The 57,671-nt window shown below is 44.0% G+C and carries 55 protein-coding genes, 1 tRNA gene, 2 pseudogenes and 1 riboswitch (2 of these 59 running past the window's edge); of the genes and pseudogenes, 23 read left to right on the top strand and 35 right to left on the bottom strand.

Annotated elements, in window-relative coordinates; genetic code table 11:
- The 4 genes from cudC to SC79_RS14740 all read left to right on the top strand — a co-directional run.
- Nucleotides 1-486, top strand: partial view of a choline uptake/conversion transcriptional regulator CudC gene (gene cudC, locus SC79_RS14755; RefSeq protein WP_039075677.1) — the 3' portion only. Its footprint begins 57 nt before the window's first position; only the last 486 of its 543 coding nucleotides appear in the window; its start codon lies off the left edge, out of view; its stop codon occupies nt 484-486.
- Nucleotides 487-692: 206 nt separating this feature from the next.
- A complete protein-coding gene (gene bslA, locus SC79_RS14750) occupies nt 693-1,238 on the top strand; it encodes a biofilm surface layer hydrophobin BslA (RefSeq protein ID WP_010329773.1) in 546 nt (181 codons plus the stop codon).
- Nucleotides 1,239-1,644: 406 nt separating this feature from the next.
- A riboswitch (cyclic di-AMP (ydaO/yuaA leader) is annotated at nt 1,645-1,793 on the top strand.
- Between the two features lie 73 nt (nt 1,794-1,866).
- Entirely contained in the window at nt 1,867-2,535 is a 669-nt protein-coding gene (locus SC79_RS14745) for a potassium channel family protein (protein WP_039075676.1), read from the top strand.
- 6 nt (nt 2,536-2,541) lie between these two features.
- Nucleotides 2,542-3,879, top strand: a complete 1,338-nt coding sequence (locus SC79_RS14740; RefSeq protein WP_039075675.1) for a TrkH family potassium uptake protein — start codon at nt 2,542-2,544, stop codon at nt 3,877-3,879.
- 34 nt (nt 3,880-3,913) lie between these two features.
- Here the strand turns inward: SC79_RS14740 and SC79_RS14735 are convergent, their stop codons facing one another.
- From SC79_RS14735 to SC79_RS14710, 6 genes are all read right to left on the bottom strand, one after another.
- A complete protein-coding gene (locus SC79_RS14735) occupies nt 3,914-4,177 on the bottom strand; it encodes a YiaA/YiaB family inner membrane protein (RefSeq protein WP_010329776.1) in 264 nt (87 codons plus the stop codon).
- Between the two features lie 109 nt (nt 4,178-4,286).
- Nucleotides 4,287-5,135 carry a glucosaminidase domain-containing protein gene (locus SC79_RS14730; protein WP_039075674.1) on the bottom strand — a complete coding sequence of 283 codons (849 nt, stop codon included), beginning with the start codon at nt 5,133-5,135 and terminating at the stop codon, nt 4,287-4,289.
- Nucleotides 5,136-5,280: 145 nt separating this feature from the next.
- Complete coding sequence (locus SC79_RS14725; protein WP_039075673.1) at nt 5,281-6,816, bottom strand: MFS transporter; 1,536 nt, start codon at nt 6,814-6,816, stop codon at nt 5,281-5,283.
- A 413-nt stretch (nt 6,817-7,229) separates the two neighbouring features.
- Nucleotides 7,230-7,302 (bottom strand) — tRNA-Ala (locus tag SC79_RS14720).
- 104 nt (nt 7,303-7,406) lie between these two features.
- The gene (locus tag SC79_RS14715; RefSeq protein ID WP_019715507.1) at nt 7,407-8,237 is read right to left on the bottom strand and encodes an undecaprenyl-diphosphate phosphatase; all 831 of its coding nucleotides are present in this window, start codon (nt 8,235-8,237) and stop codon (nt 7,407-7,409) included.
- Between the two features lie 91 nt (nt 8,238-8,328).
- Nucleotides 8,329-9,495, bottom strand: coding sequence for an AI-2E family transporter (locus tag SC79_RS14710; protein ID WP_039075672.1), 1,167 nt, complete (start codon nt 9,493-9,495; stop codon nt 8,329-8,331).
- A gap of 181 nt (nt 9,496-9,676) precedes the next feature.
- Between SC79_RS14710 and SC79_RS14705 the strand changes: the two genes are divergently transcribed.
- The gene (locus tag SC79_RS14705) at nt 9,677-10,663 is read left to right on the top strand and encodes a Gfo/Idh/MocA family protein (protein WP_039075671.1); all 987 of its coding nucleotides are present in this window, start codon (nt 9,677-9,679) and stop codon (nt 10,661-10,663) included.
- A 41-nt stretch (nt 10,664-10,704) separates the two neighbouring features.
- On the opposite strand, the gene rhaA is transcribed toward SC79_RS14705, so the two are convergent.
- The 9 genes from rhaA to tlpB (SC79_RS14660) all read right to left on the bottom strand — a co-directional run bounded on the left by rhaA (nt 10,705) and on the right by tlpB (SC79_RS14660) (nt 25,403).
- Nucleotides 10,705-11,979: an L-rhamnose isomerase gene (gene rhaA / locus SC79_RS14700; protein ID WP_010329857.1), complete on the bottom strand. Its 1,275-nt coding sequence runs from the start codon at nt 11,977-11,979 to the stop codon at nt 10,705-10,707.
- 26 nt (nt 11,980-12,005) lie between these two features.
- Entirely contained in the window at nt 12,006-12,320 is a 315-nt protein-coding gene (gene rhaM, locus SC79_RS14695) for an L-rhamnose mutarotase (protein WP_039075670.1), read from the bottom strand.
- A 14-nt stretch (nt 12,321-12,334) separates the two neighbouring features.
- Complete coding sequence (gene rhaB / locus SC79_RS14690) at nt 12,335-13,795, bottom strand: rhamnulokinase (protein ID WP_039075669.1); 1,461 nt, start codon at nt 13,793-13,795, stop codon at nt 12,335-12,337.
- A gap of 4 nt (nt 13,796-13,799) precedes the next feature.
- Nucleotides 13,800-14,576, bottom strand: a complete 777-nt coding sequence (rhaR, locus tag SC79_RS14685; RefSeq protein ID WP_010329860.1) for a rhamnose catabolism operon transcriptional regulator RhaR — start codon at nt 14,574-14,576, stop codon at nt 13,800-13,802.
- Nucleotides 14,577-14,635: 59 nt separating this feature from the next.
- Nucleotides 14,636-16,705: a bifunctional rhamnulose-1-phosphate aldolase/short-chain dehydrogenase gene (locus tag SC79_RS14680; RefSeq protein WP_039075668.1), complete on the bottom strand. Its 2,070-nt coding sequence runs from the start codon at nt 16,703-16,705 to the stop codon at nt 14,636-14,638.
- A gap of 134 nt (nt 16,706-16,839) precedes the next feature.
- Entirely contained in the window at nt 16,840-18,828 is a 1,989-nt protein-coding gene (gene tlpB, locus SC79_RS14675; protein WP_039075667.1) for a methyl-accepting chemotaxis protein TlpB, read from the bottom strand.
- Nucleotides 18,829-18,936: 108 nt separating this feature from the next.
- Entirely contained in the window at nt 18,937-20,922 is a 1,986-nt protein-coding gene (gene mcpA / locus SC79_RS14670; RefSeq protein ID WP_039075666.1) for a methyl-accepting chemotaxis protein, read from the bottom strand.
- Between the two features lie 111 nt (nt 20,923-21,033).
- Nucleotides 21,034-23,034, bottom strand: coding sequence for a methyl-accepting chemotaxis protein TlpB (gene tlpB, locus SC79_RS14665; protein WP_039075665.1), 2,001 nt, complete (start codon nt 23,032-23,034; stop codon nt 21,034-21,036).
- Between the two features lie 380 nt (nt 23,035-23,414).
- Nucleotides 23,415-25,403, bottom strand: coding sequence for a methyl-accepting chemotaxis protein TlpB (gene tlpB, locus SC79_RS14660; protein WP_039075664.1), 1,989 nt, complete (start codon nt 25,401-25,403; stop codon nt 23,415-23,417).
- A gap of 156 nt (nt 25,404-25,559) precedes the next feature.
- Between tlpB (SC79_RS14660) and SC79_RS14655 the strand changes: the two genes are divergently transcribed.
- The gene (locus SC79_RS14655; RefSeq protein WP_039075663.1) at nt 25,560-26,297 is read left to right on the top strand and encodes a protein-glutamine gamma-glutamyltransferase; all 738 of its coding nucleotides are present in this window, start codon (nt 25,560-25,562) and stop codon (nt 26,295-26,297) included.
- A gap of 14 nt (nt 26,298-26,311) precedes the next feature.
- On the opposite strand, the gene SC79_RS14650 is transcribed toward SC79_RS14655, so the two are convergent.
- The 8 genes and pseudogenes from SC79_RS14650 to SC79_RS14620 all read right to left on the bottom strand — a co-directional run bounded on the left by SC79_RS14650 (nt 26,312) and on the right by SC79_RS14620 (nt 32,263).
- On the bottom strand, nt 26,312-26,566 hold the full coding sequence (locus tag SC79_RS14650; protein ID WP_039075662.1) for a hypothetical protein: 255 nt from the start codon (nt 26,564-26,566) through the stop codon (nt 26,312-26,314).
- Nucleotides 26,567-26,590: 24 nt separating this feature from the next.
- Complete coding sequence (locus SC79_RS14645) at nt 26,591-27,622, bottom strand: nitronate monooxygenase (protein ID WP_039075661.1); 1,032 nt, start codon at nt 27,620-27,622, stop codon at nt 26,591-26,593.
- 10 nt (nt 27,623-27,632) lie between these two features.
- Nucleotides 27,633-28,034: a secondary thiamine-phosphate synthase enzyme YjbQ gene (locus SC79_RS14640; RefSeq protein ID WP_010329869.1), complete on the bottom strand. Its 402-nt coding sequence runs from the start codon at nt 28,032-28,034 to the stop codon at nt 27,633-27,635.
- Nucleotides 28,003-28,088, bottom strand: a pseudogene (locus SC79_RS21675) (hypothetical protein); the annotation flags it as partial. The pseudogene SC79_RS21675 and the gene SC79_RS14640, both read right to left, overlap by 32 nt.
- A gap of 60 nt (nt 28,089-28,148) precedes the next feature.
- Nucleotides 28,149-29,813 carry a glycoside hydrolase family 13 protein gene (locus tag SC79_RS14635; protein ID WP_039075660.1) on the bottom strand — a complete coding sequence of 555 codons (1,665 nt, stop codon included), beginning with the start codon at nt 29,811-29,813 and terminating at the stop codon, nt 28,149-28,151.
- A 128-nt stretch (nt 29,814-29,941) separates the two neighbouring features.
- Nucleotides 29,942-31,234 carry a hemolysin family protein gene (locus tag SC79_RS14630; protein ID WP_039075659.1) on the bottom strand — a complete coding sequence of 431 codons (1,293 nt, stop codon included), beginning with the start codon at nt 31,232-31,234 and terminating at the stop codon, nt 29,942-29,944.
- A 43-nt stretch (nt 31,235-31,277) separates the two neighbouring features.
- The gene (locus tag SC79_RS14625) at nt 31,278-31,955 is read right to left on the bottom strand and encodes a zinc metallopeptidase (RefSeq protein WP_039075658.1); all 678 of its coding nucleotides are present in this window, start codon (nt 31,953-31,955) and stop codon (nt 31,278-31,280) included.
- 44 nt (nt 31,956-31,999) lie between these two features.
- Nucleotides 32,000-32,263: a hypothetical protein gene (locus tag SC79_RS14620; RefSeq protein ID WP_039075657.1), complete on the bottom strand. Its 264-nt coding sequence runs from the start codon at nt 32,261-32,263 to the stop codon at nt 32,000-32,002.
- A 46-nt stretch (nt 32,264-32,309) separates the two neighbouring features.
- Here SC79_RS14620 and SC79_RS14615 point away from each other — a divergent pair, with 46 nt between their 5' ends.
- Nucleotides 32,310-32,642, top strand: coding sequence for a protein mistic (locus SC79_RS14615; RefSeq protein WP_039075711.1), 333 nt, complete (start codon nt 32,310-32,312; stop codon nt 32,640-32,642).
- Entirely contained in the window at nt 32,639-33,619 is a 981-nt protein-coding gene (locus SC79_RS14610; protein WP_039075656.1) for a potassium channel family protein, read from the top strand. The genes SC79_RS14615 and SC79_RS14610 overlap by 4 nt, the downstream gene beginning before the upstream one ends.
- Here the strand turns inward: SC79_RS14610 and SC79_RS14605 are convergent.
- The 4 genes from SC79_RS14605 to SC79_RS14590 form a co-directional block, all read right to left on the bottom strand.
- Nucleotides 33,616-34,020: a YugN-like family protein gene (locus SC79_RS14605; RefSeq protein ID WP_039075655.1), complete on the bottom strand. Its 405-nt coding sequence runs from the start codon at nt 34,018-34,020 to the stop codon at nt 33,616-33,618. The genes SC79_RS14610 and SC79_RS14605 overlap by 4 nt on opposite strands.
- A 60-nt stretch (nt 34,021-34,080) precedes the next feature.
- Entirely contained in the window at nt 34,081-34,452 is a 372-nt protein-coding gene (locus tag SC79_RS14600; protein WP_082022738.1) for a hypothetical protein, read from the bottom strand.
- Between the two features lie 58 nt (nt 34,453-34,510).
- A complete protein-coding gene (locus SC79_RS14595) occupies nt 34,511-35,863 on the bottom strand; it encodes a glucose-6-phosphate isomerase (RefSeq protein WP_039075653.1) in 1,353 nt (450 codons plus the stop codon).
- 162 nt (nt 35,864-36,025) lie between these two features.
- Nucleotides 36,026-37,189: an iron-containing alcohol dehydrogenase gene (locus SC79_RS14590; RefSeq protein ID WP_039075652.1), complete on the bottom strand. Its 1,164-nt coding sequence runs from the start codon at nt 37,187-37,189 to the stop codon at nt 36,026-36,028.
- Between the two features lie 229 nt (nt 37,190-37,418).
- Between SC79_RS14590 and SC79_RS14585 the strand changes: the two genes are divergently transcribed.
- The gene (locus tag SC79_RS14585) at nt 37,419-37,655 is read left to right on the top strand and encodes a DUF378 domain-containing protein (protein ID WP_010329881.1); all 237 of its coding nucleotides are present in this window, start codon (nt 37,419-37,421) and stop codon (nt 37,653-37,655) included.
- A gap of 176 nt (nt 37,656-37,831) precedes the next feature.
- On the opposite strand, the gene yugI is transcribed toward SC79_RS14585, so the two are convergent.
- From yugI to SC79_RS14570, 3 genes are all read right to left on the bottom strand, one after another.
- Nucleotides 37,832-38,224, bottom strand: a complete 393-nt coding sequence (yugI, locus tag SC79_RS14580; protein WP_003228864.1) for a S1 domain-containing post-transcriptional regulator GSP13 — start codon at nt 38,222-38,224, stop codon at nt 37,832-37,834.
- 200 nt (nt 38,225-38,424) lie between these two features.
- Complete coding sequence (locus tag SC79_RS14575) at nt 38,425-39,585, bottom strand: aminotransferase (RefSeq protein WP_039075651.1); 1,161 nt, start codon at nt 39,583-39,585, stop codon at nt 38,425-38,427.
- Nucleotides 39,586-40,086: an Lrp/AsnC family transcriptional regulator gene (locus tag SC79_RS14570; RefSeq protein WP_039075650.1), complete on the bottom strand. Its 501-nt coding sequence runs from the start codon at nt 40,084-40,086 to the stop codon at nt 39,586-39,588.
- Between the two features lie 150 nt (nt 40,087-40,236).
- Between SC79_RS14570 and SC79_RS14565 the strand changes: the two genes are divergently transcribed.
- Nucleotides 40,237-41,058, top strand: coding sequence for an alpha/beta fold hydrolase (locus SC79_RS14565; RefSeq protein WP_039075649.1), 822 nt, complete (start codon nt 40,237-40,239; stop codon nt 41,056-41,058).
- A gap of 25 nt (nt 41,059-41,083) precedes the next feature.
- Here SC79_RS14565 and SC79_RS14560 read toward each other — a convergent pair whose 3' ends face one another.
- Nucleotides 41,084-41,344: a DUF1871 family protein gene (locus SC79_RS14560; RefSeq protein WP_039075648.1), complete on the bottom strand. Its 261-nt coding sequence runs from the start codon at nt 41,342-41,344 to the stop codon at nt 41,084-41,086.
- Nucleotides 41,345-41,429: 85 nt separating this feature from the next.
- Between SC79_RS14560 and SC79_RS14555 the strand changes: the two genes are divergently transcribed.
- From SC79_RS14555 to kapB, 3 genes are all read left to right on the top strand, one after another.
- Entirely contained in the window at nt 41,430-42,593 is a 1,164-nt protein-coding gene (locus SC79_RS14555; RefSeq protein WP_039075647.1) for a MalY/PatB family protein, read from the top strand.
- Between the two features lie 126 nt (nt 42,594-42,719).
- Nucleotides 42,720-44,006 carry a sensor histidine kinase gene (locus SC79_RS14550; protein ID WP_039075646.1) on the top strand — a complete coding sequence of 429 codons (1,287 nt, stop codon included), beginning with the start codon at nt 42,720-42,722 and terminating at the stop codon, nt 44,004-44,006.
- A 45-nt stretch (nt 44,007-44,051) separates the two neighbouring features.
- Nucleotides 44,052-44,438 carry a kinase-associated lipoprotein KapB gene (kapB, locus tag SC79_RS14545; protein ID WP_039075645.1) on the top strand — a complete coding sequence of 129 codons (387 nt, stop codon included), beginning with the start codon at nt 44,052-44,054 and terminating at the stop codon, nt 44,436-44,438.
- 26 nt (nt 44,439-44,464) lie between these two features.
- Here kapB and kapD read toward each other — a convergent pair whose 3' ends face one another.
- Nucleotides 44,465-45,082 carry a 3'-5' exonuclease KapD gene (gene kapD, locus SC79_RS14540; protein ID WP_039075644.1) on the bottom strand — a complete coding sequence of 206 codons (618 nt, stop codon included), beginning with the start codon at nt 45,080-45,082 and terminating at the stop codon, nt 44,465-44,467.
- A gap of 76 nt (nt 45,083-45,158) precedes the next feature.
- Nucleotides 45,159-45,361, bottom strand: a pseudogene (locus tag SC79_RS21340) (hypothetical protein).
- On the opposite strand from SC79_RS21340, the gene SC79_RS14535 reads away from it, so the two are divergent.
- The 3 genes from SC79_RS14535 (at nt 45,264) to SC79_RS14525 (ending at nt 48,873) form a co-directional block, all read left to right on the top strand.
- Nucleotides 45,264-46,472 carry a multidrug efflux MFS transporter gene (locus tag SC79_RS14535; RefSeq protein WP_371807354.1) on the top strand — a complete coding sequence of 403 codons (1,209 nt, stop codon included), beginning with the start codon at nt 45,264-45,266 and terminating at the stop codon, nt 46,470-46,472. The pseudogene SC79_RS21340 and the gene SC79_RS14535 overlap by 98 nt on opposite strands.
- A gap of 92 nt (nt 46,473-46,564) precedes the next feature.
- Nucleotides 46,565-48,439: a transglycosylase domain-containing protein gene (locus SC79_RS14530; RefSeq protein WP_082022725.1), complete on the top strand. Its 1,875-nt coding sequence runs from the start codon at nt 46,565-46,567 to the stop codon at nt 48,437-48,439.
- Nucleotides 48,440-48,459: 20 nt separating this feature from the next.
- On the top strand, nt 48,460-48,873 hold the full coding sequence (locus SC79_RS14525; RefSeq protein WP_039075643.1) for a thiol-disulfide oxidoreductase DCC family protein: 414 nt from the start codon (nt 48,460-48,462) through the stop codon (nt 48,871-48,873).
- Between the two features lie 17 nt (nt 48,874-48,890).
- Here the strand turns inward: SC79_RS14525 and SC79_RS14520 are convergent, their stop codons facing one another.
- Nucleotides 48,891-49,448 carry a YufK family protein gene (locus SC79_RS14520; RefSeq protein WP_039075642.1) on the bottom strand — a complete coding sequence of 186 codons (558 nt, stop codon included), beginning with the start codon at nt 49,446-49,448 and terminating at the stop codon, nt 48,891-48,893.
- Between the two features lie 178 nt (nt 49,449-49,626).
- On the opposite strand from SC79_RS14520, the gene maeL reads away from it, so the two are divergent.
- From maeL to maeN, 3 genes are all read left to right on the top strand, one after another.
- Nucleotides 49,627-51,228 carry a two-component system sensor histidine kinase MaeL gene (gene maeL / locus SC79_RS14515; protein ID WP_039075641.1) on the top strand — a complete coding sequence of 534 codons (1,602 nt, stop codon included), beginning with the start codon at nt 49,627-49,629 and terminating at the stop codon, nt 51,226-51,228.
- Entirely contained in the window at nt 51,221-51,928 is a 708-nt protein-coding gene (maeM, locus tag SC79_RS14510; protein WP_010329895.1) for a two-component system response regulator MaeM, read from the top strand. Before maeL ends, maeM begins: the two co-directional genes overlap by 8 nt.
- Nucleotides 51,929-52,218: 290 nt before the next feature.
- Nucleotides 52,219-53,565 carry a sodium/malate symporter MaeN gene (gene maeN, locus SC79_RS14505; protein WP_039075640.1) on the top strand — a complete coding sequence of 449 codons (1,347 nt, stop codon included), beginning with the start codon at nt 52,219-52,221 and terminating at the stop codon, nt 53,563-53,565.
- 238 nt (nt 53,566-53,803) lie between these two features.
- Here maeN and SC79_RS14500 read toward each other — a convergent pair whose 3' ends face one another.
- Nucleotides 53,804-54,019, bottom strand: coding sequence for a hypothetical protein (locus SC79_RS14500; protein WP_010329897.1), 216 nt, complete (start codon nt 54,017-54,019; stop codon nt 53,804-53,806).
- Between the two features lie 231 nt (nt 54,020-54,250).
- Here SC79_RS14500 and SC79_RS14495 point away from each other — a divergent pair, with 231 nt between their 5' ends.
- The 4 genes in view from SC79_RS14495 to SC79_RS14480 are tightly spaced (each overlapping or abutting the next) and all read left to right on the top strand, a layout consistent with a single transcriptional unit that may run on beyond the window.
- Nucleotides 54,251-56,656, top strand: a complete 2,406-nt coding sequence (locus tag SC79_RS14495) for a Na+/H+ antiporter subunit A (protein WP_039075639.1) — start codon at nt 54,251-54,253, stop codon at nt 56,654-56,656.
- Nucleotides 56,649-57,080, top strand: coding sequence for a Na(+)/H(+) antiporter subunit B (locus SC79_RS14490; protein WP_010329899.1), 432 nt, complete (start codon nt 56,649-56,651; stop codon nt 57,078-57,080). Before SC79_RS14495 ends, SC79_RS14490 begins: the two co-directional genes overlap by 8 nt.
- Nucleotides 57,080-57,421, top strand: a complete 342-nt coding sequence (locus tag SC79_RS14485; protein ID WP_010329900.1) for a Na(+)/H(+) antiporter subunit C — start codon at nt 57,080-57,082, stop codon at nt 57,419-57,421. The genes SC79_RS14490 and SC79_RS14485 overlap by 1 nt, the downstream gene beginning before the upstream one ends.
- Nucleotides 57,414-57,671: the beginning of a Na+/H+ antiporter subunit D gene (locus SC79_RS14480; protein WP_010329901.1), read on the top strand. Its footprint extends 1,227 nt past the window's final position; 258 of the gene's 1,485 nt are visible here — the first part of the coding sequence; its start codon is at nt 57,414-57,416; its stop codon lies off the right edge, out of view. Before SC79_RS14485 ends, SC79_RS14480 begins: the two co-directional genes overlap by 8 nt.

The raw sequence follows: 57,671 nt of genomic DNA, 5'->3' as shown, positions 1-57,671 counted from the left end.
TCCATTGCTGAAACGATGGATCTTTACGGAATTACCCGCAGTGTCGGCATTTTATATGGGACGATGTATATGCGTGATGAGATGACGCTTGACGAAATGCGTGAAGAGTTGCAAATGAGTAAACCAAGCATGAGCACAGGTGTCAAAAAGCTTCAGGATTTAAATGTGGTGAAAAAAACATTCCACCGAGGCATCCGCAAACATACATTTGTGGCTGAAAAAGATTTCTTCAAGTTTTTTACAAACTTCTTTCCACCTAAATGGGAACGGGAAGTTGAGGTAAATGTAGCAGCAATTGAAGAAGCTCAGGCTGATTTACAAGAGGTTTTAAACAAGGAAGGCCTCAATGAGGACATCAAAAATGAAGCCCTGCAGTTACACGAGCAGCTGGAAAGCTCCAGAGTCTACTATGATTGGCTGAAGCGGCTTGCTGAATCGGTGCAGAGCGGAGAAATTTTTAAGTTTATACCAATCGAAGAAAAGTAAAGAAGAAAACGCCCGGGCAACCTGGCGTTTTTCTGTTCATTTACATGTAATTACTACAAATTTGAAAAATACGGGAAAAACACCCCATTTACTTCCAAAATATTTGATGGTAATTTTATGTAGGTAAAATTTGTATTTGGCCGTTCAGAGGAGGTGAACAGCGAGCAGGCCTGTATATTTCATAACTTTTTAGGGGGAATTTTATTATGAAACGCAAATTATTATCTTCTTTGGCCATTAGCGCATTAAGTCTCGGTTTACTCGTTTCTGCACCTACAGCTTCTTTCGCGGCTGAATCTAAATCAACTTCCGCTCATACTGAGTCTACTATGAAAACACAGTCAACAGCTTCATTGTTTGCAACAATCACAGGGACCAGCAAAACGGAATGGTCTTTCTCCGATATCGAATTGACATACCGTCCAAATACGCTTCTCAGCCTTGGCGTTATGGAATTTACATTGCCAAGCGGATTTACTGCAAATACAAAAGACACAATGAACGGGCGTGCGTTGCGTGAAACACAGATCCTTAATAACGGGAAAACAGTAAGAATCCCTCTGGCGCTTGATTTGTTAGGAGCTGGCGAATTCAAATTAAAACTGAATAACAAAACTCTTCCTGCCGCTGGTACATATACTTTCCGTGCGGAGAATAAATCATTGAGCATCGGAAATAAATTTTATGCAGAAGCCAGCATTGACGTTGCTAAACGCAGCACTCCTCCGACTCAGCCATGCGGCTGCAACTAAACATTGAAGACCGGTTAACGCCGGTCTTTCAGATTGTTGACAAAGTCATAAAACGGTTCTTTTCGTTTTATGACTTTGTCATCTTTTCAGCGTGATTGAAAACCCTTGAAGTCTAGGAAGGACGAGCATTGGAGCAGACTTCCGCAGGATGCGGTGACAGGGGCGGTTGAGCAGGGCGCTCTAGCTTTTAGCCGCTGATCTTTTTTCACGTGAGCACCAACGCGCAGGACTGACAACGAATGCGAGGGTTTGTTGACACGCTGGAAGACCGGTTAACGCCGGTCTTTTTTTGCGTTTTGACCTCCCTTTTCCCCTCTATTTCCAATTATCTTTTTTCTTAATAAAAATTTAAATTGACAAACTCTAGAAACAGGAGTAAATTCTTGAGTGTTCAATTTCATATTAATCTCTTTTACCGCTTAATCAAACACGAACGGGGGAACCAACGATTGGCTGTTTTATTCACAGCCTAGGGGTGAATCTTACTTAGTAAGAGGGGGTACTCTGAATCCCTAATCCGACAGCTAACCTCGTAGGCGTATCCAGAGAGGAGGTCTATTAACGGCCATTCTTCGAGATGGTCTTTTTTGCTTCAAAAACGTTACTTTTACTAAGGGAGTTATGAACATTGGGAAAAATAAAAAATAAGCAATTTGCCGTGATCGGGCTCGGCCGATTTGGCGGAAGCATTTGCAAAGAGCTGCACAGAATGGGACATGAGGTCCTTGCAATTGATATCAACGAAGAAAAGGTAAATGCTTACGCTTCTTACGCAACTCATGCGGTGATTGCCAACGCTACCGAAGAAAACGAATTGCTATCATTAGGAATACGCAATTTTGAATATGTGATTGTTGCGATCGGAGCGAATCTTCAAGCAAGTACCCTGACGACTTTATTATTAAAGGAATTTGACATCCCGAATATTTGGGTAAAGGCTCAAAACCATTATCACCATAAGGTGCTTGAAAAAATCGGCGCTGACCGCATTATTCACCCTGAAAAGGACATGGGCGTCAAGATCGCACAAAGCCTTTCTGATGAGAATGTATTGAATTACCTTGATTTATCTGATGAGTACAGTATTGTCGAGCTCCAGGCAACAAACAAGCTTGACTCAAAATCAATTTTCGATCTGAATGTAAGAGCGAAGTACGGCTGTACCATTCTGGCCATAAAACATCATGGAGATATCCGTCTATCTCCCGCATCTGAAGACATCATTCACGCACAGGATTGCCTGGTGATCATGGGGCACAAAAAAGATATTAGACGTTTTGAAAACGAAGGGATGTAGACATAGGTGACACTTCAAAAGGATAAAGTGATCAAATGGGTTCGTTTTACACCGCCTCAAGTGCTTGCAATTGGGTTTCTTCTGACCATTATCATCGGGGCTGGGCTGTTAATACTTCCGATTTCTGCAGTGAAGCCATTGTCATGCATAGATGCCCTTTTTACCGCAGCTTCCGCTACAACTGTAACAGGGCTTGCAGTTGTCGATACCGGTACAGAATTTACGGTTTTCGGGCAAACGGTCATCATGGCCCTGATTCAGATCGGCGGGCTTGGATTTATGACTTTTGCTGTTTTGATTGTCATGATATTAGGGAAGAAAATCGGATTAAAAGAACGAATGCTCGTTCGTGAAGCCTTAAACCAGCCGACAATCGGCGGCGTCGTAGGTCTCGTCAAAGTCCTGTTTCTGTTTTCCATCAGTATTGAGTTAATAGCAGCACTCATCTTATCCATTCGGCTTGTGCCTCAGTACGGCTGGGCATCCGGCTTGTTTGCCAGCCTGTTTCACGCAATTTCGGCTTTTAACAATGCCGGGTTTTCATTATGGCCGGATAATTTGATGGGCTTCGTTGGTGATCCTACAATTAATATCGTGATTACGTTTTTATTTATCACAGGAGGGATCGGATTTACAGTTCTGTTTGACATCATGAAGAATCGGCGATTTAAAGCCTTTTCTCTTCATACGAAAATCATGCTTACAGGCACCTTGATTCTGAATGCGGCTGCTATGTTTGTGATCTTTATTTTGGAGTATAGCAACCCCGGCACGCTCGGTCACCTGCATATAGGAGATAAACTGTGGGCTTCCTATTTTCAAGCTGTGACGCCGAGAACCGCCGGCTTCAATTCTCTTGATATCGGAAGCATGAGAGAAGGAACGATTGTATTTACGTTATTATTGATGTTTATCGGAGCAGGCAGCGCTTCAACGGCGAGCGGCATTAAGCTGACTACGTTCATCGTGATTTTGATGTCTGTGATCGCTTATTTGCGAGGAAAAAAAGAAACGGTTATTTTCCGCCGCTCCATTAAATACCCCATTATCATTAAAGCTTTAGCTGTGAGTGTCACCAGCTTGTTCATTGTGTTTTTAGGGATTTTCGCCCTGACGATTACAGAGCAAGCACCGTTTATCCAAATTGTGTTCGAAACCTTTTCTGCTTTCGGAACTGTCGGTCTATCAATGGGATTGACTCCCGAACTTACAGAAGCGGGAAAATGTATTATTATTCTCATCATGTTTATCGGAAGAATCGGCCCTCTGACGTTCGTATTTTCATTCGCGAAAACAGAGAAATCAAATATTCGCTACCCTGACGGCGAGGTGTTTACAGGGTGATAGCAAAAAATCCGGCGTCCAGGCGCCGGATTTTTTATGATTCAATATGAGATTGAGTTTGTCTTTTTTCCTGCTCCGCGATGATTTCATTATCTTCTGCGTTATCACGGGTCACTTTTTGTGTAAGAATCGCACCGACCGCTACAAGTATCATAACGGCAATATAATAGCCTTTTTCATTGAGTTCCAGATTATCAGCATTATAGAGTCCCACACTAAACAAAAATACTCCCGCAAAAAAAGTGAAATAAGCTAATACTGTAAAAGCAACCGTGTTTCTCCGTCTATATTTCTGCATCTTTGTTCCCTCCTGAAAACATAGTCAATAAGTGATAACTTCCGTGGAATATTATACCTCAAATTTCCCTGAATGGAACATAGAAATAAAAATACCAGTATAAACAGCTTTAGGTTGCTTCCTTTATTTCAACAGCTGAATCGTCAATCCAGCCGATGAGTTTATCATCGATTTGAAATTGGTACCATACGGACTGGCCTTTCTGCTTTTTAGATACAACCTTTATGTCCTTACCGATGTAAGATTGGGCAGAGGTAAGTCTTATGGACCGCTCTTCAGTAGAAGGCTTGGACCATACGTCTTGAACGGCGCTGTCTTTTATGGAGCCGGCTAAATCCACAGATTTCAAGGATGGATTGACCTCATCGTAGGCATCTAAATCATATTTTTCCACAATAGTGCTGAGTTTGTCAGCGTAATCAGGATCAGTCGCATATCCTGCTGTTTGCAAGGCGGTTGCCGCTTCCTTATAATCCCCAGCATCAAGCACCGGCTTATATTTCTTTTTATTCCATGATGTGCCGCGGACAAATAATTGGGCATGGTCATCCATAGATTCAAAAAACGTGCTGTATTTGCGAAACTTTGCGCGAATGGTTTTCCTTTCCCCTTTTTCAAATTCATCTGTTTCCATCGTGACGTGATGGCCTTTATAATTTCCTTTTACGCCAAAAAGGTTGTTGGCCTGAGCAGCAAGCTCGCTGTTCCCCCAGTCAGATTCGAGAATGGCCTGAGCGATCGTGATGCTGGGGAGAACATGATATTTCTCATACAGAATTTGTGCATGCCCGGACAGGCTGTCAATAAATACTTGCTGTTCATCAATCTCTTCGGGTTCTTTGGCTGTTTCAATCGGCTTTGATAAAGTTGTCGCTAAAACAAAAAAGGCTAACGGAATCGATACAATGAAAAATAGTGTAATCAAGAGTCTGCGTTTTTTCAGTTTTTTACGGGCCATGAATACCTTCCTTCGAGTTAAAAGATTACGAATGTAAAAGAATCTATCTTTTAGAATTTTACTTTGACTTCTAATATTTTTCAATTCTTTAGGGAGAAAGTTGGGAAAAGGTTGCAAACAAAAAACCTTTTCACTAGAAAAGGTTCTATTTTTGTAAATTTTTAAGTATAGCTCGATATTCTGTATCATGTATCACTTTATGTGATTTAGCAGCAACATACGGCACTCGATGATCTGAAACGGCCGGTTTTTCCGGAGCCGTCTTCGCGTTATCATGCGGTTTATGAGCCAGCTTGTGGCCCATACCTGTGGCGTTCATACAGAATGACAGGCAAACGAGCAGCACGCTCAGGACAAAAGAAATAAAAAAGAGATCATGATAAGCAGTCATCATAGAATCCTGCATTGAACCGCTTTGTCTGGCAGCATCTTTTTTCGTAAAAGAGCCGATGAGGATTGGAACTCCCATATAAACAAACAATCTTAAAAACTGAACAGCTGTCATTCTCTTGACCAAATCAGGCAGCGGGCCGCCCATCGCAGCTCCCATCAGCCCTGCAGCGACCGTCAGTCCCGTTCCGGCGGCAAGCATGATAAACAGAACGGCAAACATATAAAGAGACGATTGACCTTGCATATGCAGCCATTGAAAATTCACCACCACGAGAAGGAGAGCGCCTATAATACCGAGCATCCCGGGTCCGACTTTATCATAAAACAGAGCGCTTAAAATGGCGGCGATCGCCACTCCGATTAAAAGAGTCAAGTTTAAAAGAATGAGTTGCCCCTGAGAAATATCATACATTTGACGGAGCATGCCTTGAAAAGCAGAAAGGCTGACAGCTACTGTTATCGTCCCCGCAGCTATGATCAATAAGCCGAGCACCGGTTTTGGCAGCAGCATCAGTTTAATAGAAATGAAGGGGTTTTTCACTTTATATTCCACAATCAATAGAACAAGGAGCAAGCATAGCGCAACTCCAAAACCAATCCATACATAACCTGATGAAAGCCCCCATTTTTGCAGAAAAATGAATGTAACCGCTGAGGCAGCGGCAAGACCCACAGATAAAATGATCCCTGCACCATCGACCGGCTGTTCTTGTTCTGCCGATCCATGATGTTCATCGTGAAGAAAGAAATAGCTCACCGCGACACCGATCAGTGCCAGCGCGCCAAAGATGTAAAACAGCCATCTCCAGTGTTCGAAACTTGTTGCAATCGTTCCCAGGACCGTACCGGTAATAACAGAGCCATAAAATCCCCCGATCAGCACAAGCAGTGCATTGTTTCTGCGGTCGATCGGAAATGACAGAACAAGCATTGGAATCATGATCATCAGCATGACACCTGTTGCCGCTCCTTGTAAAAAGCGCCCTGCCGCCATCCATGCAATATCGCTTGAAAGCGCGAAGAGCAACGAGCCAAGTATAAAAACGGGTAATGAAGCGAGATAGATCGGACGGGCGCCGAATTTTTTCCTCAGCAGCGGACCCGCCGGCACAAATAATGCAAAGGCCATATTGCCGATCAATATTGGATTCACCGATGTGAAATCACTTGTCCCTACCGTCTTCTGAACAAGGCCTTGAACTGACGACAATGCCGTGTTAGACATTAATCCCGGGCCGACCGCTAAAACAGCGAGCAAAGAAATCACCCAATATCGTTTTGTCTTCATGTTGTCATTCCTTCCTATCAATCCATATGTAACACATTTTGTTTTAAAAACAAAAGAAGCTAATAGATGTTCAAGGCCATTAGCTTCCTATCAGAGGAAATGATATTCCGTTCTTATGTGAATAAATGAGCATATAATCAAACATTATTTCAAAACAACTATGTTTTGTCAATGGCGCAACTTCTAGTATAAAACAAAAGACTGAACAGCTTTTCACTGATATCATGATTTATAGTCAAGAGAGCTTGAATTGAATTTCACTTATGAGTATCCGCTTGCTTTCTCAAGCGAATGTAAACATCACTTTACAAGCTGCTCAGAAAGTACTTTCTTGACATGCTTTTCAAAAGTTCAGCGAACGAACCTTTTCCTGGCAAACAAAAAAACCCTTATAGAATAAGGGTATAAAGGTATGGAGCCAAGGGGGCTCGAACCCCTGACCTCTACGCTGCCAGCGTAGCGCTCTCCCAGCTGAGCTATGGCCCCGTATGTAACGTCATGTTTATTATAGATGATTTTTTTTTGAAAAACAAGCGGTTTCTCTTGAATTGACAGAAAAAATAAGGCTCCGGAAAGAGCCTTATTTGAAGTTACATCATGATTAAAAGTAAAATCACACCGAGGATGATTCGGTAGATTGCAAATGGGACGAGTTTGATTTTATTAATCAGTTTTAAGAAGAAACGGACAACGAATAGCGCGACAACAAAGGCGAAGATGAAGCCAACGATGAAAAACGGCATCAAATCAGAGCTTAAGCTGTCCCAATGCTTCACAAGGCTTAAAAAGCTTGCGCCCATCATGATCGGCATTGCCATTATAAACGTAAAGTCAGCTGCTGCGCGATGATTCAAACCAAGAATAACGCCTCCGGAAATGGTTGAACCGGAACGTGAGAAACCCGGCCAAAGGGCAAGACATTGGAATAAGCCGACTCCTATCGCCTGCTTATAGGAAATGCGGTCGAGGGTGTCTGTCGCTGCTTTTCGTTTATTTACCCAATCAGCAAATAGCATCAGGACTGCCCCGGCGATTAAACCGATGGCAACGGTTTTAACGGAAAATAAATATTCATCAATGTAATCCTCAAACAAAAAGCCGAGAACAGCTGCAGGCACAAGTCCGACTGCAATTTGCGCAATGCTTAATTTATGCCCCTGCTTCTGGTCGCTGGTAATATTCTTTTTCAATCCGAGCAAATTCAAAATCCGGTCTTTAAACACGATCACCACTGCTAAAATAGAACCAAGCTGAATCACCACTTTGAATGAGTTGGCAGCTTCTTCTGACATCAGATTGCTTGATTTAAGCCAGATATCGTCTACTATGATCATATGTCCTGTCGAAGAAACCGGCGCGTACTCTGTTAATCCTTCTACGATCCCTAAAATGGCAGCTACAAACAATTCCCATAGAGTCATGATTTTGATTCTCCCCATTAGACATTTATTTTTTACATAACGGGAGCTTTCCATAAATGGAAAGCCCGTCTTATATAACTATAAACGAAAATCACACTTTATGACCTGACGAATTTTCATTTTTCTCTTCGTCGTATAAATGGGACCGCATTTTAAACCAGTCAAATAAATGTGTCGTAATGACTTTTGCAACTGCATAGCCCGGAATGGCAAGAATGATTCCAACCACACCAAACAGCTTGCCGGCTGTTAACAGCAGAAAAATAATCGTAATTGGGTGGATGTGAAGGTTTTTCCCCATAATTTGCGGAGAGATCAGCTTCCCTTCTATCAGCTGAACAATGGTCCATACGATCACCAGCTTAAGCAGCATAAGCGGCGATGTCACTATGGCGATGATAATCGCTGGCGTAATGGCAATCGTCGGCCCTAAATATGGAACGATGCTCGTACAAGCCGCAATGATGGCAAGCAGCGAAGCATAATCCAGCCCGATAATCAAATATCCGATAAACAGCAAAAAACCGATACAAAAGCTGACAATGATCTGGCCTCTGATATAAGAGCTTAACCGATGATTCATTTCGCTTAAGACTGTGTATGTGTGTTCTTTTAATCGTGTCGGCACAAACTTCAGTATATAGACCGGCAATTTCTTCCCATCTTTTAATAAATAGAAAAGAATAAACGGAACCGTAATGATCGAAATAATAACCTCAGTCAGAGCGCCGATAAAATTCCCAACGCCAGTGAACGTACTGTTTACAATCGTAGCTGCCTGGTCTGAAATCTTTGTTGCAAGATCAGATATATTGATGTTCATCGTTTGCTGGGCCTGATTGACGAAGTTGCTGCCGATCAGCTGTTTCGTCTGACTTTCAACGACATCCACATACCTCGGGATGTTATCAATCAAACTCATAATTTGTTCTTTTAAAAAGGGGATAATGGACACAATTGTGATCGTGACCAGTCCGATAATCAATAGGTATAACAGGAAAATCGTATAGATTCTTCTTACTCTTCTTCTCTCAAGGAAATCGACGACTGGATTTAACAGATAAAAAACGATGCCTGTTAAAATAATCGGAAGTGAAATTGTCTTGAGTAGAACAATAATCGGGGTAAAAATAAATGATGTTTTTGTAAAAACGAGAATATTTAAACCAATTAACAACAGCACAAGCAAAAATAAAACAAACTTATTGTCCAAGAAGAATTGCTTGAATCTGCCGCTCCATGTTTGCAACCTCTCCACTATCGTTCCTCCGTCATACATAGTTTAATTAAATTGTACACTATCGTCCCTGTAATGAAAAATAAAAACCGTTCATTGCTGGAAAAAACTTACTTGTTTACAACTGTAGTCAGTTCTATCATGTGCTTTTCTCCAATTTTGAGCTATAATTTATCTATATGATACAAAAGGAGCGATAAAAGTGATACGTTTTGCAATAATAGGAACCAACTGGATTACAGACCGCTTTCTTGAGTCGGCAGCGGAAATAAAGGATGTTCAGCTGACAGCTGTTTATTCAAGGTCGGCTGAACGAGCTGCCGAGTTTGCTGCTAAACACGGTGCTGAGCACACCTTCTCAAACCTTCAGGAAATGGCGGCAAGCGATTGCTTTGATGCTGTATACATAGCCAGTCCCAATGCTCTTCACAAGGAGCAGGCCGTTCTTTTTATGAGCCATGGCAAGCATGTGCTTTGCGAGAAGCCGTTTGCTTCCAATACAAAAGAAACGGAAGAGATGATTGCAGCAGCTAAGGCAAACGGTGTTGTCCTCATGGAAGCAATGAAGACCACTTTCCTGCCAAACTTCAAAGAGCTGAAGAAACACTTACATAAAATCGGCACCGTCCGCAGATTTACCGCAAGCTACTGCCAGTATTCCTCACGGTATGACGCATTCAGAAACGGAACCGTCTTGAACGCATTTGAGCCTGAGCTTTCCAACGGGTCCTTAATGGATATCGGCATTTATTGTATTTATCCTGCTGTCGTGCTGTTTGGCGAGCCGCAGGATGTGAAGGCGAACGGATATGCTTTATCTACCGGAGTGGATGGAGAAGGTACGGTCATTCTGTCATACGACGGGTTTGAAGCCGTTCTGATGCATTCTAAAATCTCCACTTCCTATGCCCCGGCGGAAATCCAGGGTGAAGACGGGACGATTGTGATCGATACGATTCACCGGCCAGAACGGGTGGAAATACGCTATCGCGACGGCCGCCTGGAAAACATTTCGATTCACGATCCTAAACCGGCGATGTTCTACGAAGCGGAAGAATTCGTCACGCTCATAAAAGAGAACAAGCAGGAATCTGAAGAAAATACATTTGAACGGTCCATGATCACTGCGAAAATCATGGAGGAAGCAAGAAAACAAATGGGAATTGTGTATCCTGCTGATCAAGCCTAAAAAAATCCGCCCGCGTGCCAATACCGCGGCGGATTTTTTTATTAGACAATCGGAGATGATGCCTTTCTTTTTAAAAGCACTTGTTGTTCATAATCTTTTATATCCTCGAGCCATTCCTCTTTTACCGGTACGCCCATTTGTTCACAGTAGGAATCCCAGACGGCTCCGAAAGGATATGTTTTAAATTCCTCCATCAGCGCCAGCCTTTCTGTAAAGCGCCCCTCTTCCTGCAATTGTTTTAAATAATCGTTCGGGAGAAGCAATGCATACAATAAAGCTTTGATCATATTTCTCGTTCCGATGGTCCAGGCGGCAACACGGTTAATGCTGGCATCGAAAAAGTCCAGGCCGATCGCGACCTTCTCGAGAGCCTGATTACGTACAATTTCAAGCGCGATTTCCCTCAATTCATCATCTAAAATCACAACATGGTCGCTATCCCAACGAACGGGCCGGGACACGTGCAAAGCGAGTTTGTCTGTGTAAAGCAGCATGGACGAAATCTTGTTTGATACTGTTTCAGTCGGGTGATAATGGCCTGTATCCAGCAAACAAAGCTTTTGATTCGTTAAAGCGTAGGCCAAATAAAATTCATGAGAGCCGACAACATATGACTCGGAACCAAGACCAAACAGTTTGCTTTCGACTGAATCAAGATTGTGTTGTTCACTGACCTCCACTGCAAAGATCCGATCCAATGATTCTTTTAATCTTATACGCGGTGTCAGCCTGTCACTCGGGATATCCTTATAGCCGTCGGGTATCCAAATATTCGTCAAGCAAGGTGTGCCCAGTTCTTTCCCGAAGTATTCCCCAATGCGCCGGCATGCGATGCAGTGCCTGATCCAAAATTCCCTGACGTTCGGATCGGGGTGTGAAAGGGTGAGTCCGTCAGCCGCTTTCTCATGCGAAAACAAGGTCGGATTAAAATCTAAACCGAGACCGAGATCTTTCGCCCATTTCACCCAGTTTTCAAAATGATACGGCTTCAATTCGTCCCGTTCTATCGCTTCTCCGTTTGTTTCTGCGTATATCGCATGCAGGTTTACGCGGTGCTTCCCAGGAATGAGAGAAAGCGCCTTCTCCAAATCTCTTCTTAATTCTTCAGGGGTTTGCGCTTTTCCGGGATAATTGCCGGTCACGTCAATCCCGCCTGAAAGCTCGCCCTTATTTATTTCAAAGCCCTCGATGTCATCCCCCTGCCAGCAGTGGATTGAAATGGACACATGCTCTAATTGCCGAAGCGCCTCTTCAACATCAATCCCCCATTTTTCATATGCCTGTTTTGCACTATCATAATTGGCTTTTATGGTCATGCGGCTCTCTCCCTTTTTTCAGTTTTTTAATCCAAATAAAAAACTTCCTTAAGATCTATCGAAACAGGACTGAAATCTGGATTTGTTTTCATGAACGGCGACATCGATTTCCACCATCTCCGGCAAACTTCTGTATCCGCCATCTTTCTCCATTTCTCTTCATCTTCGATTTCTAGATAAGCAAATAACCGGCCTGTTTCCTCGTCTAAAAAAATGGAATAATGGTGCGCTCCGTGGGCTTTGAGTGCTTCTGCCATTTCCGGCCAAATGTCATCATGCCGCTGTTTGTATTCCTCGTACTTGTCTTGGTGGACAAACATGATACTGGCTATTCTTTTCAAATCTGATCACCTCTTCACCTTTCAGATAGCGCTTTCAAAACAGTTTGCTGAAATGACTGAATGATCGTGCCTCTGTCAATATCTTTAGGTGTAAATACTTTGATCGGATAGGAATGTCTGACGACTTGCCGGGCTTCTGTTATGTCTTTGACTTCTTTGGCAGCAATCATTTGCATCAGCAGATTTCCGATGGCGGTTGCCTCTATGGGCCCTGCGTATACCGCTTTTCCGCTCATGTCTGCTGTTAATTGATTTAAGAAATCGTTTCGGGCTCCGCCGCCGATGATATGAAGCTGCTCAATCGGTTTTTCTGTGATCGTTTCCAGCTCTTTGATGGCTATCGCATAGATGATGGCTAAATTGCTGTAGATGCAGCAGGCAAGGTCACCTGCAGTGCGGGGAATCTTTTGGCGGGTTTCTCTGCAATAATGTTCTATTTCCTCTATCATGCTGTCTGGATTCAAAAAACGTTCATCATTAAAGTTGATAAACTGCTGAAATGGTTCTGTTTTTCGGGCTTCTTCTGCAAGCTGCTGAAAAGAATAATCTGCTTGTAATTGCTGTCTGACTTCTTGTATCACCCACATGCCGATAATGTTTTTGAGAAAGCGAATGGTGCTGTTTGCCCCGCGTTCATTTGTATAGTTGTTTTTTAAAGCCAGATCGGTTAATATCGGCGTTTGGTTTTCAACCCCAATTAGCGACCATGTTCCGCTGCTGATATACGCCCAGCTATCGTTTATGCCCGGCGCCGCGATGACCGCCGATGCCGTATCATGCGTTGCGACTGTCATCACTTTGCAAACCGGCAGGTCATAATCCGGGAACCAATCATTTCTCAGCATTCCGAGCTCACACCCCGGTTCAGTCAGCGGCGCAAATTGCTGTTCGTGAACAGACACAGCTTCAAGCAACTCAGGGTCAAACTTTCCGGTTGAGACGTTTAAAAGCTGGGTTGTCGACGCATTTGTGATTTCTGTTACAGTTTTTCCGGTTAAACAATAGCCTATATAATCTGGAACCATCATGATTTTATCTGTTGCTTTCAACAGCTCACGGTCTTCCTCATACAACTGATACATCGTGTTAAACGGCTGAAATTGTATTCCTGTTTTTTGATAGATGATGTCTCTTGACAGGGTTCGTTCCAGTTTGCCTATTGTGTGATCTGTTCTTCCATCACGGTAGGATATCACTTCCCGCAAACGATTTCCTTTTTCGTCCAGCAAGACATAATCGACAGCCCATGTATCAATGCCGACGGTGCATTGTTCATGCCCAAGCGCTTTCACCTTTTGCAGCCCTTGCAGAATTTGTTTTAGCAAATGATCTATATCCCAAAAACAATGTCCTTCTCTTTGAATGAAACCGTTAGCGAATCTGTGAACCTCTTGTATGTCAAGCTTCCCTTCCTTCAGCTCTCCTACCATGACTCTCCCGCTTGACGCACCTACATCAATGGCAGTATAAATCATTCTTTCACCCTCTCTTCGGAAGGGGAACAGCTGTCACTATCACCTTTTTTTCTTCTAGCGCTTTTACCGATAATGGATCAAGTCCAGCATCAGTAATTAGGCGGCTGATATCCTTGAGCGAGGCGATATGTGAAAACTCGCGGTTCCCCCATTTGCTTGAATCGGCCATTAAAATGGTTTGGTCAGACCTTTCGATCATCCGTTTTTTGAGCAACGCCTGCCACTCATTTGAGTCACTCATTCCGTTATTTATGTCAAATCCTTTACATGAGAGAAAGGTTTTGTTGACATGATAGGTCTCAAGCGAACGCTCTGCTAACGGTCCGGCAAACGATAATGATTTTGCCAGCAAAATGCCGCCTGTTGAAATGACTGAGATGTTTTCTTTATTGCTAAGTTCAATAGCAGCCTTCATTGAGTTTGTAATAACGGTGAGCTCAATATCAGGAAGTATTTTCGCCATGTGCCAGGCGGTGGTGCTTGCATCAAGAATGATTCGGTCTCCGCTCTTTACGTATTTGGCCGCTTCGTGAGCGATGGCTTTTTTTTCTGTGACATTTGTGATTTCCCGTTCGGAAAAATGAATTTCTGATTCTTGCTGCTGAATACTGACCGCTCCTCCGTGGCTCCGGCTCAGTTTATGTTCTTTCTCTAGCTTCTCAAGGTCGCGCCGAATGGTTTCTTCTGTGACAGAAAACATGTCACTTAATTCGGATACGCGGATGCTTGAACGCATATTGACTATTTCTACTATTTTTTGCTGCCGTTCTGCTACTAACATCGGTAACGCCCTTCCTCTTATCTTAATCCGTTTTATTGTTTTTCTATCATAGCATACGTCTAACGCGTGAAAGCAGCAGGAACACCGCCGTCTACCGTGATCATGCAACCCGTGGTTTTTTCGGTTTTAGAAGAAGCGAAGAATGCGATGGCTTCAGCAATATCCCGCGGGTAAATATTGACGAGCAGAGCGGTGCGTTTCCGATAATGTTCCTCAAGCTCTTCTGGTTCAATTCCATACGCCGCGGCCCGTTCTTCCCGCCAGCTTGATCCCCAGATTGCCGATCCTTGCAGAACCGCATCAGGCAAAACAGAGTTGACCCGAATGCCATATTCTCCGCCTTCTGCTGCGATACATCTCGCCAAATGGGTTTCAAGCGCTTTTACCGAGCTGTAGGCAGCGGCGTTTTTCCCCGCATAAACTGAATTTTTCGATCCGACAAATACCATGCTTCCGCCTCTGTTTTGCTGTTTCATTTGTTTAAACGCTTCACGCGCCACAAGAAAATAGCCTGTTCCTAATACATTCATATTAAGATTCCATTCTTTTAGACTAGTTTCGTCAAACGGGCTTGAAGTGGCCAATCCGGCATTATTGACGACAATATCAATCCCGCCGTAAGCAAGTGCCGCTTGTTCAAAGGCTGACTTTACTTCTTCTTCCTTTGTCACGTCCATTTTGACAGCCATTGCCCTTCCTTCTCCGTATGCCTCGTTTATTTCCCCGGCAATTTTCTTCGCACCTTCTATATTAAGGTCAGCGGCAATCACGTGCCCTCCTTCAGCTGCAAAGCGTCGGCACGCTGCACTTCCGATGCCGCCGGCTCCTCCTGTTACTAACGCTACTTTACGGGAATATTCCGCTTCCGGCGGAGCGAGCGTGAGCTTATATAACTCGAGCGGCCAATATTCGACATGATAAGATTCATTTTCATTTAAAGAAACAAATTGCCCCAAAGCTGTTGATCCTTTCATAACAGCGATAGCCCTTCGGTATAAAGCGCCGCTCACTTTAGACATGGCATAACTTTTCCCCGTGTTCACCATTCCGATGCCGGGAATCAAGATCACCCGCGGAGCTGATTCGAAGATTTGGTCTCCTTCCTGCTGATGGCGGGTAAAGTAAGCGTGATAATCTGATGAAAAACGCTCGACCTCTGACTTGATCAGATCCGCCAGCTTATGCACATCGTGGGTTTCTGGATTCCACTCAATGTACAGCGGAACCCGCTTTGTATGAACAAGGTGATCCGGGCATGCCGCACCGATTTGCGAGAGTGCCGATGCTTGAACACTATTTACAAATTCCAAGACATCGTCATGATCATCATAGGAAAGGATCATTTTCTTCTTTTCACTTACAGCGCCTCTGATTACAGGCATGATGTCTGCCAAGATTTGTTTTCTTTGATCTTCCGGCAACGGCTGATACCTTTTGCCTCCAAATATCTCATTTGGATTAATACGGTCGTTAATATACTGCTCGGCTTCTTGAATGATAGATATCGTTTTTTCATAACAGGCTTCAGACGTCTCTCCCCAGGTGACTAAGCCGTGTTTCTCCATTAACACAAGCTCGGCGTTGGGATTGTTCGCTACGCCTTCAGCGATCATTTTAGATAATGTGAATCCGGGGCGTACGTATGGCACCCATACAAACCGGTTTCCGTATATGTCTTTCGCGATTTGTTTTCCATTATCAGCGCAGCATATGCTGATAATCGCATCGGGATGGGTATGGTCAACATGATTGAATGGCAGAAAAGCGTGTAACAGCGTTTCAATTGAAGGGCGGGGATGTTTGCTGTCTATCATACAATGAGACAAGTAGTCTACCATTTCTTCATCTGACATGTGATCCCTTTCGATCAAAGGGAGGATGTCTTCTAATGACAAACCGGTACAGTTATGCGCTTTCATTGTTGCCAAATCCGAACCGCTTCCTTTCACCCACATGACTTCTGTTTCACGGCCTCTGAAATCCTTTTCCGTTGTTTTCATAGATGTATTCCCGCCGCCCCAGTTGCAGACAGTCCGATCTGATCCGATCTGATTGGATCTGTACACCAATTCCTCTACACCTTTTGGCAGCTGTGCAGCATGCTTTGCATCCCATACATGTTTCACCATCTTGATATTCCTCCATCCCCTTTTAATTGTATCCGCTTTCATTATATATGATATTGGTTTGCTTTTGAATTGTTTTGTTTATTTTTGTTTTAACAAAAAAAAGAAAGCAGCAGATATGCCGCTTTCTTTTCCTATTAGGATTCAATTTTAAATTTCTTTGTGATGTCCTGAAGTTCTTCCGCCATGTTTGCCAACGTTTCAGCTGATGAGCTGATTTCTTCCATGGACGCAAGCTGTTCTTCCGCCGAAGCTGCAATGTCTTGAATGCCTGCTGAGCTTTCTTTCGACACTGCAGAAATGTCTTCAACCGCACTTGACACTTCCTGTGATCCAGCTGACAGCTGTTCAACCGTCGCGTTTAGGTTTTGCAATTCGCCAGAAATTTGGGTTGTCATCTCGTAAATTTGTTTAAAGCTTTCCGCTGTTTGGTCAGTTATCTGCAAACCTTCCTTCACTTCATGATTCACAGATTGGAACATTGAAAGTGAAGTGCTGATTTCTCTGACAATCTCTTGAATTAACCCTTCAATCTCCTTAGCAGAGTCTGCTGATTGCACGGCAAGTTTTCTGACCTCTTCCGCTACTACTGAGAAGCCTCTTCCGTACTCCCCTGCTCTTGCCGCTTCAATCGCAGCATTTAGCGCCAGCAGATTCGTTTGATCAGCAATGCCGTTAATCACATTCAAGATGCTTGTGATGTCCTTCGATTTTGTTTCAAGGCCCTTCACAACCGATTCCGCTTTTTGAACGGATTGGTCGATTGTTTTCATTTGGCCGACTGTATGCTCGACCAGTTTTTCTCCGCTGCCAGCCGCCTCAGAGGACTGTATCGAAGACTTCGTGATAGTTGAAGAGGCCTGAACCACTTTTGAAATCCCATGGTTCATTTGGGAAAGATGGTCTGAGCTTGTTTCCAGCTTCTCGCTTTGCGCCTCGTTGCCATCTGAGAACTGTTCGATGGCGAGTGTAATATGTTCAGTTGCTTTGCTCGTTTGGGCCGCGCTTGCCGTCAGCTCTTCAGAAGATGATGCCACGTTTTCTACAGACGTTTGAATGACACCAATCACAGAACGCAGTGAGGCAGACATTTCGTTAAAGCTTTCACCAAGCTGGCCAAACTCGTTTTTCGAGTGAATGTCAATGACTTCTGTCAGATCTCCGCTGCTTATTTTCGCGGATGTAGAAACCAATTTTCTTAATGGCTTGGTGATGGCGCTGATAATAAAGAGAATAAGTATACCGCCGATCACAAGTGATACGCATAGGACGATGATCGCTGTGTTCAGAACCGGGCTTGAAGCATCTTCCAATTCACTGATAAAGTATGTGCCCGCGATTTTCCAGCCTGTCAGCTTATTTGTCGTAAAGGCCATTTTCTTTTCTTTGCCTTGGAAGGTATATTCAAACGAGCCTTCTTCTTTGGAAAATACTTGATTTGTCCAATCGCCTGATCCGGTTGTCCCAGGTTTAATTGTCGGATGAGCGATATAATTTTTGTTGCCTGTTGTAATAAATGCGTAGCCATTTGTCCCGATTTTGATTCTCTTTGAAGCGGATAATACTTCATCCAGGTTTAAATCAAGCGCGATGACTCCTGAACCATCTTTTGTTTGCTCTGAGATGGTAATAACCATATCCCCTGTCGCTTCGTCAATGTACGGCTCAGAGAAAACAGCCTGTCCTTTCTTTGCAACGGCTTGCTTGTACCAGTCACGTTCTGTCGGATCAAAGCCCTTTGGCACACCGCCTTCTGGATATTTGTAGAGCTTTTTATTTTCTGAAGCCGCGTAGATGGCCCCTACATCCGCATTCAATGTTGTATACTGCTTAAATTTTTCATTCAATAAGGCTTTGTTTTTGTCTTGCAATAAATCTTTATTGATCGTCTCACTGTAATAATCAATTGCTTTTACTTTAGTATTCAACTTGTTCTGCAGGATGCTGTTGAGTTCTTCAACGTTTCCCATTGCACTATTCGTCAGTTCCTTGTCCAGTGCGTTCCATGCTGATTGATAACTGAAATATGCTAATACCCCAACCGGCAAAATAAGCACTGCCAAAAACGCAGCGATAAGCGGTTTGCTGATTGATGGCTGTTTGATCCATTTTGTAAATTTCCCCATACTTTCGACTCCTCCTTTAAGCTAAATCTAATATCGTCAAACTAGGATAAAAGGTTTAATAAAAAACTAAAAAAACACCCAAGCGTACAACCTGGGCGTTTTGGCTTACTATTCAATTTTGAATCGTTTGGTCATATCGCGAAGCTCTTCCGCCATAGACGAAAGGGTTTCTGCTGACGAGCTGATTTCTTCCATCGAGGCAAGCTGCTCTTCGGCTGACGACGCGATATCTTGGATATGAGCCGAACTTTCTTTTGAAATTGATGCAATGTGTTCGGACGCTCCCGAAACTTCCTCGGAGCTGGCGGAAAGCTGTTGTACCGTCGCACTCATATTTTGCAGTTCTCCGGCGATTTGGTTCGTCATTTCAGAAATGCGAGTAAAGCTCATTTCTGTTTTATCTGTAATATCCAGACCTGTCTGCACCTCTTGATTGACAGATTGGAACATGCCGAGAGATGTATTGATTTCCTTCACAATTTCGATGATTAATCCTTCAATCTCTTTTGCTGAATCTGCAGACTGAACTGCCAGTTTTCTCACTTCTTCCGCTACAACGGAGAAGCCGCGGCCGTACTCGCCTGCGCGCGCCGCTTCAATCGCCGCGTTTAATGCCAGCAGGTTCGTCTGGTCAGCGATGCCGTTAATCACACGCAAAATATTGGTGATGTCTTTCGATTTCGTTTCCAATCCGCGTACGACTTGTTCTGCTTCTTTAACGGACTTATCAATAACGTTCATTTGGCCGACGGTTTGATGAACGAGCTTGCCGCCTTCGCTTGCGATTTCTGTCGATTGAACAGATGAATCTGTGATGACCTCGGAAGCTTGAGCCATATTTGCCAAACCGTCATTCATTTGATAAATGTGCTCTGCCGCCGTTTCAATGTTTTCGTTTTGTTTTTCATTGCCGTTAGAAAATTGTTCAATCGCCAATGTAATATGCTCTGTTGCCTTGCTCGTTTGTCCGGCTGATGCAGTCAGCTCCTCAGAGGAAGCGGCAACGTTTTCTACTGAATCCTGGATGGCGTGTATGAGAGAACGCAGTGATGACGCCATATTGTTAAAGCTTTTGCCGAGTGCGCCCAATTCATCTTTTGAACGGATATCAATGGTTTCCGTCAAATCTCCCTCGCTGATCCGCTTAGAGGAGCCCACAAGCTGTTTCAGCGGCGTTGTAATCGAGCGAATGACAAATGTCATAACGATAATGCCTATGATAATAGCCGCGGCTAAGACAATTAACGCCAGGTGAAGGACAGGCTGGGCCGCCTCATGAATTTCATCCAAATACATGGTGCCGACGATTTTCCATCCCGTTAACTTATTTGTATCAAAGGCCATTTTTTTCTTATCGCCATCCATGCTGTATTGAAAATCACCTTTATCCGCATTTAACACCTGATCAATCCAGTCGCCTTTTAATGCAGTTCCTGAGGTTTCATGAGGATGGGCGACAACCGTTTTGTCCTTTGTCATGATAAATGCGTAGCCTTGTGTGCCGATGTTGACTTTTTTGGTTGTTTTCAACAGATTTTCAATCGTCATGTTGATTGCGATAACGCCTGAACCATCTTTTGTCTGCTGGGCGATTGTCACAACCATTGTGTTTGTAGACGCGGTTTTATAAGGATCAGTCACGACAACTTTCCCTTTATTCGCAACCGCTTTTTTGTACCAGTCACGTTCAACCGGATTATAATCGCTCGGCATCTGCAGATCTGGGTAACGGGTAAAGTGACCGTCTATGTCACTTGTATAAATCGATTCTACATCTTTATTGATTTTGATATACTGTGAGAATTTCTCTTGAATGTTTGCATTGCTTTTTGCATCGTATTTCTTTTTTGTCAGCCATTCGCTGAAGTAAGCGGCGCTGTTTTCTTTTTCTCCGATACTGGTGTTAATAATTTCGTTTAATTGCTGTACATTTTCTAATGCGCTCCCCATCATCTGTCTGTCGAGTGAGCTGCTTGCCGATTGATACGCAAAAGCTGCCAATATCACAACTGGTATGATAAGGATCGACAGGAAGGAAACGAGAAGCTTCCGTGTAATTGATCTTTGTTTTATGAGTTGGAGTATTTTTTTCATCATTCATTTCTCCTTTTTTATGCTACCCTTCATATCGGCAGAAATGGGTAAATATATACAGTAAAAAAGAAGAAATTTAACAAAGGTAACTAATTTCCCATTATTATATAGTTATTCAGACCCGTTCCCATCCACCTTAAATCGTTTTGTCAGGTCACGGAGTTCCTCAGACATCCTTTCAAGCGTCTGTGCTGATGAACTGATCTCCTCCATAGATGCCATCTGTTCCTCAGCTGAAGCGGCAATATCTTGGATGCCGTCAGAGCTTTCTTTAGAAATAGCAGTGATATCATTTGAAGCAGCAGAAATTTCTTGAGCTCCCGCTGACAGCTCTTCAACCGTCGCATTCATGTTTTGCAGAGTTGAAGCAATTTCTTTGGTCATGTGCGAAATATCTTTGAAGCTTTGTTGTGTTTCATCCGTCATGACAAGCCCTGTTTCAACTTCTTTATTTACAGACTGGAGTACGTTCAATGATGTATGAATTTCTTTGACAATATCGATGATCAGTGTTTCAATTTCTTTTGCCGAGTCAGCTGACTGTACCGCAAGTTTCCTCACTTCTTCAGCGACGACCGAGAAGCCTCGTCCGTATTCCCCCGCTCTTGCGGCTTCAATGGCGGCATTTAAAGCCAAAAGGTTGGTTTGATCCGCAATGCCGTTAATGACACGCAAAATATTCGTGATATCCTTTGATTTGATTTCCAGCCCTTTCACCACTAGTTCCGCTTCTTTCACAGAGTGGTCAATCGCATTCATTTGGCCGGCCGTTTTCCGGACGAGTGTCTCACCCTTGTTTGATAGTTCTGTCGAGTCTGCGGATGTTTCTGTAATCACCACGGCAGCCTGCGCCAGTTCAGCTAATCCATCGTTCATTTCATTAATTTGTTCGGTTGTCGTCTCAATTCTTTCGCTTTGGCTCTCGCTGCCGTTTGAAAATTGCTCAATAGCCATGGTAATATTCTCAGTTGCCTTGCTTGTCTGGTCGGCGGATGCAGTCAGTTCCTCTGATGATGAAGCAACATGATCTACCGAGTCTTTGATTCCTTGAATGAGAGAGCGGAGCGAGTGTGCCATATGATTGAAGCTCTGGCTCAGAACGCCAAGTTCATCTTTTGATTTGATTTCTATTGTTTCGGTTAGATCGCCTTTGCTGATATTTTCAGCTGATGCGACAATGTGTCTCAAAGGCTTTGTGATGGACCGAATCACAAAGTAAATCGCCGTCATTCCGGCTGTGATGGCAATGGCCAAAACGATTGATGCCACGGTCAAAACTTTGCTCGCAGCATCATGGATCTCGTCCGCATACATCGTGCCGCTGATTTTCCAGCCTGTTGTTTCGCTTGTGACAAATGTCATTTTCTTCTCTTCGCCTTTGTACGTATACTCAAAGTCGCCGCTTTTATTATTGTAGAGTTTATCAACCCAGTCCCCTTTTAACGCTGTTCCCGCTTTTTCTCCGGAGAAGGCGATGACTTTCTTGTTTTGGCTTAGGATAAAAGCATAGCCTTCTTTTCCGATATTGATTTCTTTCGCTGTTGTGACCAGGTCGTCAATTTTCATATCAACGGCGACAACGCCTGACCCATCCTCCGTCTGGCGGGCGATGGTGACGACCATTTTTCCTGACGAAATCGATTCATAAGGTTCAGTAATGATTGTTTTGCCTTTATTGGCTATCGCTTCTTTGTACCAGTCTCGTTCCAAAGCATGAAAGTCACTCGGCATGTCTGCGTATGGATAACGTGTGAAATCCCCGTCTTTGCTGCTGGAAAACACCGCAGCGACATTGTCATTCATTTGGATAAATTGTTTAAATTCCTTTTTTAGCTCTGTTTTCTTTTTATCTTTAAATTTATCTGCTGTCGCCCAATCGCTGAAAAACATGAGGCTTTTTTCAGTCGTCCTGATTTTATCATCAATGATATGATCCAATATTTGAACATTTTCCTTTGCGCTTTGCGTCATCTGGATATCAAGAGAGGCAATTGCTGATTGATAAGCGCTTACCGAAAGGACGGCAATAGGGACAATTAAGATCAGCAGAAAAGAAATAATAAGTCTCCTGGCTATTGATGACCTTCGAATCGTAGTAAGTGTTTTTTTCATATCCTTCCGAACCTTCTTTCAATTATTTACAAATTATATCGGTTGAAATTCCTTTATATTACATTGAAAATGAAGGAAAAAGTGAAAAATAGTTCTAAATTCACCTAGTGAGGCGTGACATTTTTATTATTTACTACACAAAAAAACAGCGCCTTGAGAAGCGCTGTTTTCAGATTGTTGACAAAGTCATAAAACGGTTTTCGTTTTATGACTTTGTCATCTTTTCAGCGTGATTGAAAACCCTTGAAGTCTAGGAAGGACGAGCATTGGAGCACAGCGAATGTAGCAATTCGTGAGCACCAACGCGCAGGACTGACAACGAATGCGAGGGTTTGTCGACACGCTGAAAACAGCGCCTTGAGAAGCGCTGTTTTTTGCCTTTATTCGATTTTAAATTGTTTTGTCAGATCACGAAGCTCTTCTGCCATCTGCGAGAGAGTGGTTGCTGATGAACTGATTTCTTCCATTGAGGCAAGCTGCTCCTCAGCTGATGCGGCAATGTCTTGAATGCTCGCCGAGCTTTCTTTCGACACATCGGCAATGCCGCCGACTGCTGCTGAAACATGCTGTGAACGGTCCGACAGCTGTTCGACGGTGGAATTCATCGTCTGCAATTTGCCCGCGATTTCATTTGTCATGCTGAAAATGCTCTGGAAGCTTTCTTTTGTATTGTCTGTGACAACAAGCCCGGACTGCACTTCCTGATTAACCTCTTTAAACATATGAAGAGAGGTTTCGATTTCTGCTACGATTTCTTGGATCAGCTTTTCGATTTCTTTTGCTGAATCGGCTGATTGAACAGCCAGTTTGCGTACTTCCTCCGCTACGACAGAGAAGCCGCGGCCCGATTCTCCGGCACGCGCCGCTTCAATAGCTGCGTTTAAGGCCAACAGGTTTGTTTGGTCAGCGATGCCGTTGATGACTCTCAAAATGCTCGTGATGTCTTTTGATTTTCCTTCTAACCCTTTGACTACAGCCTCAGCCTGCTGAACCGATTGATTAATCGAGTTCATTTGTCCGACTGTCTGCTGGACAAACTTTTCACCCGTTCCGGCGATTTCCGTTGATTGGATAGACGCCTTTGTGATGTCTGATGATGTTTCTGAGACATGCTGAAGGTCTCCATTCATTAAGTTCAGCTGATGAGAGCTTGATTCAACCTTTTCGCTTTGTTCCTCGTTACCGTTTGAGAACTGCTCAATCGCCATCGTGATATGCTCGGTGGCTTTGCTCGTCTGTCCAGCAGATGCGGTAAGCTGTTCGGACGATGCGGCCACATTGTTCACCGAGTCTTGAATCGCACTGATTAGTGAGCGGAGAGATTGTCCCATTTCATTGAAACTTTCCCCGAGCTCTCCAAGCTCATCCTTCGAACGGATATCGATCGTTTCTGTCAGATCCCCGCTGCTGATCGTTTTCGATGATTGCACAAGGCGTTTTAATGGTTTTGTAATCGATCGAACGATAAACAGAATTAAAATCCCGCCTATCGCAATGGAAGCAATCAGCACGATCATGCCTGTGATCAGCACAGACTTAGAGGCTTCCTTGATTTCATCCATATACATTGTGCCGGCTATTTTCCACCCAGTCAGTTCATTTGTTGTATATGACATCTTTTTATCTTCGTTATTCAAAATGTACTTGAAATCACCGCTGTTATCGGCGTACATTTTGGCAACCCAATCGCCTGAGAGCTTTTCCCCCGCCTTATGGTTCTGATGGGCGACATAGGTTTTGTTTTTCGTGGCAATGAACACATAGCCTTCTTTGCCGACCTTGATTTGTTTCATCTGTTCTAATAATTTGTCAATGGTGATATCCATGGCGACAACGCCGGATCCGTCCTTCAACTCCTGGGCAATGGTAATAACCATGCTTCCGTCACTCGCTGCCACGTAAGGGTCTGTCACGACAATTTCACCGCCGGCCTTCATCGCATCTTGGTACCAAGGGCGTTGTCTTGGATCGTATCCTTCCGGCAATTTTTCATTGGGCGCTTGTATGTAGGTGCCGTTTTCCGCGCCTCCATAAATCCTGGCTACCCCTTCATTGATAGAGACATATTGTGCAAATTTCGTTTTGAGCTCTTCTTGATTAGTCTTCCCTTTAAATACGGAGCTTTTAAGAGATTCACTGAAAAAAGTGACTCCTTTCGCTTTTGCTCCCAGGTCATTTGTAATAGTTGTATTAAAAGTGTCGACACTGGTTTTCGCACTTCCCATAATTTGCTGTTCCAGCTTACTGCTGGCGCTTCGGTAAGAACTGAATCCCAATATCAGAATAGGGACAATAAGAATCGCAATAAATGACACGATTAATTTTCTTGAGATAGACGGTTTTTTCAGCCAGTTGATAAAAGTCTTCATGTCGAGTTTCTCCTTCGGGTTTGATACAGTATATATCGGCTGCTTAAAAAAGTTTTAAAATAAAAAATGGAAGACGTTCTTTTCAGCTATCTTCAGTTTACAGCTTTCATTTTCCAAGCCCTGTGCATATCTTATTAAAAACAAGGGGGGCTAAAGATGATTATTGTATCCGGACAATTGCTCCGTCCCCAAGATATTGAAAACTGGCAGATAGATGAGAAGTTGAATCCGCTGTTAAAAGAGATGCTTGAGACGCCTGTCCAGTTTGATTATCATTCCATTGCCGAACTGATGTTTGAGCTGAACCTGCGGATGAATATCGTAGCAGCGGCAAAAACGTTGCACAAAAGCGGAGCGAAATTCGCGACTTTTCTCAAAACATACGGGAATACAGCGTATTGGAGGGTTTCACCGGAAGGCGCCTTGGAGCTGAAATACAGAATGCCGCCCTCAAAAGCGATTCGGGATATTGCAGAAAACGGCCCGTTTTACGCGTTTGAATGCGCCACCGCCATTGTGGTCATTTATTATTTGGCCTTGATCGATACAATCGGGGAGGAAACATTTGACGCCAGCTTTGACAGTATTATTTTATATGACTGGCACTATGAGAAATTGCCGATATACACGGAAACAGGGCATCACTATTTCCTTGGAGATTGCCTGTATTTTAAAAACCCTGAGTTTGATCCTCAAAAAGCGCAGTGGAGAGGCGAAAATGTGATTATGCTGGAAGAAGATAAATTTTTCGCCCACGGCCTGGGAATCTTAAGCGGGCAGCAAATTATCGAGAAGCTGAATTCTTTTCGAAAAAAAGGAGCCGTACAGCCAGCTTATCTTCTGCCTCAGGCGACCAGACTGGATGTTCCGTCTCTTTACCGCATCGTCCGCTAAAAAAGCCCCAACGCCTATTTCGGGGGCGATGGGGTTTCAAACGCTTTTCGTTTTCGATAAAAAGGGGCTGTGCCGAAATACTGGTTCGCAGCCCATTCCATTTTTTCAAGGTCATTTCTTGTCACGATTGGATCAGGGCTGCTCCATTTGATAAAGCGGACAAAATAATAGCCATTGATAGGGGCCATTGTAACTTTTGAGTGAGGCCAGCCTTCAAATACAAACTCAATTTTCCCTCTTTTTTTATAAGAATATTGAAGAATGTTCATCATCTGCCACCCCTGTTTCACAAGTTACTTGCTGCAAAGCTCGGCTAACAGTGACTTCACATTAACGGGCCGGTTCAGCATGCCGACAGATTGCCCGGCCCACAGAGACATATACCCGGAATCTTTTTCTCTGGCTGCGTGTTTTCTCATCGGCTTTGTTAACGTGTTTTGCAATGGATAAGGAAGTGCGTTTGCCTCCTCAGCTTGCTGCTCTTTCATCCATTGATTGACTATACCCCTTGCAGGCTTACCTGAAAACAATGAGGTGAGGCGCGTGTCTGTTCCCCGCGCTCTTTTTAATTCGCGCCGGTACGTTTCTGATACGTCGCATTCCTCACACATGAGAAATGGCGTCCCGACCTGTACGCCCTGGGCTCCGAGACAATGAGCGGCTTGGACGCCGCGGCGGTCGGCAATTCCGCCTGCCGCGATTACCGGAATGGTCACTGCATCTGCCGCCTGGGGAATCAGCGACATAAGACCAAGTGCGGATTCCCCGCTCACCGGCAGAAAGGAACCGCGATGGCCGCCCGCTTCGCTTCCTTGCAGTACAATGATGTCCATTCCTCGTTCTTCTAGCATGATGGCTTCCTGCGGAACCGTAGCCGTACCAATGAGACAGCAGCCATTTTTCTTTAACGCTTGAATGGCTTCATCCGGCGGAATGCCGAACGTAAACGAACAGGCTTTGACATTGTATTTCATAATGATGCTTATTTTTCTATGGAAGTCCCCCCATTCCTCTTCTTCTGAAGAAAATGGAGAGGCCTGTTCGGCAAATGGAATTCTGTTTTTCCAAGTTTCAACGCTGTCTTCGTCCGGTTCTTTTCTGCTTTCCGGAACAAACACATTCACCTGAAATGCTCGATCAGTCAGCTGCTGCATGTCAACGACTTGCTTTTCGAGCATGTCGGAACTGAGATATCCGGACGCTAAGCTGCCAAGCGCGCCTTCATTCGATACTGCGGCTGCCAAGTCGGGCGTGACCAGCCCGCCGGCCATCGGCGCCTGGATGACAGGTATGGTCAGCGATAATGTTTTCAGCCAATCCGTCATAAAAATCCTCCTATTCCCCCATGATTTTGATATAACATGTCCGGGTGCGGGGGCCGTCGAATTCGCAGAAATAGATGCCCTGCCACGTTCCAAGAATCAACCGGCCATTTTCAATAATGACGTGTTGGGAAGCTCCCACCGTACTCGACTTCATGTGCGCAGCTGTATTGCCTTCCATATGTCGGTCCAGCTCGTGCTCCCACGGATACACTTCATCAAATCTTCTGAGCATATCTTTTTTGACGTCCGGATCGGCGTTTTCGTTAATTGTAATGCCCGCGGTCGTATGCGGACAGTAAATCAGCGCAGCGCCGCTCGTCACCCCTGTTTCTTGAAGAAAGGCTTCCGCCTCGCGTGTGATCTCAATCATTTCATCTCGCTTACTCGTTTTGATTTGCAGTGTTTTCAGCATTTGGATCTCCTTTCTGTCCGTTCTATTTGCTAATTCGTTCTGTGTTCTCTTTTTCCTGTTAACATAGTCACATAAACGTGATCAAAACAAAAAACTCCAGTCTATGGCTAGAGTTTAGCGCCATACATATACTCTTGCTTCATACGGCTGCAACAGGACTGATGTCATGTGCTTGTGAGGCTTTATTTCGACATTTGACAATACGAGTGCGTCTGATGACAATGGCAATCCGGCGCGCTTGAAAAAGGCCGGTGTTGCCGACAGATTGGCCGCAATCAGCGCAGTATGGTTCTCGTTTTTCCGAAGATACGCAAAGATTTGCTGATCTTCGGGCAAAATGAGCTCGTATATTCCGTTGATAAAAACATCGTATGTTTGGCGCAGCTTGATCAAACTCATGTAAAAGTGGTATACGGATGTTGGGTCGTTTTGTTGCGCCTCGGCATTTAGCCATTTGTAATTTTCATTAATTCCGATCCACGGTTTGCCATCAGAAAATCCGGCGTATGGATCAGCATTCCATTGCATCGGCGTTCGCGAATTGTCCCGCCCTTTTTTCCAGACAATCTTCATCACGTCCTCGTGTGAAGCGCCTTTCGCCCTTTCTATTTCATACAGGCGTTTCATTGCGACATCATCATAATCAGCAATAGACGGAAAAGCCACGTTCGTCATGCCAAGTTCCTGTCCCTGATAAATAAACGGCGTGCCCTTCATGAGAAAATAAACAGCAGCAAGCGCTTTTGCACTTTCTTTCAAGTACACTCCGTCGTCTCCCCATACAGAAACTGAACGGGGCTGGTCGTGATTTTCCATAAACAACGCATTCCAGCCGATCCCTTCAAGACTGTCCTGCCAGTCTGTTAAAATTCGTTTAAAGGAAACGATATCAATGCTCTCATTGACTTCTACATCCCACAGGCCGAGATGCTCAAATTGAAAAATCATGCTGAAGATGCCGTTTTTTTCTCCAGCCCAATCAGCCGCTTCCTTTGCAGAAACCCCGTTTGCCTCACCCACTGTCATTATCGGATAACGGGAAAATGTCTTTTCTTTGAGCTCTGTTAAAAAATCCATTATGCCGTCGACATTCATGTGATAGGGGAAGGAGGGAACGACATCCAACCCTTTGGGATTCGGCATATCGGGAAGCCCTTCTTTTTTCTTAATATGCGTAATCGCATCCACCCGAAATCCATCAATGCCTTTGTCAAGCCACCAATTCACCATGTCATAAATCGCATTTCTCACCTTTTCATTTTCCCAATTCAAATCAGGCTGTTTTTGATCAAAAAGGTGAAGATAATATTGGCTAGTCTTTTGATCATACTGCCAAGCCGATCCGCCGAAAATACTTTCCCAGTTATTTGGCGCTTTGCCATTTTGGCCGTCCTTCCAAATATACCAGTCGCGTTTCTCCGAGTGTACAGAGGAACGGGATTCAATGAACCATGGGTGTTCATCGCTTGTATGGTTCACGACAAGATCCATTATCAGCTTCATGTCCAGTTCATGCATATCTCCAAGCAGCTGGTCGAAATCAGCCATGGTGCCGAAATCGCTTAATATGTTTTTGTAATCCTTGATATCATAGCCGTTATCCGCATTAGGCGAATCGTACAAAGGACAAATCCAGATGACGTCGGCACCCAGCTCCTTTATGTAGGGAAGCTTGGATCTGATTCCTTGAATATCCCCGATTCCGTCGCCATTGGAATCTTTAAAACTTCGAGGATAAATGTGGTAGACAACAGCTTCCTTCCACCAAGCCTTTTTCATACAGCCACTCCCTTCCTCAGTATCACAGTCTATATATCTTATGTAGAAAAAAGGATGTACAGCATTGCTTTTTCAGGAAACCGCCTGCTGCATCAAAAAACAGCCGCTCAATAGCCTCGGCTGCTCTTTTATAAAAAGTCAGTTTTTTTTATTTCTACAAAACGGATATGATGATCTTCAGCATCAAGGATTTTAAATTCACAGCCCTCCGCGTGTATCACATCCCCTGCTTCCAGCTCCATTTTTTGTGTCAGAAGCCAGCCCGCGATCGTATCAATTTCTTCATTTTCAATGGCAGTGTCGAGCAGATCGTTCACTTCGTCTATTAGCGCTTTTCCATCCATCACATAATGGTGCTCGCCTTTTTTCAAAATGTGCGGTGTTTCATCCTGGTCATATTCATCGCGGATGTCCCCGACAATTTCCTCAATAATATCTTCGACAGTGACAAGCCCTGCCGTTCCGCCGTACTCATCTACGAGAATGGCCATGTGAATCCGCTCCTTCTGCATGCGGATCAAAAGCTGCTGAACAGGGATGCTTTCAATGACCCTGATAACGGGCCTCATGATCTGTTTTAACTTTATCGGCTGGCCGAGAAAATAAGCCTTAAACATGTCTTTACTGTTGATGATCCCTAAAATATGATCCTTGTCTTCTTTGATGACAGGGTAGCGTGTATACCGTTCATTAATGATGTGATGAATCGCTTCTTCAAGCGACTGCTCCAACGAGATGACCGCAATTTCTGTCCGCGGGATCATGATCTCTCTCGCTACCCGGTTGTCGAATTCAAAAATCTTATTCACATAGCGGAATTCAGAATGATTGATTTCTCCTTTTTCATAGCTTTCTGAAAGGATCAGCCTCAGTTCCTCCTCGCTGACGACAACCTCATGCTCCTTCACAGAATGAAAGCCAAATAATTTCACAAAAAAACTTGCGGAGCCGTTCAATGCTTTAATAAACGGAAACATGATTTTATAAAACCAAATCAAAGGCTTTGCAACCCATAAGCTGACAGCTTCAGCCTTTTGAATGGAGACCGTTTTCGGGGCAAGCTCCCCCAGCACCACATGCAAAAAAGTGACGATGATAAATGCAATGATAAATGTGACAATGTGGTTCATCGGTTCCGGGATGCCTGTCATCTCAAACAAAGGATGAAGAATGCGTTCAAATGTCGGTTCACCAAGCCATCCAAGGCCGAGAGCTGTAATGGTAATCCCGAGCTGGCAGGCTGATAAATACTCGTCCAGATTGGAGATGATTTTGTGTGCGGCAAGCGCCCGGCTATCACCGCTTTCGATCAACTGATTGATTTTTGATCCTCTGATTTTGACGATTGCAAATTCTGCTGCAACGAAAAAAGCCGTAATGCCAACCAATACAAAAATGGCGACCAATTGTAAAATAAGCAAAAAAAGCCCTTACCATAAATGGTAAGGGGCCACCTCCTTAACGTTAATTCTCATTACGACCGTTTAAGAAGATCATCACAAAGCGAAGAAGCTCAAACAGGGAAACCAGGGCGGCGGCCACATATGTTAAGGCGGCGGCGCTCAGCACTTTATTTACCCCATTCTCTTCAGTGTTTCGGATGAATCCTTCTGACACAATAATTTGCTTCGCGCGTGAACTTGCATTAAATTCGACAGGCAGTGTAATCAGCTGGAAAAAGACAGCGGCTGAAAACAGAATGATGCCAAGCCCGATCAGATTCAGGCTGCCGAGAAGCATGCCTCCTAAGAAAAGAAAAGGAGCTACACCGGATGCAAAATTCACGACTGGGAAGATTTTATGTCTCAGCACAAGCGCACCATATGCTTCCTGATGCTGCAAGGCGTGTCCGACTTCATGGGAAGCTACGGAGATGGCGGAAATTGAGCGGCCGTAATAGACCGGCTCAGATAACCGCACCACCCGTTTTGTCGGGTCGTAATGGTCTGTTAAAGTGCCTCTTACCGGTTCGACCGGCACGTCGTAAAGACCGTTTATATCTAAAATCCGTCTTGCCGTTTCTGCCCCTGTACGTCCGCTTGAGGCTTCCACTTTTGAATATTTTTCAAAATTGCTCTTCACTTTAAATTGTGCCCAAAACGATAATCCCAATGCGGCTATTGTCAAAAATATAAACAGCATTTTTCATCATCCTTTATCTGTGATCAAATCTTTCTTTATTACGATTATTTTAATGAGTTTTCTTTCTGGTGTACAGAAATGCGCTTTTTCTTCCGGCTCGGAGCACACATTCCGATCAGCAGAAAGAACAGTCCTCCTAAAAATAAATAAAAGGCAAAGCCGCCGACATTCTTTTTCAGAAAGTGAAGCCAGGAGAAGCCGCCGGAAAAGTGATTATATGAATTCAACTCAAAAATAAACAAAATCACCGCGGATGCCGCCAGCTGGGTTCCGATCAAAACCACGATCGTTCTTTGAATGATCGTCATCTTTTTCATCCTTTTTGCTTTAGTTTATGGAGAAATCCGTTTTTATATGTTTTGTTCATTTTTTGAAAAACATCACCGGAAGTGGGACATACTGTTAAAAAAAAGCGCGGGTGTGATGGAAGCCATGAAAGTGACGAGCGAGGAAAAGGAACAGCTGAGCACAGCAATCGACCGAATGAATGAAGGGCTGGACGCATTTATCCAGCTTTATAATGATTCGGAAATTAATGAGCCGCTTATTCAGCTTGAAGATGATACAGCCGATTTAATGAAGCAGGCCCGAGATATGTACGGCCAAGAGAAGCTAAACGAGAAATTAAATACAATTATTAAACAGATTTTATCCATCTCATTATCTGAAGAAGGAGAAACAGAATGAAATCAAATCGGATCTTTATTTCTTGGCTGAGGTGGCCGTTATTTATCCGAATCGCGGTCATTATTTTATTTCTGATTCTTTTGTTCGGCCAAATCATCTATATACTTGAGCCGAAACAATTCACATCGGTATTTGAAGGGATCTGGTGGGCGATTGTTACCGTTTCGACGGTCGGCTATGGAGACTATGTTCCCCACACACCGATGGGACAGGCAGCCGGAATACTGCTGATCTTGACCGGAGCAAGCTTTGTCACCGCCTATTTCGCCACATTATCAGCGGCCGCATTCAGCAGACAGCACCGCTACATTGAAGGAAAAGTTGCTTACAAAGGGCGGGGCCATATCATTTTGATTGGGTGGAATGAAAAAACAAACCGGCTGCTGAAGCAGCTTCAGCTTGCGGCCCCATCCAAGACGGTTGTGCTGATCGATGAGACTTTAAATGAAGGCCCGCTTATCGAAAACGTTCATTTTATACGAGGCCACGCTGCCGATGATGAGACACTGAAACGTGCCAATATTACGGAAGCGGAATCAGTGATGGTGACAGCCGATCAGTATAAAAGTGAAACTGAAGCAGATATGCTGTCAGTGTTGATTCTTTTATCTGTTAAAGGGCTTAACCCTCTTGCTTTTTGTATCGTCGAGATTTTGACTGACCGTTTTGTCACAAATGCGGAGCGGGCTGGCGCTAATCAAATCATCGGTACCTCAGAATTCATCAGCCAAGCGATGCTGCAGCATTACCAAGCCAATGTACAGCCGTCTAAGAGCGGCATCAATTTGAAAATTGATCAGCAAGTGAAGCTTCTGCCTGTTCCCGATGATTTAAAGGGAGCCGCTTACAAAACGTGTGTCCTCTATTTCCTTGATCACAACACGACAATTATCGGTGTACAAAAAGAGGAGGGGCCGGTGATTTCCCCTCCTCTTACGTATAAGGTGCTCGAAACAGACAAATTTCTGGCGATCTAATGCAGCAGAACATCCTCTAATTCTTTCACTAGGGAGGCGCCAATGTCCAAATACGCAGGGTCAATTTCCGCGTCTCGCCTCTCCGGCTCGGAAAATTGATTAAACAGTGATTGGAACGGGCCTCCCTCGGCATAGTCGTCAAGATCCGCCTGAAACACCTGCCTCAGCATAAATGGCGTTCCGATCCGGACGGCCACTCCTCGTTGATCGAGACTGCCTCGCACTGCGTGGACGGGAATCCTTAAAAACAAATAGCCGTCTTGATCGTCAATTTTATAATCAAAATAGCCGTGATCGTATTCCCAGCCGCCGTTTATCACATAACCAAGCGGCTTCATGATTTGTTCCAGTTCTTGAAGCAGAAAAGACTGCCCATCTATCACGGAAGGTATTGTAATCATCGAAATGCCCCTTTTATTACTTATCCTGTCCTGCCGTACAAGACTTCATTCAGAGGCTTACTACATGGAAATCGTTGTTTCTTTCGTGCGGCCAGCAAAAAAGAAAGCGCATTCAATTAAAAGGTAAACAGCCATTGCCGCTGCAAGCCCTGCAGCTGATTCCCATGAAAGATAAACAACTACGCCATAGAGCCCTAATTTAGTGAAAAGAGTATGGGATCGCTTTAAATGCAGCAGCCGGTGAACCGCATCCGTAAAAAGAGCAAGCGGTAAACCAATAAGAAGAAAGGCATGGACGAAAAAGTGGAATAACGTACCGCCATAACTTGAAGAAAACACAGTATTCACCGTATCAAAAGAGATAAGGATACTTAGAACAGCTGCAGAACAAGCGGCAATAATGAGATGTTTAACCATTTGTTTCATGAACATCAGCCCCTTTCTGATTTTATAAAAAGCCGACCGGCAAATGCCAGTCAGCTTTCTCACATTAATCTTCCAGACGTTTTTCAAGCTCTGCTTTTTTCTCTTCAAAGCCAGGTTTGCCAAGCAAAGCAAACATATTGACTTTATACGCTTCTACTCCAGGCTGGTCAAATGGATTGACACCGAGGAGATATCCGCTCATCGCGCAGGCTTTTTCGAAGAAATATACAAGGTATCCAAAAGTATATGCATTCAGCTCAGGAATGTTCACGATTAAGTTCGGCACATTTCCGTCTGTATGGGCAAGCATCGTGCCCTGGAATGCTTTCTTGTTAACGAAATCAATCGTGTTTCCAGCTAAATAGTTTAAGCCGTCAAGATCGTTATCCGCTTCTTCGATTGTCAGCTCATGTTTCGGTTTCTCTACATTCAGCACCGTTTCGAATAAATCTCTGCGGCCTTCCTGCACATACTGGCCTAATGAATGAAGGTCTGTTGAATAGTTAGCTGAAGAAGGATAAATACCCTTCTCATCTTTCCCTTCACTTTCTCCGAACAACTGCTTCCACCATTCCGCAAAATACTGGAGCGCCGGTTCGTAGTTGATGAGCATTTCGATTGTTTTGCCTTTATTATAAAGCACATTGCGAACAACCGCATATTGGTATGCAGGGTTTTCTTCTAGTTCAGATGTTGCAAAATCTTTGCTCGCATCCAGTGCGCCTTTCATCATGTCGTCAATGTTGACGCCGCTGACAGCAATCGGCAAAAGGCCAACAGCTGTTAATACAGAATAACGGCCGCCGACATCATCAGGAATGACAAACGACTCGAAGCCTTCTTCGTTAGAAAGCGTTTTTAATGCGCCGCGCTCTTTATCAGTTGTCGCGTAAATCCGCGCTTTCGCTTCTTCTTTGCCGTATTTCTCTTCAAGAAGCTTGCGGAAAAGACGGAAAGCGATTGCAGGTTCAGTTGTCGTACCTGATTTAGAAATGACATTAATAGAGAAGTCCGCATCTTCAAGAAGATCCATGACATCTCTCATATAGGATGAACTGATGTTGTTTCCGATGAAAATAACTTGCGGATTGCCGCGCTTTGCTTTTGGCAATGTATTATAAAACGCGTGATTAAGCGCTTCAATCGCTGCCCGCGCGCCGAGGTAAGAACCGCCGATGCCGACAACAAGCAATACATCAGAGTCAGATTTGATTTTTTCCGCGCTTTTTTTGATGCGCGCAAATTCTTCTTTATCATAATGCTCAGGGAGGTCCACCCAGCCTAGAAAATCACTGCCAGCGCCTGTTTTTTCATGAATATTATGGTGTGCTGTTTTTACAAAGTCCCGCAAATATGTAAGTTCATGTTCGTTGAAGAAAGTCAACGCTTTTGAGTAGTCAAAGCGTACATGCGTCATTGCTTGTCCCTCCATAACGGTATAATGTTTTCATCTTTCACTTTATATGAACTGACCTGTGAAATCAAGTCAAGAAGAAAGGGCGGGATATAACCAGATTACCTATTGTGACATTTTTAAAAAATAAAAAGGGAAACAGCCAAAACTGCTTCCCCCCTTGTTTTATAGAGATGCCTTTAAAATGGCCAGAACATCTTCTTTGTTGAGTGATTTAAACTGGCCGAAAGTTCCGTTAGCCATCGCCTTATCAGCAATTGTGTCAAGCTGCTCATCATTGATATCATAATCAGCAAGACGGTTTGGAGCGCCTAGGCTAGTCCAGAACGCAGACAGCTTATCGATACCTTCAAGCGCGATTTCCTCATCTGATTTACCAGTTTCTTCAACACCAAACACGCGCACTGCAAGCTGTTTCATGCGGGCAGGGTTTTCTGACAAAGTATGTCTCATCCAGTTCGGGAACAGAATCGCCAGTCCGCCGGCATGCGGAATATCATAAACGGCTGAAACTGCATGTTCAATATTATGAGTTGCCCAATCGCCTCGTGCCCCCATAGAAAGCATGCCGTTTAATGCAATTGTCCCTGTGTACAGAATCGTCTCACGCAATTCGTAATTTTCGAGATCGTTGATCAGTTTAGGCGCTGTTTCAATGACCGTGCGCAGAAGCGATTCACACATACGGTCCTGATACGGCGTGTTTGATACATGATGGAAATATTGTTCGAATACGTGGCTCATCATGTCAACCATACCGTAGATCGTGTGATTTTTAGGAACGGTGAACGTATTCACCGGATCGAGAATCGAGAATTTAGGGAATACGAGCGGGCTGCCCCAGCCGTATTTTTCTTTTGTTTCCCAGTTTGTAATAACCGAGCCTGAGTTCATTTCAGAACCAGTCGCTGCGAGAGTCAATACAGTTCCGAATGGCAAAGCATCCTTCGGCTGATGTTTTTTCGTGACGATATCCCACGCATCACCATCATACTTCGCTCCTGCGGCAATCGCTTTTGTACAGTCGATGACACTTCCTCCGCCGACAGCCAGCAAGAAATCGATGTTGTGTTCTTTACAGAGGGCAACACCCTTATTAACAGTCGACACACGCGGATTCGGTTCTACACCTGCTAATTCATGCACGGTCACTCCGGCTTTATTCAGCTGTTCCATCACTTGATCATACAAGCCGCTGCGTTTGATGCTTCCGCCTCCGTAAACCAGCAATACGTTTTTACCGTAAGGTTTGAGTTCCTCCGGAAGTCTTTCCACTTCTCCGCGCCCGAAAATTAATTTGGTCGGATTCCAGTATGTAAAGTTTTGCATGACATCTCCTCCTTAGATTTTTATTATGCAGAATGTCCTCATAACCTGTAAAGCAATCAGCTCTCACCGGGCGGCATATCGTATGGTTTGGTACGGCAAGATGTTGGGAAAGAAACTGATATAGGCGAAGGCAGAACAGTTTCCCTCAATATGGAGAATGCATGTATAGATTCTCCAATGTGTCACAATCTATAACTGTTTTAATAATTCATGGAGGAGGTTGCAAAACATGAGTACGATCCAGAGAATTTGTCTAGTTTTAACGATCATTGGCGCTATTAACTGGGGACTGATCGGATTTTTCCAATTTGACTTAGTAGCGGCCATCTTCGGCGGCCAAGGGTCAGCCCTTTCTCGTATCATTTACGGACTTGTCGGAATCGCCGGCTTAATCAACCTAGGTCTGCTGTTTAAGCCAAACGAGCAAACATCTCGTGAAGAGGCAGCAAATCCTGAGATGCGATAAATAAAAAAGCACCGGACCTTTCTGTCCGGTGCTTCAACGGGGTGACAAACCCTCGCTTTTGTTGTCAGATCTGCGTATCTGCACTTACAAAAGACAAAATCCCAAAACATTGTGTTTTGGGATTTTGATGACATGAAAAGCACCGGACATTCCCGTCCGGTGCCTTTTTTTCATACTTATTTTTTGATAAGGTCTTTGCGGTTGGACATTTCGATCCATTCTTCAAGCTTATCTTTTAATGTGTTGAAACCTTGTGGTGTAGAAGCTTCTTCGCTTACTTGCGCAGCTTTAGGTTTTCTTGGTTTGCTTTCTTTTTTCTCAGGCGCAGCTTGTGTCGCACGAATTGAAAGGCTGATTTTTCCTTTTTCTTCGTCAACAGCAAGTACTTTTACTTGTACTTCGTCGCCAACTGAAAGGTGCTCGTTGATATCTTTTACGAAACCGTGAGTCACTTCAGAAATGTGTACTAAACCTTGAGTTTCTTCATCTAATGCAACAAACGCACCATACGCTTGTAATCCTGTAACTTTACCAGTGTAAACACTGCCCACTTCAAATTTTGCTGCCATTCATAACAACTCCTAAGTTAAATTAAATATCTGTTTATACGCAATTTAAAATTATATCACAGATGTTTTGTTTCCGCAAAGAAAACTTTTTTTATCAAAATCAGGTTTAAGCATAGCGAAAAGGGGTAAACTGAAAATACCAAAGGCTTTCTAGTATTCCCCCCTTTTATTGGATGCGAACAAAAGGTTCGTATCTTTTTTTATGTCGTTTTGTTCAGGAAACGTTTCATTCTGACTAACGCTTCTTGTAGCTGCTCGATCGAGGTTGCGTATGAACAGCGGATATAGCCTTCACCGCTCGGGCCAAACACACTTCCCGGGACAACAGCCACTTTTTCCTGTGTCAGAAGCTCTTCTGCAAACTGCTCTGAGCTCATTCCCGTGCTTTTAATGGATGGAAAAGCATAGAAAGCGCCGCCCGGATGATGACAGTTGAGGCCGATTTCATTGAGCGTTTCCACAAATAAATTCCGTCTTCTGCGATAGCTTTTTTTCATTTTTTCTACATCTTCCATTCCGTTCTTCAAGCCCTCCAAGGCGGCAAACTGCGCCATGGCCGGCGCGCACATCATGGCATACTGGTGAATTTTAAGCATTGCATCCCGGAGCACAGGCGGCGCTGCGGCAAAACCGAGTCTCCAGCCCGTCATCGCAAACGCTTTTGAAAAGCCCGAGATGACAACCGTCCGTTCCTTCATTTCCGGCAATGCCGCTATGCTTGTAAATTCCTCATCATATGTCAGCTCTGCGTAGATTTCATCTGCTAAAACAATGACGTCATGTTTTTTGGCAAACTCCGCAATTTCGTTCAGCTCTTCCTTCGAATAAACCGAACCTGTCGGATTTGATGGCGAGCAGATGAGAATCGCTTTTGTTTTTTCAGTGACAGCCGCTTCAAAATCGGCAGCTGTCGCTTTAAACCCTTGGTCTGCCGTTGTATGGACATGAACCGGAATGCCGCCTGCCAAAGAAACGAGCGCATCGTACGCCACAAAACACGGTTCAGGAATGATGACTTCCTCACCTGGATTCACAATAGCACGGATCGCAATATCCAAGGCCTGACTCGCCCCTACGGTCACAATCAGCTCATTGTCTGGCGAATAGCGAAGGCCAAACCTGCTGCTCAAGTAACGGCTGATTTCCTCACGCAATGAGTATAAACCGGCATTGGCAGTGTATGACGTATATCCTTGTTCAAGGGAGAGAATGCTTGCTTCGCGTACATTCCATGCAGTAACAAAATCAGGTTCGCCGACACCTAAAGAAATCACGCCTTCCATCGTTGCCGCCAAATCAAAGAATTTGCGGATGCCCGACGGTTTTATTTGTTGTACATAGTCAGATAAATACGAAGTCATTTACGGTGACACCACGATTCTTTTGTCGTCGTCTCCTGTTTCAAACACTTTGCCGTCATGCTTGTATTTTTTCAGGATGAAATGAGTCGTCGTCGATACAACTGAATCAAGAGTGGACAGTTTATCTGAAACAAAACGCGCTATGTCAGACATTGAATTGCCGCGAATCACGACCGACAAATCGTACACGCCTGACATCAAGTAAACTGATTCAACCTCTTGGAATCGGTAAATGCGTTCCGCCACTTCATCAAAACCGACTCCCCGCTTCGGGGTTACTTTGACGTCAATCATAGCTGTGACCCCTTCGTGTCCGTCGACTTTTCGCCAGTCAATCATAGCGGAATAATCGATGATAACCTTTTCTTTTTCCAGTTTGTCTATAATTGCTTTTACTTCATTTACAGGAATGCCCGCCATCTTTGCGATTGTTTCTAAATCGGCGCGGCTGTTTTCGTCTAAAATTTCTAATATTTCTGTTTCTTTTTCTGTCAATTTCATTCAATTCACACCTTTGCAATGTCAAGAAATCTTCATGACATTATATCACGTTTTTTGACGAATGCTAAGAAAAAAACAAAGAGAAACTTCCGCTAGAATTGACATTTTCAGGACACAATACAGACATCACATGAAAGGGAGTGACACAGAATGGAGGCGGTTTCACCAATAAGGCGGCTTACAGTAGATGGAGTAAATGTGTATTATGAACATTATCAAAATCCAGGCAGGCACACTCTTGTCTGCGTGCACGGTTTTTTATCGTCTGCTTTTAGCTTCCGAAAAGTCATTCCTCTTCTTCAGGACAAGTACGACATCATCGCACTTGATTTGCCTCCTTTCGGCCAATCTGAAAAATCAAGAACATTTGTCTATACGTATCACAACCTTGCTAAGCTTGTCATTAGAATTTTGGAACACTTGCAAGTGAAACAGGCCGCGCTTGTCGGACATTCAATGGGCGGGCAAATATCGCTGGCTGCTGCGCTGCAAAAGCCTGAGCTTTTTTCGAAGATTGTGTTGCTTTGCAGTTCAGGATATTTGAAACGTTCACACCCGACGATCATTTTCGGGACCCACCTTCCATATTTTCATCTTTATATTAAGCGCTGGCTTTCGAAAGAAGGCGTGGTGAAAAATTTATTGAATGTTGTGCATGACAAATCGCTGATTGATGAGGAAATGATTGACGGCTATGGCAAGCCGTTTCAAGATGAGGAGATTTTCAGGGCCATGACAAAGTTTATCCGCCATAGAGAAGGCGATTTAGAACCCGAGCAATTAAAGAAAATGAACAAGCCCGCTCTATTGATTTGGGGCGAGGAGGACCGGATTGTCCCTGTGGAGATCGGTAAACGGCTGCACCGGGATTTGCCTGATTCCGTCCTATACTCACTTGGCCAGACCGGACATCTGGTGCCAGAGGAACAGCCAGAATTCGTTTCCGAGCACATCGCAAAATTTATCACATAACAAAAAAACCGGATGATACCGGTTTTTAAGGCGTGCAGGAGCTGCTGTCTTTCATGAATAAAAGCTGGCCAGCCACTTCCCGGCAGCTGTCGATCGGCAGCTTTTGTTCAAAAGAAGCTTCAAATATATCCTGAATGCTTTTCGCCAGAACGTCGGGATCGTCTTCATCATAGACCGCCTGCACGACATCAACAGCCTCTGTTTCGTAAAATTCTTCTCCATATTGAAACGGGTCCCATTTGGCAATGATCTTGATCATTTCCCTGACCGCTTGACTTTCTTCCATATTGATCACCGCTTATCATAATATTTGCAGTATTATTTTATCATAGTTACGCTAAGAAGAATAACATTCCTAAGGGGGTAACAGAATGAACTTTGATATACGAGAAGAACGCCTTGGCACCCAATCGATCAAATGGGACAAAGCAGGCGAATTATTCGGCGTGGAAGACGCACTGCCGATGTGGGTGGCGGATATGGATTTCCGCGCGCCGGAAGCGATAGCTGACGCACTAAAAGAGCGACTCAGCCATGGGATTTTCGGTTATACGGCGCCAGACCAAAATACGAAGGATGCTGTGTGCGGATGGATGCGCAAAAGGCACGGCTGGAAGGTGAACCCGGAAAGCATCACATTCAGCCCGGGGGTTGTCACCGCTTTGAGCATGGCGGTTCAAGCTTTCACGGAACCTGAAGATCAAGTGGTTGTCCAGCCTCCTGTTTATACGCCCTTTTACCATATGATTGAGAAAAACGGCCGGCATATTTTACATAATCCACTGCTGGAAAAAGACGGCGTTTATGAAATGGATTTTGAAGATTTGGAGACGAAGCTCAGTGATCCAAGCGTCAAATTGTTTATTTTATGCAACCCTCATAACCCATCAGGACGTTCATGGGGACGGGAAGATTTACAGAAGCTCGGCGAATTGTGTTTGGAACATGGCGTCACCATTGTATCAGATGAAATCCATTCCGATTTAATGCTGTACGAACACAAACACACGCCGTTCGCTTCACTCTCTGACGATTTCGCTGAGATTTCCGTGACATGTGTTGCGCCAAGCAAAACATTTAATATTGCCGGATTGCAGGCATCGGCCATCATTATTCCGGATCGGCTGAAGCGCGCCAAGTTTTCCGCAAGCCTCCAGCGCAATGGTTTAGGCGGGCTTAACGCGTTTGCCGTCACTGCGATCGAAGCCGCTTATTCAAAAGGCGGGCCATGGCTCGATGAATTGATCTCATACCTTGAGAAAAACATGCGCGAAGCTGAAGCCTTTTTCAGCACCGAGCTCCCAAAAGTGAACATGATGAGGCCGGACGCATCTTACCTGATATGGCTCGATTTCAGAGCTTACGGCTTATCCGACGCGGAGCTTCAGCAGAGGATGCTGAAAAAGGGGAAAATCATTTTAGAGCCAGGGACGAAATACGGGCCTGGCGGAGAAGGATTTATGCGCCTGAACGCGGGATGCACTCTCTCAACCTTGCAGGACGGCCTGGGCCGCATCAAAGCCGCATTAGCTTAAATATACCTGTTAAACGCCTTTACGTCTTCATTTGTAAAGGCGTTCTTAATAAAGGATTTTTATATTTCTCTTCTATTGTTTAGTGTTATAATAGATTCATATTTTATATGAAAGGATTTTACACGAATGGAAGTTCTAAAAGACTATCTCCTGCATATCTGTTTTATTTTGTTTCCTATTCTTCTTTACCAATTGTTTTGGCTCGGAAAGCCGGCGATCCTCGTTCCCAAAATAAACAGTTTATTGGTCACATTATTCGCCTGCGGCGCCTCTGTTTTATGCATTATCTTTCCTATTCATGAAATGGACTACATACAATACGGCCTTCAGATGATTCCCGTTATCATTTGTTTATTTTACATTAGTACTGCTTCAGGGCTTACAGTCGCCGCATCTGTCTTATGTTTTGAACTGCTGTTTTACGAACCTTCCGCAATGTTTGTTTTCACTTTGCAGCCTTTTCTCATTATCATTCCAATTTTTTTTCAAAAAAAATGGCCATTCATGTCCAAAAGAAGAAAACTGCTGATAACTTTATTGATCGGCGGCTTGGAGATCTTCTTGTTTTTTGCCTCCAGCTTGATTTTTTCCGCCTTTAATATTTTAAATTTTCAAAATGCAGGAATTTTACTTTATGAAGCGGCTGTTTCAGGGCTGTTCCGTTCCAGTGTTCTTCTTTTAAGCATCTATATTATCGAAAGCATCGCCGAGAATATCGCCCTGCGTTCACAGCTGATCCATTCAGAAAAAATGACGATTGTGAGTGAACTGGCAGCGAGCGTCGCTCATGAAGTCAGAAATCCGCTGACAGTTGTCCGCGGTTTTGTCCAGCTGCTTTTTAATGACGAAACCCTTCAGAACAAATCAAGTGCGGATTACAAAAAGCTTGTACTGTCAGAGCTTGACCGGGCGCAAGGCATTATAACAAACTATCTCGATATGGCCAAACAGCAATTATATGAAAAAGAGATTTTTGATTTATCAGCTCTTATCAAAGAAACAAGCTCCCTTATGGTATCGTATGCCAATTACAAGTCTGTAACTGTCGAGTCGGAAGCAGAGCCGGGCCTTTTTATATATGGAGACGCAACAAAGCTGAAGCAGGCTGTCATCAACCTGATGAAAAACAGCATTGAAGCGGTTCCCCATGGGGAGGGGATGATCCACATATCAGCCAAAAGAAGCGGCCATACGATTATTGTCAACATATCGGATAACGGGATCGGCATGACAGACCATCAAATGCAAAAGCTCGGCGAACCTTATTATTCATTAAAATCAAACGGAACGGGACTCGGGCTCTCCGTCACCTTTTCCATTATTGAACATCATCACGGGACCATTTCGTTTAACAGCAGTTTCCAAAAGGGCACCACCGTTACAATTACACTGCCCGCCGACCTTCCCCACTAGCAAATTGAGTGGAACTTTAATAGAATAAATGCGAGGTGATGACAAATGAGCACGTTTGAGACAGGCTCTATCGTTAAAGGATTTTACAAAACAGGTGTATACATAGGAGAAATCACCGCTTGCAGGCCGCAGCATTACTTAGTAAAAATCAAAGCGGTTCTCACCCATCCCACTCAAGGAGACCTTCATCATCCAAAACAGGCGGATGTGCCGTTCTTTCATGAGAGAAAAGCGCTCGCATACGGTGAACAGACCAACATCCCCCATCACATGGTGAAGCCTTATGACGGTGAAGTGCCGGACTATGCCGAGTCTCTGCGAGAGGCGGCAGCACAGCTGAGAGCCAAATTAAATGAGGATGATTCGGAGTGGGCAAAGCGCTCCTTGCATAATCTGGACATTTTGGAAGAAGAATATTTCAACCGCCCTTAACCCAGTCTGACAAAAGATTGGGTTTTTTACGTTGCGCGCTTGAACAGTTCGGATAAATCGATTCTTTCGCCGATTGTCGGCGGTTTTGGCTTTTCTAGATACTGTTTATCCTGCTCAACAAGCTTAAAAAGCTTATGTGCTGTGAGCGCGTCATCAAGCGCTTTATGATGGGTTCCCGTTCCGGCATCTCCATATTCCTCGGCAGCTTTCCACAAACCCGTCAGTGTCCGGTCTCCAAAAAAGTTTTTGTATTCAAGCGATAAATCTCTCATTTCCCCCTTAAAAGGGAATGGAATATGGTTAAACATACAGTTTTGCTTTAGCACCTTCATATCCATGTTTCCCCACGTAACAATCGTGCTGGTTTTCTCAGGGTCCAGCTCGTTTAGTTTACGGATGAAATCCTCGAACCGCATCCCCTCGTCTACCTGCTTTTGCGTGATCTTTAAAAATGATTTGCAGCGTTTCGTCAGTTTAGGAAATTTTTTCGGCCTGACATAGCTAGAAAACGTCTCAACTACTTCATCATCAACCGACTTTACAATTCCCGCTTCAATGATTTCCGGGAAGAAGTTTTGCGGGCTGTACTTTCCTTCGGGCATCGTAAATTCGAAATCAATAATGAGTAAGCTGTTTGTCGCCACCTTTTTTACACCTGCCTTTCCTCCGATCAGAAAATGCTATCTTTATAGTATATCAATTCACCTTCTCGACCTTTCTTCATTTTCTAAAAATAATGAAATTCCCCAGCCGCTTTGTTTCTTTTAAATCGTGAATCGTTTCTTTATAATTGTAAGGAACCCGAAATAATAAGAAGGTGATGTTATTTCTATCCGTAAGAAGAACTTCGTTATTGTGTGGCTGGCGAACTTTTTTGTCTCAGCCAGCACAACGATGATCGTTCCTTTTCTCTCCTTATATATTGAGACGCTCAGCACTTTTTCAAACGGCTTTGTGCAAAGGTGGAGCGGCTATGTGTTCGGCATTACATTTCTCATGGCGTTTTTGGTATCTCCGTTTTGGGGGCGGCTCGGAGACAAACGCGGATACAAGATCATTCTTATGGCAACCGGAACAGGCATTGCCCTCAGCATTTTATTCATGGGCTTTGTTACATCGGTGTACCAGTTGTTTTTTCTGCGTATGGCAATGGGGCTTGTAACCGGATTTATCCCGACCTCTCTTGCGATGATTTCAGCACAGACGCCAAAGGGCTCAGCCGGCAAAACACTTGGCACGCTGCAAATGGGGCAAGTGTCCGGAAGCTTGTTCGGCCCGCTATTGGGAGGTATGCTTGCTGATCGTTTCGGTTTTACGTATACCTTTTTTATCACATCCTTTGTGATTTTCTCATCTGTTCTTCTCGTGTTATTCGGTGTTAAAGAACAGCCTCTTGCAGAGAAGACAGCCAAACGTACGCCTTACACGAGAAAAGAAGTGCTCTCCTTTATTTTTCACCAGCCAGCGCTTTGGGTCATGATGCTCTTAACCATGCTGGTTCAAACTGGCAACTTCAGTATCCAGCCGCTGCTCGCTCTATATGTAAATGAGCTGCACGGACCTGTCAATCTGGCCTTTTTCTCCGGCATGGCATTTTCAGCAACGGGACTCGGAAGTTTGCTGCTGGCTAGAAAATGGGGAGATCTGGGCGACCGCTACGGCCACCGCCGCATTTTAATCGGGCTTTTACTCGCCGCCTCTATCTTTTTTATCCCGCAGGCGCTCGCGTCCTCACTCAGCGTGCTCCTTGTGTTTAGATTTTTATTTGGAATGGCGATGGGCGGTTTGCTGCCGTGCATTACCGCAGCGATCCGCGTTCAGGCCCCAGGCAGCATTCAAGGAGAAATTCTCGGCTACAATGTCAGCTTTCGCTTTTTAGGAAACGTGCTCGGGCCTCTTATCGGCGGGATCATCTCGAGCCATTTCACAATTTCGGCCGCCTTCTATGTCACAGCGTTTCTCTTTTTCGCCGGCGCCTGCATGCTTTGGATCATGCAGAAATTCCGGAAAGATTCTTATGCCAAAGCAAGCTGATTCTCAGAAAAAACTGATGAATCTTGTAAATTTAACCTTCTCGTAAACTCAAAAGAGTGGTACGATATGGCTAGAATTTAGGAGAAAAGAGAGTGACCATGTTACGAAAAATAATCGGATGGATTTTGCTCCTTTGCATAATCCCATTGTTTGCATTTACAGTTATCGCTTCCGGAAAAGAAGTAAAACAAATGAAGTCTCTGGATCAAGTGCTTGATAAAAATATTAATCTTCAAGATATCAGCCTTGTTCAGAACAGCTACATGTATGACAGGGACGGCTCACTTGTCTCGGAAATCGTCAGCGATCATGAAAACCGCGTGCTCGTTCCATTTGACAAGATTCCCGAGGAAGTCAAACAGATTTTCTTAACGTCTGAGGACCGGCATTTTTATGAGCATAAAGGGTTTGACCTTATGGGAATGGTCCGGGCAACAGCTTCCAACGTAAAAGATAAGAAAATTGACCAAGGTGCCAGCACCATCACACAGCAGCTTTCAAGAAACTTGTATTTGAGCCACGAACGCTCCTTCAGCCGTAAGCTGACTGAGCTCGCGTATTCCTACCAGCTGGAGAAAAAGTATACGAAAGATGAAATACTCGAAGCTTATTTAAATACCATTTATTTCAACAACGGGGTTTACGGCGTCGGTTCTGCGGCTGAATTCTATTTCAGCAAACCGCTGAAATCCCTCACAGTGGGGGAAATGGCTTTTATCTGCTCTATACCTAATAACCCTACATTATATGATCCTCTCAAGCATTTTGACTACACGAAAAACCGTCAAGAGCGTTTGCTTAAAGGATTAAAAGAGGCCGGGGTCATTACGGATACAGAGCTGAAAAAAGCCGTCAAACAAAAAATCAAACTGGATGTTGAAAAGAGAGAAGACAAATATCCGGACTATGTTTCCTACGTCAGTGATGAATTTACGCAGCTGGTGTCTGAATCAGAAGGCTTTGATAAACGGCTTCAAAAAGCGTCAGGAAAACAAAAAGAAAAGATAGAAAACGAGCTCTCCGCAAGAGTCAGCACTCTGATGAAAGACGGCGTGAAAATTTATACCGCGCTTGATCCATACATGCAAAATCAAGTGGTGGCACAGATGAATTCCAAACTTGCGTATGCAAACGTTCAGGGCGGAGCGGCTGTAATTAATCACCAGACGCATCAAATCATCGCTTTATCCGGCGGGAAAAACTATCAAAAATATGATTTTAACCGCGCCTATCAGGCATACAGGCAGCCGGGTTCATCCATTAAGCCGCTGCTTGATTACGGCCCTTATATTGAAAAGACCGGTGCGACAGCAAGCAGCACCATTGATGCCAGCAAGTTTTGCAGCAAAGATTACTGTCCGCAAAACTACAATAACCGCACGTACGGCACAGTGACAATTGATACTGCGTTTAAAAACTCGTATAATACACCGGCCATCAGAATGTTGGATCGTGTCGGCATCCAAAAAGCATTCAGTTATATTGAGCCTTATCATTTCGCCAAACTTGTCGACAGCGACTACCTTCTCCCGGCGGCGCTTGGCGGATTTACAAACGGCATGACGCCTCTTGAGATGACAAAAGCATATACGACATTCGGCAACAGCGGAAGCTATATGCCGAGCCATGCGATTACAAAGGTGACAGACCTTAAAGGAAAAACGCTTTATAAATGGAATGATAAACCGACTCAAATTTTCAGTGTCCGCACAAACATGCAGCTGAAAAGCTTAATGTCTTCCGTTGTGAAAAGCGGGACAGGGAAAAAAGCATATTTTAAAGCGCCTTACATCGGCGGTAAAACAGGAACATCAAATGATTATCACGATATGTGGTTTGTCGGCCTGACAGATACGTATACAATGGGCGTTTGGGTAGGAAAAGACACACCGAGCAGCGTTGAATATCTTCACAGCATCAGCCCTCAGCTTTCCATCTTTAAAGGAACGCTGCAAGCGGCTTATTAAAAGATCGGAGGGGATCAGGCGTGGCATCAGAACAAATTCCAAATCGCGTTTTGCTGTTTGACGGCGTGTGTAATCTATGCAATGGCGCCGTGCAATTTATCATTAAACGTGATCCAGACGGATTGATTTCTTTTACATCGCTGCAGTCGGAAACAGGACAGAGCCTGCTGAAAAAAAGCGGGCTCCCGACTGATCAGTTTGACAGCTTTGTCTTTATTGAAGACGGCCAAGTGTACACAAAGTCAACTGCAGCCATTAAGGTTTTCAAGCATCTGCGGGGCCCATGGCGGCTCTTCGTCTTGTTTTTCGCAGTGCCGAAGCCTGTCAGAGATACGATCTATTCTATTATTGCCAAAAACCGCTATAAGTGGTTTGGCAAAAAAAATGAATGCATGCTCCCCTCCCCTTCTATTAGAAAACGATTTTTACCATAAACGAAAAAATGGCTAGCTTACACAGGTAAGCTAGCCATTATGCTATTATAAAGCTTGATAAATACGAACAAAATACCGATAACAAAGGTAAACCAAAACAACAGTTCCAATAGAATGAATCCGACCAATGACATGAGCGAAAGCGTTGGATAAATCCGGTATACGATAAACACAAAGTAAGCGAGCGTAACGACCGCAAACCAGATCACAATCCAGATGACATTTTGTAAGAGCACAAAGGATAAAATCCCGCCGCCTAAATACACCACGGAACCCATTCTGATTTTTTTCAGGTTGTTCCCTTCCGGATCATTGGCAAAAAACAGCAATGACAGCTCAGTCACGGTATTCGCAATTAATTTCAGAGCGGACAGAACCATAAAATATAAAAGTGCAAAGGCAGCAAATAACGCAAGCCTGATCCCTTTCTCTGAAAAATAATCGAGCATTCCATCATACATTCCAAATGAAGACAGCAGCTTCAACGCGTAAAGTGAAGTGGAAATCGATAGAGACGAACTAAAAAGCAGGATCGCAATCAGCGGAAAGTATCCTGTCAAATAAGTATTTTTCATATAAAAAAGTCCCTTTCTATAATCTACCTCATTTATTATGGAGGACTTAAAACACATTGACAAGATAAATTATTCCATTTTTTTCTCCTTTTTGCGAAATACGATCCCAAATCTTCACAAAGCAGCATTTTGAGAGTAAAGTAGTACGCAGGAATCATAAAACGTTAGGAAGTTTTTTATGAAAAAAACATTAAAACTGCAAACCAGACTTACCATATTTGTTTGTATCGTTGTGTTAATCGCACTGCTCATTACATTTTTTACAGTCGGTGCCCAAACCACCCAACGGATTAGAGATGAGGAGAAAACCATAGCGCTGCAGACTGCTGAAATGGTGGCCGAAGCGCCGATTACAGCAGAATCTTTGGAGAGCGGAGAAAACCAGAAGGAACTGCAAAGCTACACAAAACGTGTTCAGAAAATCACGAACACGGAATTTGTTGTCGTCATGAACATGAACGGCATTCGCAAAACCCATCCCGACCCGAGCAAAATCGGAAAAAAATTCAAGGGCGGTGATGAATCCGAAGCATTAAAAGGTCATGTTCACATCAGCACTGCCTCTGGCACGCTCGGGAAATCACAGCGGGCATTCGTCCCTGTCTACGCCGAGAATGGGAAACAAGTTGGTGCAGTCGCGGTTGGCATCACCGTAAATGAAATTGATGAAGTGATTAGCAACAGCTTACGGCCGCTCTACTTTATTATCTGCGTCAGCATATTCGTCGGTGTGATCGGAGCTGTTATCGTTGCCCGCACGGTGAAAAATATCATGTACGGTCTTGAACCTTATGAAATTGCAACGCTGCTCGAAGAACGAAGCGCGATGCTGGAATCGACGAAGGAAGGAATACTTGCTGTCGATGAACACGGCAATATTAAACTGGCCAACGCGGAAGCGAAGCGCCTATTCGTGAAAATGGGCATCAACACAAATCCTGTCGATCAGGATGTTAATGATATTCTGCCAAAAAGCCGCCTGAAAAAGGTCATCGAGACAAAAAAACCTCTTCAAGACAGAGACGTCCGCATTCACGGATTAGAGCTTGTGTTTAACGAAGTTCCCATCCAGCTGAAAGGACAAACCGTCGGAGCAATTGCGACATTCCGGGACAAAACCGAGGTAAAACATTTAGCTGAACAGCTATCCGGTGTTAAAATGTATGCAAACGCACTGAGAGCGCAGTCTCATGAATTTATGAACAAACTGCATGTCATTCTAGGTCTCGTCCAGCTGAAAGAGTATGACGATCTTGAAGATTATATAAAAGATATTGCCATTCAGCAAAAGTCAGAAACAAGCGAAATTATAAATGATATCAAAAGCTCCGTGCTGGCCGGTTTTCTGCTCGGAAAACAGAGTTTCATACGGGAGCAGGGCGCAAATCTTGATATTGAATGCAACGGTGTCATCCCGAACGCGGCAGACCCTTCAGTTATTCATGAACTCATTACAATCATCGGAAACCTGATCAACAATGGGCTGGACGCCGTTGCCGATATGCCGAAAAAACAAATTACCGTGTCCATGCGTTTTCATAACAGCATACTGGACATTGAAATTACCGATACAGGAGCAGGCATGTCTGAAGAAGACCAGGCCAAAGTGTTTGAACAAGGCTACTCAACAAAGGGCAAGAACCGGGGATTCGGCCTTTATTTTACACAGCAAAGCATTGAAAATTTAAAAGGCCAAATGATCCTCACAAGCGAAAAGAATGAAGGAACGACATTCAGTCTTCGCGTCCCGTACGAACCGAAGGAGGAAAATCATGATTAATGTATTAATAGTTGAAGATGACCCTATGGTGGGTGAATTAAATAAACGCTACTTAAGCCAAATAGAAGGCTTTCAGCTGAAGGGCATCGCCTCTTCCTTTCAAAGCGCTCTGCATATTTTAGGAGAGCATCATATCGACCTCATTTTGCTCGATATTTATATGCCCGGTAAAAACGGGCTTGAACTGCTAACAGAACTGAGAGCCCAAAATGAAGCGGTAGACGTGATTGTGATCTCGGCGGCCAGCGAGCTTGACGTGATCAAAAAAACACTTCGCTACGGCGCTGTCGATTATTTAATCAAACCGTTTGAATTTGAACGTTTCCAAACTGCCCTGTCTGATTACAGACGCAAACAAAAGGTTTATTCAACCCATCGCAACATGAGCCAAAAAGAACTGGACGCCGAGTTATTTCAAAAGAAAGAAGCAACAGAAAAAGTTCAGCTTCCTAAAGGACTGACAAAAAGCACGCTGAAGCTGATTTGGTCCAGTATCCAATCATTCGAAAATGAATCTTTTACGACCGAAGACTTGGCAAAACATACCGAAATCTCTCAAGTATCCATACGGAAATACTTGAAATTTCTTGAAGATATACAAGTTCTCCATGTAGAAATGGCTTACGGAACAATCGGAAGACCCGTTTTCCAGTACAACGTCAATACAGGAAACCTTAATGGAATTAAGCAATATCTATAGATATCCACATTGTTCACCCTGGAGTGCCCGTTAAAAAAGCAGCGGTTCACTTTAAGAACATATCTCTTCACCCTTTACGATTCTCGCTTGGCTAATGCCGGGCGAGATTTATATAAAAGAAAAACGAAAACCATTCTCCCTGGGAAGGCGCTTCTCAGGGATCTTTATTTTTTCTAATCCAAAAGTCCCTGTTATTTTAATTTTTTATTGATTTTTTAACTTTAAAAAATATAATGTGTTAACGCTTTCTTGTAGACTGTAAAAGAAACAATACATGGGGGTGTATGACAATGGGAGCAATTCCAAAAACGGGGACAAATTCATCTGGTCAAAAAGACACACAGGAGAATAACCTGTTTAAAAAAATCTGGAACTTGGAAATCGGTGTGATTCCTCTGCCATTATACATAGTATTAGCTATTATTATTATTCTTGCAGCCTATTACAATGAGCTGCCTGCAAATATGCTTGGCGGGTTTGCCATCATCATGATTCTGGGTGTATTTCTTGGAGATATCGGCCAGCGCATTCCGATATTGAAAGATATTGGCGGCCCTGCCATTTTATCTTTGTTTGTCCCTTCATTTTTAGTTTTTTACAATGTGTTAAATTCAACATCTTTAGACGCTGTAACGAATTTAATGAAGACGTCTAACTTCCTTTATTTCTATATCGCTTGTCTTGTCGTGGGAAGTATCCTTGGAATGAACAGAACTGTTTTAATTCAAGGTTTTATAAGAATGTTCGTTCCACTGGTTGCGGGAACGATCGCGGCGGTTACAGCCGGCATACTTGTCGGATTTATTTTTGGCTACAGCGCCTATGATTCCTTTTTCTTTGTCGTTGTACCGATTATTGCCGGGGGAATCGGTGAAGGAATTTTGCCGCTCTCGATCGCTTATTCACAAATACTCGGTTCATCAGCTGATGTGTATGTGTCTCAGCTGGTCCCTGCCGCTATTATCGGAAACGTTTTTGCGATCATCTGCGCAGCTTTAATGAAAAAGCTTGGCGAAAAACGTCCAGATCTAAATGGAAACGGACGGCTCGTCAAATCTAAAAAAGCAAATGACATTTTCAATCAAAAAGAAGCCGAGGCAAAAATTGATTTTAAACTGATGGGAGCCGGCGTTCTGCTCGCGTGTACATTCTTTATTTTTGGCGGGTTATTAGAGAAATTTATCTTCATCCCGGGCGCGATCTTAATGATTATATCAGCGGCGGCTGTCAAGTATGCGAATGTTCTTCCGAAAAAAATGGAGGATGGGGCTTACCAGCTTTATAAATTTGTTTCGTCCAGCTTTACATGGCCGCTGATGGTCGGTCTGGGGATCCTCTTTATCCCGTTAGATGACGTGGCGGCTGTGATTTCTATTCCGTTTGTCATCATATGTATTTCAGTTGTTGTGGCAATGATTGCCTCTGGATATTTTGTGGGCAAGCTGATGAACATGTATCCGGTTGAATCCGCAATCGTGACATGCTGCCACAGCGGTCTTGGCGGAACGGGCGATGTTGCGATTTTATCGGCGTCAGGAAGAATGGGCCTTATGCCGTTCGCCCAAATTTCCACCCGCCTCGGCGGTGCAGGCACAGTCATTTGCGCGACAGTTCTGCTTCGTTTTTTCACATCATAAACAGAGAAAGAGTTCCGTTCTATGCGGAACTCTCAGATTGTTGACAAAATCCTAAAACGGTTTTCGTTTTAGGATTTTGTCATCTTTTCAGCGTGATTGAAAACCCTTGAAGTCTAGGAAGGACGAGCATTGGAGCACAGCGAATGTAGTCATTCGTGAGCACCGACGCGCAGGACTGACAACGAATGCGAGGGTTTATCGACACGCTGAGAGTTCCGTTCTATGCGGAACTCTTTTTTTATCTGTTCACAATCCGAATATACTCTCGGGGGCCAAAAGGCAGATCCTTTGATTCTGTCTCACTCATTCTGGCTGACAGGTGGTGCTCCAGTAAATACAGCTCCCACTCATCACTAGCTGCCGCACCGCTGCGCCCATTATATTGATTCAACATGAATGCCCCTGCAAATACTGAGCAGAATAAACCCGAACATATCAAAACCTTTCTCTTCATCATGACCAGCTCCTTACCTTCAGGTTGATCAGGAATGATTTTAAATATACAAATCGGTTTATTTTTGTTAGACTTATTTTTAAGGTCACAAGACCTTATAAAAGTCCGTTGTGCAGTTCGAAGCATGGCGGCTTGCAGAAAAGTGCGATATAATTTGGACTAGGTCGTTTGACCGTATATGGATACATAGCGCATTTTTTCAATGATAATGAGAAAAAGGAGGTCTTATCTTTGCAGCTCTTACATTTTGCTATTTTATCGCCTTTTTTATTTGCTCTATTTATTCCCATCTTGGCAAAATACGCAAAAAGAGTGCATACGGGCTGGTTTGTATTGATCTTGCCCGTCTTGCTGTTTATATACTTTCTCCCAATGATCAGGATGACACAATCGGGAGAAACATTGCGGTCGGTATTGGAGTGGATTCCTTCACTTGGCATTAATTTCACCGTTTATATCGACGGTCTCGGATTGTTATTCGCCTTATTGATCACTGGCATCGGCTCTTTAGTCACTCTTTACAGCATTTTTTATTTATCGAAAGAAACAGAACAGCTTGGGCCCTTTTATGTCTATTTATTGATGTTCATGGGCGCGATGCTTGGGGTCGTTCTTGTAGATAATGTGATGGTTCTCTATATGTTTTGGGAGCTTACCAGCCTTTCATCCTTTTTGCTGATCGGCTATTGGTATAAGCGTGAAAAATCGCGCTACGGCGCAGCCAAATCACTTTTGATTACGGTCAGCGGCGGGCTGTGCATGCTCGGGGGATTTATTCTCCTTTATATCATTACTGATTCCTTCAGTATTAGAGAGATGATCCATCAAGTTCAATTAATTGCCGGCCACGACTTGTTTATCCCGGCGATGATTCTGATTTTATTAGGGGCATTTACGAAATCCGCGCAATTTCCTTTTTACATCTGGCTGCCTGACGCAATGGAAGCTCCGACACCTGTCAGCGCTTATCTCCATTCCGCTACGATGGTGAAAGCCGGTATTTATATCATTGCGAGGTTCAGTCCTATTTTCGCCTTTTCAGCCCAATGGTTTTGGATTGTTTCCCTCGTCGGGCTCATTACGATGGTTTGGAGTTCTTTCCAAGCCGTGAAACAAACCGATTTAAAATCGATTTTGGCGTTTTCGACCGTCAGCCAGCTTGGCATGATCATCTCTATGCTCGGCGCCAGTGCGGCGGCTCTTCATTACGGCCATACAGAATATTATACAGTGGCGGCCATGGCAGCGATTTTCCATTTAATTAACCACGCTACCTTTAAAGGAAGCTTGTTTATGGCAGTCGGGATTATTGATCACGAAACAGGCACACGGGATATCCGGAAGCTCGGCGGGTTGATGGCGATTATGCCGATTACGTTTACCATTTCCTTAATCGGGACATTTTCAATGGCCGGACTTCCTCCGTTTAACGGATTTTTGAGTAAAGAAATGTTTTTTACAAGCATGCTTCGCGTGGCACATTTCGATCTGTTCAACGTGCAGACATGGGGCATTCTATTCCCTGTTCTCGCCTGGGTCGGAAGCGTCTTTACATTTATCTACAGCATGAAATTGGTGTTTAAAACGTTCAAAGGAAATTACCAGCCTGAGCAGCTAAAAAAACAGGCCCACGAAGCGCCGGCGGGCATGCTCGTAGCACCTGTCATTCTTGCCGCTTTGGTTGTCAGTCTCTTCTTTTTCCCGAATATATTGTCGTACAGCTTGATTGAGCCGGCGATGAACTCTATCTATCCGACGCTGCTGGATGGCCACGAGAAATTTCATGTTCACATTTCACAATGGCATGGGCCGACGACAGAATTGAAGATGACAGCGGGTATCATTGTTATCGGCACCCTTGGATATTTGGCTATGAATAAATGGAAGGGAATCTATAAACTGTTTCCTTCAAAATTGGCACTCAATCGGTTCTACGATAAGCTTCTGGCTCTCATGGAAAAAGGCTCTTATCGAGTCACAAAACAATATATGACCGGGTTCTTAAGGGATTATTTGCTGTATATCTTCGCTGGTTTCATCATACTGATGGGCGGAGTTATGATGATCAAAGGCGGATTTTCCTTTACAACAGAAGGCATGGCTGATATCGGCGTATACGAAATGATTCTGACACTTGTCATGATCAGCGCCACAGCGGCGACTGTTTTTGCCAGATCAAGGTTGACGGCGATTATCTCACTCGGTGTTGTCGGTTATACGCTCGCATTGTTTTTTGTGATTTTCAGAGCGCCGGACTTGGCATTGACTCAGCTTGTCATTGAAACCATTTCTGTGGCATTGTTCCTGCTTTGTTTCTATCATCTGCCGAAGTTGAGGAGGAAAACGAAAACGAGAACGTTCCGATTGACGAACTTTATCATTGCTTTAGGAGTCGGCATTATTGTCACCCTGCTTGGCATTGCATCGTCAAGCCAGCGGACAAAAGACAGTATTTCATCCTTCTTCTTAAAAAACAGCCACGATCTTGGCGGAGGGGATAATGTTGTCAATGTCATCCTCGTTGATTTCAGGGGCTTTGATACAATGTTTGAAATAACGGTGCTGGCCGTTGCCGCTCTTGGCATATACAGCATGATTAAAACAAAAGTAAAAGAGGAGGAGAGAAGCGGTGAATGAACAAAAAACAAATGACTTAATTCTTCAAACCGTGACAAAGCTTGTATCCTTTATCATTTTGCTTTTCTCTTTCTATTTATTTTTCTCAGGGCATAACGCGCCTGGAGGAGGCTTTGTTGGCGGGCTGATCACGTCCGCTTCCATCGTTCTGTTGCTATTGGCGTATGATTTAAAAACCGTCCGTGCGATTTTGCCGGTTAATTTCATTTACGTGGCGGGAGCCGGGCTTCTGCTCGCTGTATTAACCGGCGCTGGTTCCTTTGTATTCGGGGCTCCATTTTTAAGCCATACATTCGGGCACTTTCATCTGCCGATATTCGGAGATACGGAGCTCGCCACGGCGACAATATTTGATTTAGGCGTTTATCTTGTTGTCGTAGGCATTACGATGACCATTATTCAAACGATTGGAGAGGAAGAATAATGGAAATCTTGATGTCTGTTTTAGCCGGTATTATCTTTATGGCTGCCACGTATTTACTGCTTTCGAAAAGCCTGCTTCGCGTGATTATCGGAACAGCACTTTTGAGCCATGGCGTTCATTTGATGCTTTTGACTATGGGAGGATTAAAGGAAGGCGCCGCTCCGATTTTAAGCAAGCATGTCAAATCATTTGTCGATCCGCTTCCGCAAGCCCTGATTTTGACAGCTATTGTCATTTCATTTGGCGTTACATCATTCCTTCTCGTCATGGCCTTCCGCGCTTATCAGGAATTGAAAACGGACGATATGGATCAAATGAGGGGAAATGATCAACATGAATAATTTTGTTATTTTGCCAATCCTGATCCCGCTCCTGTCAGCCATTCTGCTGATTTTCATGACGAAGAATCTTATGCTCATGCGGATCTTCAGCACTGCGGCATCGGCAATCGGGATTGTGATCAGTGGCATACTCGTACAGACTGTCTTTACAAATGGCATCCAGACACTCAGTTTGGGCGGCTGGAAAGCGCCGTACGGCATTGTGCTGGCCGCAGACCAGTTCGCGAGCCTGCTCGTTCTCACAACAGCG

Source organism: Bacillus sp. MSP13, assembly GCF_000815295.1.
Lineage (GTDB): Bacteria > Bacillota > Bacilli > Bacillales > Bacillaceae > Bacillus > Bacillus vallismortis.
The sequence above is the reverse complement of the archived record's forward strand: the minus strand, read 5'-3'. Positions and strand labels throughout refer to the sequence as shown.

Coding starts and splice junctions, on each gene's coding strand:
- SC79_RS14555 (WP_039075647.1), top strand. CDS start 41,430: ATGAACTTTGATATACGAGAAGAACGCCTTGGCACCCAATCGATCAAA.
- SC79_RS14595 (WP_039075653.1), bottom strand. CDS start 35,863: ATGACGCATGTACGCTTTGACTACTCAAAAGCGTTGACTTTCTTCAAC.
- bslA (WP_010329773.1), top strand. CDS start 693: ATGAAACGCAAATTATTATCTTCTTTGGCCATTAGCGCATTAAGTCTC.
- rhaA (WP_010329857.1), bottom strand. CDS start 11,979: ATGACCATAAAAGCCAATTATGATAGTGCAAAACAGGCATATGAAAAA.
- SC79_RS14715 (WP_019715507.1), bottom strand. CDS start 8,237: ATGACTCTATGGGAATTGTTTGTAGCTGCCATTTTAGGGATCGTAGAA.
- SC79_RS14735 (WP_010329776.1), bottom strand. CDS start 4,177: ATGCAGAAATATAGACGGAGAAACACGGTTGCTTTTACAGTATTAGCT.
- SC79_RS14625 (WP_039075658.1), bottom strand. CDS start 31,955: ATGCTGTTTATATTTTTGACAATAGCCGCATTGGGATTATCGTTTTGG.
- SC79_RS14585 (WP_010329881.1), top strand. CDS start 37,419: ATGAGTACGATCCAGAGAATTTGTCTAGTTTTAACGATCATTGGCGCT.
- SC79_RS14565 (WP_039075649.1), top strand. CDS start 40,237: ATGGAGGCGGTTTCACCAATAAGGCGGCTTACAGTAGATGGAGTAAAT.
- SC79_RS14655 (WP_039075663.1), top strand. CDS start 25,560: ATGATTATTGTATCCGGACAATTGCTCCGTCCCCAAGATATTGAAAAC.
- SC79_RS14500 (WP_010329897.1), bottom strand. CDS start 54,019: ATGAAGAGAAAGGTTTTGATATGTTCGGGTTTATTCTGCTCAGTATTT.
- SC79_RS14575 (WP_039075651.1), bottom strand. CDS start 39,585: ATGACTTCGTATTTATCTGACTATGTACAACAAATAAAACCGTCGGGC.
- SC79_RS14600 (WP_082022738.1), bottom strand. CDS start 34,452: ATGTTCATGAAACAAATGGTTAAACATCTCATTATTGCCGCTTGTTCT.
- SC79_RS14620 (WP_039075657.1), bottom strand. CDS start 32,263: ATGACGATCATTCAAAGAACGATCGTGGTTTTGATCGGAACCCAGCTG.
- SC79_RS14560 (WP_039075648.1), bottom strand. CDS start 41,344: ATGGAAGAAAGTCAAGCGGTCAGGGAAATGATCAAGATCATTGCCAAA.
- SC79_RS14680 (WP_039075668.1), bottom strand. CDS start 16,705: ATGGTGAAACATGTATGGGATGCAAAGCATGCTGCACAGCTGCCAAAA.
- SC79_RS14725 (WP_039075673.1), bottom strand. CDS start 6,816: ATGAAGACAAAACGATATTGGGTGATTTCTTTGCTCGCTGTTTTAGCG.
- SC79_RS14640 (WP_010329869.1), bottom strand. CDS start 28,034: ATGCTGAAAACACTGCAAATCAAAACGAGTAAGCGAGATGAAATGATT.
- yugI (WP_003228864.1), bottom strand. CDS start 38,224: ATGGCAGCAAAATTTGAAGTGGGCAGTGTTTACACTGGTAAAGTTACA.
- SC79_RS14550 (WP_039075646.1), top strand. CDS start 42,720: ATGGAAGTTCTAAAAGACTATCTCCTGCATATCTGTTTTATTTTGTTT.
- SC79_RS14610 (WP_039075656.1), top strand. CDS start 32,639: ATGAAATCAAATCGGATCTTTATTTCTTGGCTGAGGTGGCCGTTATTT.
- SC79_RS14615 (WP_039075711.1), top strand. CDS start 32,310: ATGTTTTGTTCATTTTTTGAAAAACATCACCGGAAGTGGGACATACTG.
- SC79_RS14590 (WP_039075652.1), bottom strand. CDS start 37,189: ATGCAAAACTTTACATACTGGAATCCGACCAAATTAATTTTCGGGCGC.
- tlpB (WP_039075664.1), bottom strand. CDS start 25,403: ATGAAGACTTTTATCAACTGGCTGAAAAAACCGTCTATCTCAAGAAAA.
- SC79_RS14730 (WP_039075674.1), bottom strand. CDS start 5,135: ATGGCCCGTAAAAAACTGAAAAAACGCAGACTCTTGATTACACTATTT.
- maeL (WP_039075641.1), top strand. CDS start 49,627: ATGAAAAAAACATTAAAACTGCAAACCAGACTTACCATATTTGTTTGT.
- SC79_RS14520 (WP_039075642.1), bottom strand. CDS start 49,448: ATGAAAAATACTTATTTGACAGGATACTTTCCGCTGATTGCGATCCTG.
- tlpB (WP_039075667.1), bottom strand. CDS start 18,828: ATGGGGAAATTTACAAAATGGATCAAACAGCCATCAATCAGCAAACCG.
- SC79_RS14485 (WP_010329900.1), top strand. CDS start 57,080: ATGGAAATCTTGATGTCTGTTTTAGCCGGTATTATCTTTATGGCTGCC.
- kapB (WP_039075645.1), top strand. CDS start 44,052: ATGAGCACGTTTGAGACAGGCTCTATCGTTAAAGGATTTTACAAAACA.
- rhaB (WP_039075669.1), bottom strand. CDS start 13,795: ATGATTTATACTGCCATTGATGTAGGTGCGTCAAGCGGGAGAGTCATG.
- mcpA (WP_039075666.1), bottom strand. CDS start 20,922: ATGAAAAAAATACTCCAACTCATAAAACAAAGATCAATTACACGGAAG.
- SC79_RS14605 (WP_039075655.1), bottom strand. CDS start 34,020: ATGATTACAATACCTTCCGTGATAGATGGGCAGTCTTTTCTGCTTCAA.
- rhaR (WP_010329860.1), bottom strand. CDS start 14,576: ATGTTAGTAGCAGAACGGCAGCAAAAAATAGTAGAAATAGTCAATATG.
- SC79_RS14635 (WP_039075660.1), bottom strand. CDS start 29,813: ATGAAAAAGGCTTGGTGGAAGGAAGCTGTTGTCTACCACATTTATCCT.
- tlpB (WP_039075665.1), bottom strand. CDS start 23,034: ATGAAAAAAACACTTACTACGATTCGAAGGTCATCAATAGCCAGGAGA.
- SC79_RS14650 (WP_039075662.1), bottom strand. CDS start 26,566: ATGAACATTCTTCAATATTCTTATAAAAAAAGAGGGAAAATTGAGTTT.
- maeM (WP_010329895.1), top strand. CDS start 51,221: ATGATTAATGTATTAATAGTTGAAGATGACCCTATGGTGGGTGAATTA.
- SC79_RS14645 (WP_039075661.1), bottom strand. CDS start 27,622: ATGACGGATTGGCTGAAAACATTATCGCTGACCATACCTGTCATCCAG.
- SC79_RS14570 (WP_039075650.1), bottom strand. CDS start 40,086: ATGAAATTGACAGAAAAAGAAACAGAAATATTAGAAATTTTAGACGAA.
- maeN (WP_039075640.1), top strand. CDS start 52,219: ATGGGAGCAATTCCAAAAACGGGGACAAATTCATCTGGTCAAAAAGAC.